This window comes from Pantoea phosphatilytica (assembly GCF_051025615.1).
GTDB lineage: Bacteria > Pseudomonadota > Gammaproteobacteria > Enterobacterales > Enterobacteriaceae > Pantoea.
In genome coordinates this window covers 1303894-1360170 of the sequence record NZ_JBPFDF010000001.1, presented here as the reverse complement: position 1 = coordinate 1360170, position 56277 = coordinate 1303894, and the positions used below count along the sequence as shown (strand labels likewise).

The 56277-nt window shown below is 56.6% G+C and carries 56 protein-coding genes and 2 tRNA genes (2 of these 58 cut by a window edge); 27 read left to right on the top strand and 31 right to left on the bottom strand.

From position 1 onward, the window contains the following. The 3 genes from ACR6AS_RS06700 to rlmA form a co-directional block, all read left to right on the top strand. On the top strand, nucleotides 1–746 hold the 3' portion of the coding sequence (locus tag ACR6AS_RS06700; protein WP_293771164.1) for an MBL fold metallo-hydrolase. 265 nt of this gene lie to the left of the window's left edge; 746 of the gene's 1011 nt are visible here — the last part of the coding sequence; the start codon falls outside the window, past its left edge; its stop codon occupies nucleotides 744–746. Between the two features lie 644 nt (nucleotides 747–1390). Further along, on the top strand, nucleotides 1391–1600 hold the full coding sequence (gene cspE, locus ACR6AS_RS06695) for a transcription antiterminator/RNA stability regulator CspE (protein WP_003852684.1): 210 nt from the start codon (nucleotides 1391–1393) through the stop codon (nucleotides 1598–1600). Between the two features lie 137 nt (nucleotides 1601–1737). Further along, a complete protein-coding gene (gene rlmA, locus ACR6AS_RS06690) occupies nucleotides 1738–2547 on the top strand; it encodes a 23S rRNA (guanine(745)-N(1))-methyltransferase (protein WP_111138858.1) in 810 nt (269 codons plus the stop codon). Here the strand turns inward: rlmA and ACR6AS_RS06685 are convergent. The 4 genes from ACR6AS_RS06685 to manX form a co-directional block, all read right to left on the bottom strand. Then, the gene (locus ACR6AS_RS06685; protein WP_111138859.1) at nucleotides 2544–3002 is read right to left on the bottom strand and encodes a DUF986 family protein; all 459 of its coding nucleotides are present in this window, start codon (nucleotides 3000–3002) and stop codon (nucleotides 2544–2546) included. The genes rlmA and ACR6AS_RS06685 overlap by 4 nt on opposite strands. A 90-nt stretch (nucleotides 3003–3092) precedes the next feature. Continuing rightward, nucleotides 3093–3938 carry a PTS mannose transporter subunit IID gene (locus ACR6AS_RS06680; RefSeq protein WP_111138860.1) on the bottom strand — a complete coding sequence of 282 codons (846 nt, stop codon included), beginning with the start codon at nucleotides 3936–3938 and terminating at the stop codon, nucleotides 3093–3095. Between the two features lie 15 nt (nucleotides 3939–3953). After that, the gene (locus ACR6AS_RS06675) at nucleotides 3954–4754 is read right to left on the bottom strand and encodes a PTS mannose/fructose/sorbose transporter subunit IIC (RefSeq protein WP_111138889.1); all 801 of its coding nucleotides are present in this window, start codon (nucleotides 4752–4754) and stop codon (nucleotides 3954–3956) included. Nucleotides 4755–4810: 56 nt separating this feature from the next. Then, on the bottom strand, nucleotides 4811–5767 hold the full coding sequence (gene manX, locus ACR6AS_RS06670) for a PTS mannose transporter subunit IIAB (RefSeq protein WP_293771155.1): 957 nt from the start codon (nucleotides 5765–5767) through the stop codon (nucleotides 4811–4813). A 13-nt stretch (nucleotides 5768–5780) separates the two neighbouring features. On the opposite strand from manX, the gene ACR6AS_RS06665 reads away from it, so the two are divergent. After that, complete coding sequence (locus ACR6AS_RS06665) at nucleotides 5781–6023, top strand: hypothetical protein (RefSeq protein ID WP_434161537.1); 243 nt, start codon at nucleotides 5781–5783, stop codon at nucleotides 6021–6023. Nucleotides 6024–6272: 249 nt separating this feature from the next. Further along, nucleotides 6273–7853, top strand: coding sequence for a TerC family protein (locus ACR6AS_RS06660; RefSeq protein ID WP_111138863.1), 1581 nt, complete (start codon nucleotides 6273–6275; stop codon nucleotides 7851–7853). A gap of 100 nt (nucleotides 7854–7953) precedes the next feature. On the opposite strand, the gene ACR6AS_RS06655 is transcribed toward ACR6AS_RS06660, so the two are convergent. The 4 genes from ACR6AS_RS06655 to pabB all read right to left on the bottom strand — a co-directional run bounded on the left by ACR6AS_RS06655 (nucleotide 7954) and on the right by pabB (nucleotide 13197). Next, nucleotides 7954–9516 carry an EAL domain-containing protein gene (locus ACR6AS_RS06655; protein WP_367395542.1) on the bottom strand — a complete coding sequence of 521 codons (1563 nt, stop codon included), beginning with the start codon at nucleotides 9514–9516 and terminating at the stop codon, nucleotides 7954–7956. A gap of 218 nt (nucleotides 9517–9734) precedes the next feature. Continuing rightward, nucleotides 9735–11099: an L-serine ammonia-lyase gene (locus ACR6AS_RS06650; RefSeq protein WP_111138865.1), complete on the bottom strand. Its 1365-nt coding sequence runs from the start codon at nucleotides 11097–11099 to the stop codon at nucleotides 9735–9737. A 171-nt stretch (nucleotides 11100–11270) separates the two neighbouring features. Then, nucleotides 11271–11834, bottom strand: a complete 564-nt coding sequence (locus ACR6AS_RS06645; RefSeq protein WP_434161534.1) for a CoA pyrophosphatase — start codon at nucleotides 11832–11834, stop codon at nucleotides 11271–11273. Then, nucleotides 11818–13197: an aminodeoxychorismate synthase component 1 gene (gene pabB / locus ACR6AS_RS06640; RefSeq protein WP_434161533.1), complete on the bottom strand. Its 1380-nt coding sequence runs from the start codon at nucleotides 13195–13197 to the stop codon at nucleotides 11818–11820. The genes ACR6AS_RS06645 and pabB overlap by 17 nt, the downstream gene beginning before the upstream one ends. Nucleotides 13198–13307: 110 nt before the next feature. Between pabB and ACR6AS_RS06635 the strand changes: the two genes are divergently transcribed. Next, nucleotides 13308–13502 carry a YoaH family protein gene (locus ACR6AS_RS06635; protein WP_111138868.1) on the top strand — a complete coding sequence of 65 codons (195 nt, stop codon included), beginning with the start codon at nucleotides 13308–13310 and terminating at the stop codon, nucleotides 13500–13502. Between the two features lie 12 nt (nucleotides 13503–13514). On the opposite strand, the gene ACR6AS_RS06630 is transcribed toward ACR6AS_RS06635, so the two are convergent. Together ACR6AS_RS06630 and ACR6AS_RS06625 are read right to left on the bottom strand one after the other, a co-directional pair. After that, nucleotides 13515–13859 carry a RidA family protein gene (locus tag ACR6AS_RS06630; RefSeq protein ID WP_111138869.1) on the bottom strand — a complete coding sequence of 115 codons (345 nt, stop codon included), beginning with the start codon at nucleotides 13857–13859 and terminating at the stop codon, nucleotides 13515–13517. Between the two features lie 60 nt (nucleotides 13860–13919). Continuing rightward, nucleotides 13920–14285 (bottom strand): hypothetical protein, encoded by a 366-nt coding sequence (locus ACR6AS_RS06625; RefSeq protein ID WP_111138870.1) that lies wholly within the window; start codon nucleotides 14283–14285, stop codon nucleotides 13920–13922. A 336-nt stretch (nucleotides 14286–14621) separates the two neighbouring features. Between ACR6AS_RS06625 and ACR6AS_RS06620 the strand changes: the two genes are divergently transcribed. From ACR6AS_RS06620 to rnd, 7 genes are all read left to right on the top strand, one after another. Continuing rightward, nucleotides 14622–14789 (top strand): hypothetical protein, encoded by a 168-nt coding sequence (locus ACR6AS_RS06620; RefSeq protein ID WP_179895566.1) that lies wholly within the window; start codon nucleotides 14622–14624, stop codon nucleotides 14787–14789. A gap of 574 nt (nucleotides 14790–15363) precedes the next feature. After that, nucleotides 15364–16101 carry a carbonic anhydrase gene (locus ACR6AS_RS06615; protein ID WP_293771130.1) on the top strand — a complete coding sequence of 246 codons (738 nt, stop codon included), beginning with the start codon at nucleotides 15364–15366 and terminating at the stop codon, nucleotides 16099–16101. A 193-nt stretch (nucleotides 16102–16294) separates the two neighbouring features. Continuing rightward, complete coding sequence (gene yoaA / locus ACR6AS_RS06610) at nucleotides 16295–18211, top strand: DNA repair helicase YoaA (RefSeq protein WP_367395539.1); 1917 nt, start codon at nucleotides 16295–16297, stop codon at nucleotides 18209–18211. Nucleotides 18212–18256: 45 nt separating this feature from the next. Next, a complete protein-coding gene (gene tsaB, locus ACR6AS_RS06605; protein ID WP_111138873.1) occupies nucleotides 18257–18955 on the top strand; it encodes a tRNA (adenosine(37)-N6)-threonylcarbamoyltransferase complex dimerization subunit type 1 TsaB in 699 nt (232 codons plus the stop codon). Nucleotides 18956–19014: 59 nt separating this feature from the next. Continuing rightward, nucleotides 19015–19611 (top strand): Slp family lipoprotein, encoded by a 597-nt coding sequence (locus tag ACR6AS_RS06600; RefSeq protein WP_111138874.1) that lies wholly within the window; start codon nucleotides 19015–19017, stop codon nucleotides 19609–19611. 208 nt (nucleotides 19612–19819) lie between these two features. Continuing rightward, entirely contained in the window at nucleotides 19820–21493 is a 1674-nt protein-coding gene (gene fadD, locus ACR6AS_RS06595) for a long-chain-fatty-acid--CoA ligase FadD (protein ID WP_146240824.1), read from the top strand. Nucleotides 21494–21590: 97 nt separating this feature from the next. Continuing rightward, on the top strand, nucleotides 21591–22712 hold the full coding sequence (gene rnd / locus ACR6AS_RS06590) for a ribonuclease D (protein ID WP_111138876.1): 1122 nt from the start codon (nucleotides 21591–21593) through the stop codon (nucleotides 22710–22712). Nucleotides 22713–22765: 53 nt separating this feature from the next. Here the strand turns inward: rnd and minE are convergent, their stop codons facing one another. The 3 genes from minE to minC are packed head-to-tail and all read right to left on the bottom strand — an operon-like array spanning nucleotide 22766 to nucleotide 24604. After that, on the bottom strand, nucleotides 22766–23035 hold the full coding sequence (minE, locus tag ACR6AS_RS06585; protein WP_111138877.1) for a cell division topological specificity factor MinE: 270 nt from the start codon (nucleotides 23033–23035) through the stop codon (nucleotides 22766–22768). 3 nt (nucleotides 23036–23038) lie between these two features. Next, complete coding sequence (gene minD, locus ACR6AS_RS06580) at nucleotides 23039–23851, bottom strand: septum site-determining protein MinD (RefSeq protein WP_111138878.1); 813 nt, start codon at nucleotides 23849–23851, stop codon at nucleotides 23039–23041. 33 nt (nucleotides 23852–23884) lie between these two features. Then, a complete protein-coding gene (gene minC / locus ACR6AS_RS06575) occupies nucleotides 23885–24604 on the bottom strand; it encodes a septum site-determining protein MinC (protein ID WP_111138879.1) in 720 nt (239 codons plus the stop codon). 155 nt (nucleotides 24605–24759) lie between these two features. Between minC and ACR6AS_RS06570 the strand changes: the two genes are divergently transcribed. From ACR6AS_RS06570 to ycgN, 3 genes are all read left to right on the top strand, one after another. Then, nucleotides 24760–25035, top strand: a complete 276-nt coding sequence (locus ACR6AS_RS06570) for a YcgL domain-containing protein (protein ID WP_111138880.1) — start codon at nucleotides 24760–24762, stop codon at nucleotides 25033–25035. 316 nt (nucleotides 25036–25351) lie between these two features. Further along, a complete protein-coding gene (locus ACR6AS_RS06565) occupies nucleotides 25352–26011 on the top strand; it encodes a fumarylacetoacetate hydrolase family protein (protein ID WP_111138882.1) in 660 nt (219 codons plus the stop codon). A 64-nt stretch (nucleotides 26012–26075) separates the two neighbouring features. Beyond that, entirely contained in the window at nucleotides 26076–26522 is a 447-nt protein-coding gene (gene ycgN / locus ACR6AS_RS06560; RefSeq protein WP_111138883.1) for a cysteine cluster protein YcgN, read from the top strand. 55 nt (nucleotides 26523–26577) lie between these two features. On the opposite strand, the gene dsbB is transcribed toward ycgN, so the two are convergent. Beyond that, nucleotides 26578–27108: a disulfide bond formation protein DsbB gene (gene dsbB / locus ACR6AS_RS06555; RefSeq protein WP_434161528.1), complete on the bottom strand. Its 531-nt coding sequence runs from the start codon at nucleotides 27106–27108 to the stop codon at nucleotides 26578–26580. A gap of 341 nt (nucleotides 27109–27449) precedes the next feature. Here dsbB and fadR point away from each other — a divergent pair, with 341 nt between their 5' ends. After that, the gene (fadR, locus tag ACR6AS_RS06550) at nucleotides 27450–28169 is read left to right on the top strand and encodes a fatty acid metabolism transcriptional regulator FadR (RefSeq protein ID WP_111138884.1); all 720 of its coding nucleotides are present in this window, start codon (nucleotides 27450–27452) and stop codon (nucleotides 28167–28169) included. Nucleotides 28170–28206: 37 nt separating this feature from the next. On the opposite strand, the gene ACR6AS_RS06545 is transcribed toward fadR, so the two are convergent. Next, nucleotides 28207–29742, bottom strand: a complete 1536-nt coding sequence (locus ACR6AS_RS06545; RefSeq protein ID WP_111138885.1) for a SpoVR family protein — start codon at nucleotides 29740–29742, stop codon at nucleotides 28207–28209. Nucleotides 29743–30245: 503 nt separating this feature from the next. Here ACR6AS_RS06545 and ACR6AS_RS06540 point away from each other — a divergent pair. Together ACR6AS_RS06540 and dadX are read left to right on the top strand one after the other, a co-directional pair. After that, a complete protein-coding gene (locus tag ACR6AS_RS06540; protein WP_111138886.1) occupies nucleotides 30246–31547 on the top strand; it encodes a D-amino acid dehydrogenase in 1302 nt (433 codons plus the stop codon). An 18-nt stretch (nucleotides 31548–31565) separates the two neighbouring features. Further along, on the top strand, nucleotides 31566–32636 hold the full coding sequence (dadX, locus tag ACR6AS_RS06535; RefSeq protein ID WP_293771093.1) for a catabolic alanine racemase DadX: 1071 nt from the start codon (nucleotides 31566–31568) through the stop codon (nucleotides 32634–32636). Here dadX and ACR6AS_RS06530 read toward each other — a convergent pair. From ACR6AS_RS06530 to yeaG, 6 genes are all read right to left on the bottom strand, one after another. Next, nucleotides 32629–33822, bottom strand: coding sequence for a multidrug effflux MFS transporter (locus ACR6AS_RS06530; RefSeq protein WP_293771091.1), 1194 nt, complete (start codon nucleotides 33820–33822; stop codon nucleotides 32629–32631). The genes dadX and ACR6AS_RS06530 overlap by 8 nt on opposite strands. 128 nt (nucleotides 33823–33950) lie before the next feature. Continuing rightward, nucleotides 33951–35417: an undecaprenyl-phosphate galactose phosphotransferase WbaP gene (wbaP, locus tag ACR6AS_RS06525; RefSeq protein ID WP_111141822.1), complete on the bottom strand. Its 1467-nt coding sequence runs from the start codon at nucleotides 35415–35417 to the stop codon at nucleotides 33951–33953. A 374-nt stretch (nucleotides 35418–35791) separates the two neighbouring features. Then, on the bottom strand, nucleotides 35792–36025 hold the full coding sequence (locus ACR6AS_RS06520) for a DUF1480 family protein (protein WP_111141824.1): 234 nt from the start codon (nucleotides 36023–36025) through the stop codon (nucleotides 35792–35794). Between the two features lie 79 nt (nucleotides 36026–36104). Continuing rightward, a complete protein-coding gene (locus ACR6AS_RS06515) occupies nucleotides 36105–37832 on the bottom strand; it encodes a potassium/proton antiporter (RefSeq protein WP_293771088.1) in 1728 nt (575 codons plus the stop codon). 396 nt (nucleotides 37833–38228) lie between these two features. Then, the gene (locus ACR6AS_RS06510; RefSeq protein ID WP_111141827.1) at nucleotides 38229–39506 is read right to left on the bottom strand and encodes a YeaH/YhbH family protein; all 1278 of its coding nucleotides are present in this window, start codon (nucleotides 39504–39506) and stop codon (nucleotides 38229–38231) included. Nucleotides 39507–39594: 88 nt separating this feature from the next. Then, a complete protein-coding gene (gene yeaG, locus ACR6AS_RS06505) occupies nucleotides 39595–41529 on the bottom strand; it encodes a protein kinase YeaG (RefSeq protein ID WP_111141829.1) in 1935 nt (644 codons plus the stop codon). A 419-nt stretch (nucleotides 41530–41948) separates the two neighbouring features. Here yeaG and ACR6AS_RS06500 point away from each other — a divergent pair, with 419 nt between their 5' ends. Continuing rightward, nucleotides 41949–42698 (top strand): MipA/OmpV family protein, encoded by a 750-nt coding sequence (locus tag ACR6AS_RS06500; RefSeq protein ID WP_111141831.1) that lies wholly within the window; start codon nucleotides 41949–41951, stop codon nucleotides 42696–42698. A gap of 72 nt (nucleotides 42699–42770) precedes the next feature. Continuing rightward, nucleotides 42771–43622 carry an aldo/keto reductase gene (locus ACR6AS_RS06495; protein WP_418802820.1) on the top strand — a complete coding sequence of 284 codons (852 nt, stop codon included), beginning with the start codon at nucleotides 42771–42773 and terminating at the stop codon, nucleotides 43620–43622. Here the strand turns inward: ACR6AS_RS06495 and ACR6AS_RS06490 are convergent. Both ACR6AS_RS06490 and gapA read right to left on the bottom strand, forming a co-directional pair. After that, nucleotides 43619–44518 (bottom strand): D-hexose-6-phosphate mutarotase, encoded by a 900-nt coding sequence (locus tag ACR6AS_RS06490; RefSeq protein ID WP_111141835.1) that lies wholly within the window; start codon nucleotides 44516–44518, stop codon nucleotides 43619–43621. The genes ACR6AS_RS06495 and ACR6AS_RS06490 overlap by 4 nt on opposite strands. A gap of 74 nt (nucleotides 44519–44592) precedes the next feature. Continuing rightward, complete coding sequence (gene gapA / locus ACR6AS_RS06485) at nucleotides 44593–45591, bottom strand: glyceraldehyde-3-phosphate dehydrogenase (RefSeq protein ID WP_111141837.1); 999 nt, start codon at nucleotides 45589–45591, stop codon at nucleotides 44593–44595. A 341-nt stretch (nucleotides 45592–45932) separates the two neighbouring features. Between gapA and msrB the strand changes: the two genes are divergently transcribed. Together msrB and ACR6AS_RS06475 are read left to right on the top strand one after the other, a co-directional pair. Beyond that, the gene (msrB, locus tag ACR6AS_RS06480) at nucleotides 45933–46343 is read left to right on the top strand and encodes a peptide-methionine (R)-S-oxide reductase MsrB (RefSeq protein ID WP_288361828.1); all 411 of its coding nucleotides are present in this window, start codon (nucleotides 45933–45935) and stop codon (nucleotides 46341–46343) included. Between the two features lie 4 nt (nucleotides 46344–46347). Continuing rightward, the gene (locus tag ACR6AS_RS06475) at nucleotides 46348–46629 is read left to right on the top strand and encodes a YeaC family protein (RefSeq protein WP_111142079.1); all 282 of its coding nucleotides are present in this window, start codon (nucleotides 46348–46350) and stop codon (nucleotides 46627–46629) included. Between the two features lie 37 nt (nucleotides 46630–46666). On the opposite strand, the gene pncA is transcribed toward ACR6AS_RS06475, so the two are convergent. The 3 genes from pncA to sppA all read right to left on the bottom strand — a co-directional run bounded on the left by pncA (nucleotide 46667) and on the right by sppA (nucleotide 50253). Next, entirely contained in the window at nucleotides 46667–47275 is a 609-nt protein-coding gene (pncA, locus tag ACR6AS_RS06470) for a bifunctional nicotinamidase/pyrazinamidase (protein WP_111142078.1), read from the bottom strand. Between the two features lie 16 nt (nucleotides 47276–47291). Next, a complete protein-coding gene (gene ansA, locus ACR6AS_RS06465; protein WP_111142077.1) occupies nucleotides 47292–48305 on the bottom strand; it encodes an asparaginase in 1014 nt (337 codons plus the stop codon). An 85-nt stretch (nucleotides 48306–48390) separates the two neighbouring features. Then, entirely contained in the window at nucleotides 48391–50253 is a 1863-nt protein-coding gene (gene sppA, locus ACR6AS_RS06460; RefSeq protein ID WP_434161522.1) for a signal peptide peptidase SppA, read from the bottom strand. 173 nt (nucleotides 50254–50426) lie between these two features. On the opposite strand from sppA, the gene ACR6AS_RS06455 reads away from it, so the two are divergent. From ACR6AS_RS06455 to ACR6AS_RS06445, 3 genes are all read left to right on the top strand, one after another. Beyond that, entirely contained in the window at nucleotides 50427–50978 is a 552-nt protein-coding gene (locus ACR6AS_RS06455; RefSeq protein WP_111142075.1) for an NAD(P)H nitroreductase, read from the top strand. A 193-nt stretch (nucleotides 50979–51171) separates the two neighbouring features. Further along, on the top strand, nucleotides 51172–53088 hold the full coding sequence (locus ACR6AS_RS06450) for a DNA topoisomerase III (protein WP_434161520.1): 1917 nt from the start codon (nucleotides 51172–51174) through the stop codon (nucleotides 53086–53088). Then, entirely contained in the window at nucleotides 53085–53393 is a 309-nt protein-coding gene (locus ACR6AS_RS06445) for a YnjH family protein (RefSeq protein ID WP_418797939.1), read from the top strand. The genes ACR6AS_RS06450 and ACR6AS_RS06445 overlap by 4 nt, the downstream gene beginning before the upstream one ends. 33 nt (nucleotides 53394–53426) lie before the next feature. Here the strand turns inward: ACR6AS_RS06445 and xthA are convergent, their stop codons facing one another. The 5 genes from xthA to ACR6AS_RS06420 all read right to left on the bottom strand — a co-directional run bounded on the left by xthA (nucleotide 53427) and on the right by ACR6AS_RS06420 (nucleotide 56142). Beyond that, entirely contained in the window at nucleotides 53427–54233 is an 807-nt protein-coding gene (gene xthA / locus ACR6AS_RS06440; protein WP_111142072.1) for an exodeoxyribonuclease III, read from the bottom strand. Nucleotides 54234–54432: 199 nt separating this feature from the next. Then, nucleotides 54433–54517, bottom strand: a tRNA-Tyr gene (locus tag ACR6AS_RS06435). A gap of 36 nt (nucleotides 54518–54553) precedes the next feature. Beyond that, nucleotides 54554–54638: transfer RNA gene (locus tag ACR6AS_RS06430), tRNA-Tyr, on the bottom strand. Between the two features lie 144 nt (nucleotides 54639–54782). After that, nucleotides 54783–55631 carry a formyltetrahydrofolate deformylase gene (gene purU, locus ACR6AS_RS06425; RefSeq protein ID WP_111140030.1) on the bottom strand — a complete coding sequence of 283 codons (849 nt, stop codon included), beginning with the start codon at nucleotides 55629–55631 and terminating at the stop codon, nucleotides 54783–54785. 55 nt (nucleotides 55632–55686) lie between these two features. Beyond that, nucleotides 55687–56142 carry a YchJ family protein gene (locus ACR6AS_RS06420; RefSeq protein ID WP_434161517.1) on the bottom strand — a complete coding sequence of 152 codons (456 nt, stop codon included), beginning with the start codon at nucleotides 56140–56142 and terminating at the stop codon, nucleotides 55687–55689. Nucleotides 56143–56238: 96 nt separating this feature from the next. Here ACR6AS_RS06420 and rssA point away from each other — a divergent pair, with 96 nt between their 5' ends. Further along, a protein-coding gene (gene rssA / locus ACR6AS_RS06415; protein WP_111140032.1) for a patatin-like phospholipase RssA crosses the window boundary here: on the top strand, nucleotides 56239–56277 show its start. It continues 867 nt past the right edge of the window; 39 of the gene's 906 nt are visible here — the first part of the coding sequence; the start codon lies at nucleotides 56239–56241; its stop codon lies beyond the right edge, outside the window.

The window sequence follows — 56277 nt, the reverse complement described above, 5'->3', positions numbered from 1 at the left end:
ATATCCTGATCGATCCGGTGCTCTCTTCCCGCGCCTCACCGCTGCCCTTTGCCGGTCCGCAGCGGAAAACGCCCGCGCCGCTCAGCATCGCCGATCTGCCGCGTCTTGATGTGGTGCTGATTTCACACAATCATTACGATCATCTGGATCGATCGACGGTGAAGGCGATTGTCCGCCGATTTCCGCAGGCGACCTTTGTTGTGCCGCTGGGGCTGGCGAAGTGGTGCAGGGCGCGCGGCGTCAGAGAGGTGCATCAGCTCGACTGGTGGCAGTCGATCACGCTCGGCGAACTGCACATCGATGCCGTACCGGCGCGTCACTGGAGTATGCGGACGCCCTTTGACCGTAACCGCTCACTCTGGTGCGGCTGGGTAGTGCGCTCAGCCGCCTGCCGTTTCTGGTTCTCCGGCGACAGCGGCTACAGCGACAGCCTCGCGGAGATCATCGCCCGGCTGGGGCCGTTCACGCTGGCTGCGCTGCCCATTGGTGCCTATGCGCCGCGCTGGTTTATGGCCGGGCAGCATATGGACCCGGATCAGGCGGTGGCGTTGTGGCAGAAGGCCGGCAGGCCGCTGACGCTGCCCATCCACTGGGGGGTTTTCGAACTGGCCGATGAGTCGCTGGATGCCCCTCCGCAGGAACTGGCGCAGGCGCTGTACCGGGCGCATGAGCGTAACGGCGACTTCGCGCCGTGGCGAATAGGGGAAAGCCGCCGTCTGAATAACGCTGCCCAGGAAACGTCCTAAAGCCTGGCGGGCAAATAAAAGCCAGCATTTTTTTATCCGGCATCAATTTTTTCAAATCGAAAGTTAAATTCTTAATAAGTAAAAAGGATGCCGTTGCTTTTATTTGGAGCAGTGCTTATGTCTGGCTCCTGCTTTTGGTGCAAAAAAAGTGTTACCTGTACGAAATAAGCGTCGCTGTACAGGATTGACGGCTGATTTCACATAACAGACATGGGTGCCGCTCTGCTTATTCATTCTGCCTCTGCCATATTTATGCAATATTTATTTCTTATGGTATCCATCAGGTTAGCGCCGGAAACCGCGCGTTAAAAAGGGGGCTGGCCGCGGCAGAGCATTATTCACACCGCGTTTTGTCCACCTCTCTGAACAGGCAATGTGAGCCTGACGTCAATTGTGTGCGCAGCCTCGCTGAGGCATTAAAAATGGCTTGCCATTATTTTTGGGATATGTGATAACAATTCGTGGGTTAAACGAGGTACAGTTCTGTTTATGCATGGCATCTTCAGTAAAGAAGTACGAGTAAAGACGTTGACGTTGAATACCGCTTCCTTGCCGAACCTTAATTAGTGCCTCATGCAGTAATGTCTCTGGTTTTTCTGTAAGACAGCCTTCGGGCTTAATAAACATCTAAAGGAATTTGCAAAATGGCAAAGATTAAAGGTCAGGTTAAGTGGTTCAACGAGTCTAAAGGTTTTGGCTTCATCACCCCTGCAGACGGCAGCAAAGATGTGTTCGTACACTTCTCTGCAATCCAGGGCAATGGTTTCAAAACCCTGGCTGAAGGCCAGAGCGTTGAGTTTGAAATTCAGGATGGCCAGAAAGGCCCGGCAGCTGTTAACGTCACTGCTATCTGATCCGATGCCAGCCCGGTGCATCGCACCCTGACCTGGAATTTTAAAGCCCTGGCTGCATAGCCGGGGCTTTCTTTATGCTTCCGATGCGGAAATGATAAGGTTACACTGCGCCGCGTTATCTGATGCCGGAGCACCTTATGTCCCTGATTTGCCCTCTTTGTCACACTTCTCTCACCCTGAAAGAACGCAGCTGGTGCTGTGAAAATCGCCATCAGTTTGACCAGGCGAAAGAAGGGTATGTCAATCTGCTACCCGTTCAGCATAAACGGTCGCGGGAACCGGGTGACAGTGCAGAGATGATGCAGGCGAGACGGGAATTTCTTGAGGCAGGCTATTATCAGCCGCTGCGGGAGCAGGTCGTCACGCTGCTCGCGTCCGTACTCCAGCAGCCTGCGTGCCGCCTTCTGGATATCGGCTGCGGCGAGGGTTACTACACCGCCGCGCTGGCCGAAGCCGCCGGTGAGGCGGCAACGATCTATGGGCTGGATGTCGCCAGAACAGCGATCCGGCTGGCGGCAAAGCGCTATCCGGCGGTACGTTTCTGTGTCGCCTCCAGCCAGCGCTTACCTTTTGCCGATGGATCGCTGGATGCGATTGTGCGGATTTATGCGCCCTGCAATGAAGCCGAGCTGGCGCGCGTACTGAAGCCGGGGGGGCTGGTGCTGACCGTCACACCCGGCCCGCACCATCTGCAGCAGTTTAAGGCGTTGATCTATCGTGAAGTGCAGCTGCATGTGCCGGAACAGAAATCCTATCCCGGTTTCCGCCAGCGGGCTCAGCATGCGCTGCGCTACCCGATGGCGCTGACGGGCGCGGCCGCGACAACCCTGCTGCAGATGACGCCGTTCGCCTGGCGTGCGCGTGAAGCGGTCTGGCAGACCCTGCAACAGAGTGAGCAGTTCAGCTGCGATGCAGACTTCAGCCTGACACTCTGGCAGCGCGACTAACGCGCCTCCACCAGCGTATGGTAGATGCGCTCCAGATCGTCGAGCTGCTGCACGGCAATCAGCAGCCGGCGCTGCTCCAGCTGCACCACCAGAATGCCATCCTCAGAAAGATTCATGCCCTGAATCCGCCGGTAATCGACCCAGACACCGGCGTAAAACAGTCCCGCGTTCTTCATTAGTAGCGTGGGTTTACGCAGCCAGAAAAGCCAGAACGCCAGAAAACTCAGCACCATCAGCAGGGAGGTGGTGAGCGGCGGGCCCTGATGGCTGAGATTATTCCAGAGCAGCATCAGCAGCAGCCCGATGAAAATCAGGCTGTCGATTTTATGCCGTCTCCGCAGCGTCACCCTTAACCGGGTCGGACCACGACGGCGGGGCAGGATCGCCTCATCATAAATCGCAAACAGCAGCAGGGCGGCAACACAGAGCGCGATCAGCGCATCGGTTAAAGACATGACAGCGGCCTCAGACAGGGCGGGATCAGCCGGGTATGGCCCGGCTCATCCTGCCAGCCGCCGGGCGGTGGCGTACCCGGCGGGATAAGATTACAGACCGAGCAGGCCTATCCAGTAACCGAAGATACCGATGGCGAAGAAGCCGACGATAATCCACAGCGCATTCACCTTACGGCGCAACAGCCACATGCAGCCGAAGGTGAGCAGCAGCGGCACGATGCCCGGCATCAGCTGATCGAGAATCGACTGCACCGTGGTTACTGTGGTTTTACCGGTCGAGTCAGTGATGCGTGACACCACCAGCGGGATGTTAACGTGCGTCCACTTGTTGACCAGCGCCCCCATTACAAACAGCCCCAGGATCGAGGCGCCCTCCGTGAGTTTCTGCAGGAAACCGCCGCCCATGTCGCTGACGATATCGATCCCTTTGCGGTAACCATAGGCCACACCGTAGTAGCGGGTCAGCAGGCGCGCGAGGTTGAACAGCACAAAGAACAGCAGCGGGCCCAGCAGGCTGCCGCTCATGGCGATACCGGCCCCCAGCGCGGCAAAGACCGGTCGCACCGTGCCCCAGAAGATGGGATCGCCCACCCCGGCCAGCGGTCCCATCAGCCCGACCTTCAGGCCGTTAATCGCCCCATCGTCGATGGCCGCGCCGTTGGCCCGCTGCTCCTCCATCGCCATCGTGACGCCCAGCACCGGCGCGGCCACATAAGGATGCGTGTTAAAGAACTCCAGATGGCGTTTAATCGCCTGTTTACGCGCCTCATTATTCTCAGGATAGAGACGGCGGATCACCGGCACCATTGAGAAGCAGAAGCCCAGCGCCTGCATACGTTCAAAGTTCCATGAACCCTGGAACAGGTTGGAGCGCAGAAAAACGGCGCGGACATCGCCGGGTGTCAGTTTCTTTTCGACCTTGGTTATATCGACCATGTGCTCACCTGTTCCTTAATCGAGTTCGTTATCGAGATCGTTTGGGGTCGCGGCAGCGGCGGGCGCACCCGCCGCACGGTTATATTTCGGGCTGAGCTGGATGTAGAGCACTGCCATCACCACGCCAATCACGCCCAGCGCCACCAGGTTGAAGCTGGTGAAAGCCGCCGTCACGAAGCCCAGGTAGAAGAAGGGCATCAGGTAGCCCGCGCGCATCATGTTGATCACCATCGCGTAACCGACCACCACAATCATGCCGCCCGCGATATTCAGCCCGTTGGTCACCACTTCCGGGATTGAACTGAGCAGGGCGTGCACCGCGCTGGTGCCGACAGAAATCGCCACGATCAGGGCCGGGATGGCGATACGCATCGCCTGCAGCAGCAGGGCTGAGACATGGATCCAGGAGATGGCCGTGAGATTGCCTTTTTCGGCCGCTTTGTCCGCCGCATGCTGGAAGGCGACGGTCAGCGTCCGCACGATAATCGTCAAAACCTGTCCGGCGGCGGCGAGCGGGATCGCCAGCGCGATACCGGCTCCGACGCTCTGACCGCCCGCGATAACCAGAATGGTCGAGATAATCGAGGCGAGGGCGGCATCCGGCGCCACGGCGGCCCCGATGTTCATCCAGCCCAGCGCGATCATCTCCAGCGTACCGCCGATAATGATGCCGGTTTTCATATCCCCCAGCACGATACCGATCAGAGTGCAGGCGACCAGCGGACGGTGAAACTGGAACTCATCCAGAATCGACCCCATCCCGGCAATACAGGCAACGATAAAAATCAAAATAATCTGTAGCGAGGTTATTTCCATCATACGTCGTGTCCTCAGCAGGATAATGGTAATGCACCCGAAAACGCAGGCGCCTTTTACGCATTCATTTTCGCAATCAAATCCATCATCTTCAGTTTCTGGTCGCTGGAAACTTTGCGGACTTCCAGTTCGATATGGCGTTCGTTAAGTTTGCGGAAGGCGGCGATATCTTTTTCATCGACCGAAACCGCGTTATTGACCTGCGTTTTTCCCTGACGAAATGCCATCCCGCCGATGTTGACGGATTTAATCTCAACACCCTGTTCCACCACCCGCACGACATCGGTGGGATTGGTAAACAGCAGCATGACGCGATCCTGACCATACTTCGGGTTGTTCCACACCCGCACCATCTTATCGACATCCACCACATGTGCCGTCACGCCCGGCGGAGCGACCTGGGTCAGCAGGGTCTTACGCACCTGATCGTTAGCCACCTCATCGCTGACGACGATAATGCGCTGGACGTTAGTCTCTTTGGTCCAGCGTGTCGCGACCTGTCCATGGATCAGGCGGTCATCGATCCGCACCAGACCGATCTTCATATGATCGCCCGGTGCCATCGGTTTTACCGGAGGCGCGGCCACGGCCGGTTCGACGCGGGTGGGCGCCGCGTCGGGAGCTTTCAGGGCTTTTACCCCCTCGCGACCGGTCTCAACCGCCACGGCGACCAGCGCCTCAAAGGATGGGTTATCGTCGCGCGCCATCAGCGTTTCAACCAGCATCGGAATATTGACCCCGGCCACGACCTCATACTGTGGCCGGTCCACCACGATCCGGCTGGCCGCGTTAAACGGGCTGCCGCCCCAGGTATCGACCAGAAACAGCACCCCCTGGCCGGTATCGAGTTCTGCCAGCCTTGCCTGATATTTTTCAATCAGCGTGTCAGCATTTTCACCGGGCACAAAATCTATCCAGCCGACATTCTCCTGCTCGCCCAACAGCATTTCTGCTGTTTTCAGCAGTTGTTCCGCTGCCCAGCCGTGTGTACCAATCACAATTGCTATGGTCACCTGCTACCTCCTTATGCCAGAGATGCTCATCTGGGGGATGAACGGTTTTGAATTTTGCTTTGATATCGCGTTAACCGGCTGTCTCAACAGTCAGGTATCGCGTCGAAAAAAGGGAATTGCGTTGGTAAAAGCCATGAAGTCGGGGCTTATTTTAGTGAGCGAAAAAATAAATGATGTGATGCCTGTCTGTTATTTACCCGCTGCCGGAAACCGTGCGCTTTTCTATGTGGCCGATCATCTCTGCTACAGTTTGTAAAAATGAGAAAATTTTTTGACGCCGTTTTCCGAACTGATACATTAACCTTCTGTTTATTACTCAGGAGTAACGGGCATCAGCCCACCTTATGGATCGTCACCGACGTCGCTTAATCTGTTCTTTGCGCCTGCTGGCGCGTCACCTCTCGCCTTACGGCGTTTTCCACGTTTTCCCGACTATCCCGATGTCACGCTTTGCTGCGCTGATACGTCCCGGCTCGTCTGGATCCCTGTTCTGGAGTCATAAATAATGGAATTTTTATTCGACCCCTCAATCTGGGCGGGTTTACTGACGCTGGTGGTGCTGGAAATTGTTCTCGGCATCGACAACCTGGTCTTTATCGCCATCCTGGCCGACAAGCTGCCGCCAAAGCAGCGTGATAAAGCGCGCCTGATTGGTCTGTCGCTGGCGCTGGTGATGCGTCTGGGCCTGCTGTCGCTGATTTCCTGGATGGTGACGCTGACGACACCGCTGTTCAGCGTAGGCGGTTTCAGCTTCGCGGGCCGCGATCTGATCCTGCTGGCGGGTGGCCTGTTCCTGCTGTTCAAGGCGACAATGGAGCTGCATGAGCGGCTGGAGAACCGACAGCTTGAGGGTTCCGCCAATCGCGGCTACGCCAGTTTCTGGGCCGTGGTGACACAGATTGTGGTGCTGGATGCTGTCTTCTCGCTGGATGCCGTGATCACGGCGGTGGGAATGGTGAACCATCTGCCGGTGATGATGACTGCCGTGGTGATTGCGATGGGTGTGATGCTGCTGGCGTCGAAACCGCTGACCAACTTTGTCAACGCGCATCCGACCGTGGTGGTGCTCTGCCTGAGCTTCCTGCTGATGATCGGTCTGTCGCTGGTGGCAGAAGGCTTTGGTTTCCATATTCCTAAAGGCTACCTCTACGCGGCTATTGGCTTCTCAATTCTGATCGAGCTGTTTAACCAGATTGCCCGACGCAACTTTATCCGCCATCAGTCGAATCGCCCGATGCGTGAGCGCACCGCCGAAGCGATTCTGCGCCTGATGGGCGGCCGCAACCGCGCCCAGACCGCCAGCAACAACAACAGCGGATCCAGCGAAGAGGTGGCGCTGGCGGAAGCGATGCCGCAGGAGGCGTTTAAGGACGAAGAGCGCTATATGATTAACGGCGTGCTGACGCTGGCGTCACGTTCGATTCGCAGCATCATGACGCCACGCGGTGAAATCTCGTGGGTTGATGCGAACCGTCCCGTTGATGAGATCCGCATGCAGCTGCTCGATACGCCGCACAGCCTGTTCCCGGTCTGCCGGGGCGAGCTGGATGAGATTGTCGGCGTCGTGCGCGCCAAAGAGCTGCTGGTGGCGCTGGATCATGGGATGGATGTGGCGGCCTTTGCGGCCAGTACCCCGACTATTGTGGTACCGGAAACGCTGGACCCGATCAACCTGCTCGGCGTGCTGCGTCGCGCCCGGGGCAGTTTTGTCATCGTTACCAACGAGTTTGGCGTGGTGCAGGGGCTGATTACTCCGCTGGATGTGCTGGAGGCGATTGCCGGGGAATTCCCGGATGAGGATGAAACGCCCGATATCATTGCAGATGGCGACGGCTGGCTGGTCAAAGGCGGCACTGATCTGCACTCGCTGCAGCAGCTGCTCGACTTCCATGAACTGGTCGATCCGGCCGAAGATCACGCGTCTCTGGCGGGCCTGCTGATTGCCCAGAAAGGGCAATTACCCCTGCCTGGCGATGTGATTGATATTACGCCGCTGCACTTCCAGATTATCGAGGCGACCGACTACCGTATCGATCTGGTGCGCGTCACCAAAGACAAGCCATACGATGAAGATGAAGAGGGGTAATCGTCTGCGGCAGCGTTAATCTGCCACGCTGAACTTCTCTGACAGCCGCTGCCTCACCGCCGCGGCTGTTTTTTTGTCCGTCGCCTGCGCGGTCGCGGACTCAGGGCCGGACATCGGCCTGATGCGCGGCCAGCCAGGCCGGGAAATCCGCCAGCGGCATCGGTCGGGCATAATAGTAGCCCTGAAGATGATCCACGCCGCGCTCGCGCAGGTAGGCCGCCTGCTCGGCGGTTTCGACCCCCTCGGCCACCAGGCTGATATTCAGACGCTGCGCCAGCGAGATCACCATATCCGTCACCGTGGCGTTAATCGCGTCTGTGCCGATGGCCGCAGTGAAAATCTTGTCGATTTTCAGCACATCGGGATGGAGATCTTTCAGATAGGAGAGCGAGCTGTGGCCGGTGCCGAAGTCATCGATCGCCAGCCGCACGCCGATATCATGCAGTTGGGAAATCACCGACTGATCCACGACCGGCAACGCATCCCGCTCGGTCAGCTCCACCACCAGTTTCGGCACAGGCGTCGCGGGCCACCAGAGCGTCTGCAGATCCTCCAGAATGGCCCGATCGCGGAAATGGCTGGCCGCCACGTTAATGGCAATATGAAAGTCGGGATCGTCGGGCAACTGCGGTAACGCGCTGACCACCTCAGCCAGCACAAAGCGCGTCAGGGGTTTAATCAGGTTCTGCCGCTCGGCCAGCGGAATAAAGAGATCCGGCGCTATCCAGCCCTGGCGGGCATTGTGCCAGCGCAGCAGTAACTCGATGCCGTCGCACTCGCCGCTTTTGCTGTTAATCAGCGGCTGACAGTAGACCATAAACTCGCGCGCGGTAATGCCGTAGCTGATCTGCCAGCTCAGGCTCATGCGGTTCGCGGTGGCCAGCCAGACGATGTAGCCGACCAGCAGGCTCAGCAGCAGCGCCAGCGGCAGCTGGGAAGGCAGCGTCGCCAGCGCCAGCCGGGTCGGAGAGGGGCCATAGAGCGTCAGGCTGAAGGGATAGCGCAGTGATTCCTGCTCGTAGCTCACCTCATCATCTGCCGGCACCGTGGCCTCAATCAATGGATTGCCATACTCCAGGCTTTGACCATTGACGTTGAAGACGGCGCGCTCCACCCAGGGCAGCTCCGGCTCCAGCAGGTAGTTGCTCATCATTTCGATATTGATAGCCTGCAGAATGCCGGAGCGGTTATCCAGACTCCTGGGCGTCCACAGCAGGAGTATCGGTGACCCTTTCAGCAGATAGCGATCGGTAGAGAGCGTCATGCGCTGGCCGTTAAAGGCCAGGTCGGGGTAGGTCTCTCCAAAAGGGATGGTGCGCGGGCCATAGATACTGGAGCAGTAGAGCATATCGTTATCGACCAGCAGAATCGCCCGCACCGTCTGCAGCGAGGAGATCTTCTCAATGAGCGGAAAGCGAACATCCTGGCAGGGCACGCCAACCAGCCCCAGCATATTACTGGCTGACACCTCCAGCGGGGAGAACATCCGGTCGAACCGCATTATCGCCTTGTCGGCAAAATCCATCGCCTGCTGCTCGATGCGCGCTTTTTCTTCGATATAGCGGAATGCCAGCGTCAGAATCAGCACCAGGGTGGCGATCATCAGCGCGATCAGCAAACGCTTGCGTCTGAATTGTCCAACATATTGCTGGGCCATCAACATCAGTTTCCACCTTCCCTAAAGCCAGAAAAAAGCAACACAACGGGATGAGTATCGGCACGGTCAGGCCAGAACTGAGGCCGTAATGCAGAAAAGCGGGTCTGGAAAGCAGGGCAAGCCGGACGGCTGCGCGGAAATCACTCTACCGTGTAATCCTGCGCTGAGATAGCGCAGGATACGGATTTTATTATGTTTGCGCGTTATTTAAACCGCTGGGGGCGTTAATCGCACTGAACCTTGATTGCCAGCCCGCCGCGTGAGGTTTCACGATATTTGGCGTTCATATCTTTGCCGGTTTCATACATGGTTTCGATAACCTTATCCAGCGAGACGCGTGGTTCGCTGGTGCGGCGCAGCGCCATTCTCGCCGCGTTGATCGCTTTCACTGAGGCGATCGCGTTGCGCTCAATGCAGGGCACCTGCACCTGACCCGCCACCGGGTCACAGGTCAGCCCCAGGTTATGCTCCATGCCGATCTCGGCGGCCACGCAGACCTGCTCCGGGCTGGCACCCAGCAGCTCGGCCAGACCGGCTGCCGCCATTGAGCAGGCGACACCGACTTCACCCTGGCAGCCCACTTCGGCACCAGAGATGGAGGCGTTCATTTTATAGAGCACGCCAATCGCGCCTGAGGCGAGGAAATAGCGCAGGAAGATATCGGGCGTGACCGGCTCGATAAAGTGATCGTAGTAGGCCAGCACCGCAGGCACGATGCCGCAGGCGCCGTTGGTCGGAGCCGTCACCACCCGGCCACCCGCAGCGTTCTCTTCGTTGACGGCCAGCGCAAACATATTGATCCAGTCGATGACGATCATCGGATCGCTGGAGTGTTTGGTGGAGGAGGTCAGCAGACGACGCAGCGAGGCGGCGCGGCGCGGCACCCGCAGCGGGCCAGGCAGCACACCTTCGGTATTCAGGCCGCGATCGATACAGGCCTGCATGGTCTGCCAGATGGTGGCGAAATAGGCCTGAATCTCATCACGGCTGTGCAGCGCCAGTTCGTTCTTCATGACCAGGCCCGAGAGCGACAGGCCCGTTTCGCGGCAGTGAGCCAGCAGATCTTTGGCGGAGTGGAACGGCCAGGGAACAGAGACCTCATCCAGCGCCGACTGGCCGAAGTGCTCTTCATCGACAATAAAACCGCCGCCCACCGAGTAGTAGGTTTTTGACAGGATCAGCAGGTCGCCCGCAAACGCGAGCAGGCGCAGGCCGTTCTCATGCAGGGAGAGGTTCTCACTGCGGAACACCATGCCGCCTTCGCGCGGAAAGTCCACCTCATGCGCGCCTTTTGCTAGCAGCAGCCGCTCACGCTGTTCCACATCCTTGATAAAGGCGGGGATCGCATCGATGTCTACGGTATCCGGTGATTCGCCCGCCAGACCCATAATAATGGCGATGTCCGTGTGGTGGCCTTTACCGGTCAGGGAGAGCGACCCATAGACATCCACGGCGATCCGGGTCACCTCCTGCAGCTTTCCCTGTTCGCTGAGCAAATCCACAAACTGTTTACCCGCTTTCATCGGGCCGACAGTATGCGAACTTGAGGGGCCGATGCCCACTTTGAACATGTCGAAAACACTAATCACAGGTGACACTCCTCACAATTATTATCAGTCTGCCGCGGCAGTTTATGGCGCTAATAGTAAAGGTCATGCACCGGAAAAGAGCAGCTTTTCGCATGAAATAAACTTATTAAAACCAGTAGAAAAAATTATAGCGTAAACCGGCAGGGAGCTGACGGGCCGGGGCAGGGAATCTCAGAAAGCGATTTGCGTACTCAGCGAACGGATAATCCCGGCGGTCATGCCCCAGACCAGATAATCCTGATAGCGTGACAGCCAGACCGGATGGCGCACGCCCGCCCGGTTGATCTCCAGCACGCTGTAGCGGCTGAGCTGTAATGCCTCGGCCAGCGGCATCTCAAAGGCGCTGCTGACCTCATCCGGATTCAGGGTCAAGCGCAGACCGGCCGGAATAATCCCCAGCACCGGCGTGACCTGAAAACCGGTACTGCTGGTTACGGCAGGCAGCGCGCCCAGCACCTCGACCTGCTGCGGGTCCAGCCCGACCTCTTCCTGCGCTTCGCGCAGTGCGGTGGCGATCAGCGAGGCGTCGGTGGCATCCTGCATCCCGCCGGGAAAGGCCACCTGCCCGGCATGTTTTCGCAGCGCATGCGAGCGTTGCGTCAGCAGCAGGCCAGGTTCAGCCCGCGCCACCACCGGCACCAGCACCGCAGCATGACGTCCTGAGAGGCGCTGCGTGCTGCGGGCGGGCTGCTGCAACAGAAAACGGCTGCGGAAGGTCTCAAGCGTCAGGGCCAACGGTACCTCCGATCTGTTCCAGCGCCGGTAAAATCCGGCTCACTTTGTCGAGCGTCTCCTGATATTCCGCCGCCGGATCGCTGTCGGCCACCAGCCCGCCTCCCGCGGCACAGTAGATCTGCTGCCCCTCGGCGATCAGCGTGCGGATGGTGATACTGGTATCCATCCTTCCGCAGAGGCTGAGATAGCCGATACTGCCGCACCAGGCATTGCGCCGCTGCGGCTCCAGTTCATCAATAATCTCCATCGCCCGGATTTTGGGCGCGCCGGTTATCGATCCGCCCGGGAAGCAGGCGCGCAGCAGATCCGTGGCCTGCAGGGTTGCAGGCAGCTGCGCCCGCACCGTGCTCACCAGATGATGAACCGCCGGGAAAGGCTCAACCACAAACAGCTCCGGCACCGTCACCGAGCCGGGAACGGCGACGCGGCCGATATCGTTGCGCAGCAGATCGACAATCATCAGGTTTTCGGCGCGATCTTTCCCGGCATTGCGCAGCGCCTCGGCCTGTTGCGCATCGGCGACGGGATCGCTGCAACGTGGCCGGGTGCCTTTTATCGGTCGGGTCTCGATCTGTTTCTGATTCAGGGAGAGAAAACGCTCGGGCGACAGGCTGAGGATCGCACTGCCAGGCAGACGCAGGAACGCACTGAACGGCGCGCGGTTGGCGGCATTCAGCCGGGTAAACGCCTGCCACTCATCCCCCTGATAGCCCGCCTGAAAACGCTGGGCCAGGTTGACCTGGTAACAGTCGCCCGCCTGAATGTAGGCTTGTACCCGGTCGAAGCGTGCGGCGTAGTCGGCATAGCTCAGATTGGAACGCCAGCGACTGGTCAGTGAAAAGGGTACGGTTTTGCGCGCGGGCCAGGCTGTCAGCCAGGCGGCCCGCGCCGCTACGTTTTCTGTCGCCACCAGCGTCAGCGTCTGCTGGTGGTGATCGGCAATGAGCGCCCAGTCATAGATCCCCACCGCCATGTCCGGCGTGGTGAGATCGGCCTCGGCGTGCTGCGGCAGGGATTCAAACCGGCGGCCCAGATCGTAACCGAACAGGCCCAGCGCCCCGCCCTGAAACGGTAAAGCTTCGCTGGTCACCGGCGTGACGCCGAGTGCATCACACTGCTGCTGAACCAGCAGCAGCGGATCGGCGGTGGAGTCGCGGCTGCCGTTCCGGTCGCTGATAGTGGTGGTGGCTCCCCGGGTAACCAGCGTCGCACGCGGGTCGGCGGTCAGAATATCAAAGCGGTTGTCGCTGTGGCTGGCCTGCGCGGAGGAGAGCAGCATCGCCCACGGCAGAGAGGAAAGGGGCGCGAAGCGCCGTATCAGCGCATCCGGGGTGTAATCAAGCGTCAGGGTTTCAACAATCATCGTGCAGAGAAATCAGCAGGCAAAGAGGCGGTCAGACTGACATATTTTTTCCTGACTGGCACCTGTTAGTTCGGCGTGGGATACTGTCAGCCCCAACGCAGGAGTAGAACATGATAACAGGATTACCGGCGCTCTCTCATGAGCAGCAGCAACAGGCCGTCGAACGCATTCAGGAATTAATGGCTGGCGGGCTGACGAGCGGCCAGGCGATCGCCCAGGTGGCGCAGGAAATTCGTGAGAGCCATACGGGTGAACAGATTCGGGCGCTATTCGACGACGAAGATGATGAAAACGAAGAGGAATAACGCCCGGCGCGGTTAACGGGCCGCGATAATCTTAATTTCGATTTTATATTTCGGATTCAACAGTCCGGCCTGAACCGTGCAGCGCACCGGCGCATTATCCGGCGAGACCCAGGCGTCCCAGGCGCGGTTCATCGCAGGGAAGTCGGCTTTATCGACCAGAAACAGCGTTGCATCCAGGATTTTGCTTTTGTCGCTGCCCAGGCGCGTCAGCATCGCATCAATGACGGCCAGCGCATTCGCTGTCTGTGCTTCGGCATCGGCGTCCAGGTTTTCTGGCACGCTGGTGTAGTAGATGGTGTCGTTATGAATGACAGCCTCGGACATGCGGTGTTCCGGATCAATGCGGGTAATGCTCATCGGTTTCTCCCTCGTTATTTGCGCATTAGCCTGGCACACTCCTGACACCGCTGTCACCCTTTACGCCCGCAGGCAGCGCTGAACGATTGCCTGCCTGTCCGCCATCACCTGAGGCGCCATCCTGAACGTGGTGAAATATTTCACCTCCGATCCTTTCCGCTGAGGGGTGATATCCGCAAAAATGGAATCCTCCCAGGTGTAAACGCTGATGTCACTGCCTCTGGGCTGAGTGTGGGTAGTGTTATCGCTGGCAATGACTGTCGTGGTGGACCAGCCGCGATAGATACAGTCGCTGAGCTGGGGGGCGGTTCGGGTGCTCTGGCCCTGAAAGAGCGGTGCCTGCTGACGAGCCTGGTCGGGCGTGGGGGCCTGGCAGCCGCAGAGCAGCAGCACGCCGGCGAGAGAGCCGATGCGGAAATAGTTCATCACATTCCTCCGCCTGAGTCAGGCAGTCGGGTTAAGGCCATCTGCTTAACAGTGCCTGAGGCAACGTTAAGCCAGTGTCGGCACATCAGCCAGCAGGTGCCACATCCCAACGGTCAGCTGATTTGATTAGTATAATCCGGGTGTTAGTTTCCTCGCGGCGTTCATCTGCATTTGATAACTGCATCACACTGTCCGCCGCGCCATGGCGGGCGTCAGACCGGGCGCACGTCTGCAAATCGCGCAATCAGCCGCTGTCTGCGGTGAAACTCCGGCAGGACGGGCTGAAAAATGTTATAAATCAATCAAAAGATAGCGCCACAGAATGAGGATGAACACATGGCGAATACGCAGTATCTGTTTTGGGTGATGGCGGGCGCACTGACGCTGCTCTTTATTGTTATCGCGGCCTTTGTGGGGTTATCCAAAGGCACCCGGCAGGGAGTAATAACGTTTGCTGTGCTCTTCATCATTATGCTGGCGGGCGCGCTCTACATACACCATTAACGCAGAGCCGTTTGAACCTTTTCACGCGCTTACAGCGATCTTAAGCCCGGCTCACACTTCAGGCGGAAATTGTGCGGCGGGGCGTGCCGGTTAACTATGCTCATCTGAAATAGCAACACTGCTATTTATCACCGGAGGTAATTATGTCTGAACGTCCTGATTACGATGAACCCCTGCCAGATGATGCTGAGATCTATCCTGAAGATGACGCAGAGGATGAGGAAGAGGATCCGCTGGAAAAGGATGTCTGATCTGCTAACCGGGAACGGGCCGCCCGTCTCTTCTGCGTGACAGATAAACCGCAAAACGCCCGTTTTGCGGTTTCTTTTTTCCTTCAGCTTCTGAAAAATGCTCTGGCATTTAATCGTTAACGGACATATTCAGCGCCCGGACCACACCGGCCATTTAATTCTGAATAATGATAAAACGAGAATGTTAATTAAATTAACATCGATAAAAATAGTAAACTCATTATTCCTGAAGAAGGTGAACGATCGCATTTTGTCACCTTGCTGATATAAAAGGGCGCGGAATATTATCGCTGCCGCACATTAGCTTATCAGCAGGGATAAAAATGAAACGATTAACACGGTTAAGTCTGATCATCGCGCTGTCGTCCATGGGTGTCGCCAGCGCAGCAGAGCCGCACTGGAGCTACGAAGGCAAAGCAGGGCCGGAGCACTGGAGCGAACTGAGCAGCGATTTTCACCTCTGCCACGAAGGAAAGGCGCAGTCGCCCATAAATATTAAAGATCCCATACAGGGGCATCTGCAGCCCCTGAATCTGGCTTATCAGGCGTCGGCGGAAAAAGTCATTAATAATGGCCACACTATTCAGGTTACCGTCGATCATGAAGATGACTTTATTCTGGACGGTGAAAAGTTCACTCTGCGTCAGTATCATTTTCACACGCCCGGTGAAAACCAGATCAATGGACACACCTTTCCGCTGGAAGCCCATTTTGTTCACAGCAAAGAGGATGGCGACCTGGCCGTAGTCGCGGTGATGTTTGAAGTCGGCAAAGAGAACCCGGCGCTGACTCCCCTGATTGACGCGATGCCGAAAAAGGAGAATCAGCAGGTCAGCATCAATCGTCAGGTCGATCTGCGCGAGCTCTTCCCGGAAGACCTGCACTATTATCGTTTCAGCGGTTCGCTGACCACGCCTCCCTGCAGCGAAGGCATCCGCTGGCTGGTGATAAAGCAGCCGGTCACACTCTCGCAGGCCCAGCTCGACGCCTTTAAGCGGGCTCTGAAAACCACCAACAATCGTCCGCTGCAGCACCTTAACGGCCGCATGATCGTCGAGTAAGCCCCAACCCGGTGCTTTGGCAGGAAGCCCATATCCTCAGGCGGCCATGTGCCGCCTTTTTGTTTCCGCGAAGCGGTTAAAGGGCCCGCTTGTTTCTGCCATAATTGCCTAATCTGTTGAAAAACCTCTATTTTGCTTTGTTATGGCAATACTGACATAATTACAGTGTTTTTGCCGTTCTTTGTGAGGGTATGTGGCAGACGATTTTGCAGTGGATGGCGCCCTGGCGCAGGCGATCGCAGGTTTCAGGCCGCGCGAAGCACAACGTGAGATGGCGCAGGCGGTTTCAGAAGCCGTAAAACAGCAGGGTGAACTGGTGGTGGAAGCCGGCACTGGCACCGGCAAAACCTATGCCTATCTGGCGCCCGCTCTGCGGGCCGGTAAAAAAGTGATTGTCTCCACCGGTTCCAAAGCGCTGCAGGATCAGCTCTATGGCCGCGATCTGCCCACCATGACCCGCGCGCTGAAGTTCACGGGTAAAACCGCCCTGCTGAAGGGGCGCTCAAATTATCTCTGCCTGGAACGGCTGGAACAGCAGTCGATGGCGGGAGGCGATCTCACTGTTCAGGCGCTGACCGACCTGGTGACGCTGCGAAGCTGGTCGTCGCAGACGGAAGATGGAGACATCAGCAGCTGCGCAGGCGTAACCGAAGACAGCCCGGTCTGGCCGCTGGTCACCAGCACCAACGATAACTGCCTTGGCACCGATTGTCCGCGTTACAAAGAGTGTTTTGTGGTCAAAGCGCGAAAGCGTGCGATGGACGCCGATGTCGTAGTGGTTAACCACCATCTGTTCCTTGCCGACTTAGTGGTAAAGGAGGGGGGCTTTGGTGAACTGATCCCCGAAGCGGATGTGATGATCTTCGACGAAGCCCATCAGCTGCCCGATATCGCCAGCCACTATTTTGGTCAGCAACTCTCCAGCCGCCAGTTACTCGATCTGGCCAAAGACATTATTACCGCCTACCGCACCGAAGTGCGTGATGCCCGGCAGCTGCAGAAATCGGCAGACCGGCTGGCGCAGTGCGCGCAGGATTTCCGGCTGGCATTAGGCGATCCCGGCTTTCGCGGTAATCTGCGCGAACTGCTGAGCGATAACGCGATTCTGCGCATGTTCACGCTGCTGGATGACGCGCTTGAGCTTTGCTACGACGTCATCAAACTGTCGCTGGGCCGATCGGCCCTGCTGGATGCCGCCTTTGAGCGGGCCGCGCTCTATCGTGGGCGGCTGAAACGGCTGCGGGCAATTAACGAGCCGGGCTACAGCTACTGGTATGAATGCACCTCACGCCACTTTATCCTGGCGCTGACGCCGCTTTCGGTAGCGGAACGCTTCCGTGAAGTGATGGACAACCGCAAGGCCGCATGGATCTTTACCTCTGCAACGCTGGCGGTCGACGAGAACATGGCGCACTTCGCCGAACGGCTGGGGGTCAATGCAGCGAAGAGCCTGATCCTCAACAGCCCGTTCGACTTTGCGAAGCAGGCGCTGCTCTGCGTGCCGCGTAATCTGCCGGAACCGAACCGGCCTGGTGGCGCGCGCCAGCTGGCCGCGATGATGAAGCCGCTGATTGACGCCAACAAAGGCCGCTGTTTCTTTCTCTGCACCTCGCACCTGATGATGCGCGAGCTGGCCGCAGAGTTTCGCGCCTCAATGACGCTGCCGGTACTGGTGCAGGGTGAAACCAGTAAAGGCCAGTTGCTGAAACAATTTATTGAGAAGGGCAATGCTCTGCTGGTGGCGACCAGCAGCTTCTGGGAGGGCGTGGACGTGCGCGGCGATGCGCTGTCGCTGGTGATCATCGACAAGCTTCCCTTTACCTCACCGGAAGATCCGCTGTTGAAGGCGAGGATGGAAGATTGTCGTATCCGCGGCGGCGACCCTTTTGCCGACGTGCAGCTGCCGGATGCGGTGATCACCCTGAAGCAGGGGGTGGGACGCCTGATCCGCGACACGAACGATCGCGGTGTGCTGGTGATCTGCGATCAGCGGCTGGTGTCGCGGCCCTATGGTGCACTGTTTCTCAACAGCCTGCCGCCCACGCCGCGTACCCGGGATATCGCCCGCGCCATCGCCTTTATCCGCCAGCAACCCGAACCAGACGCGTAATTCTGTGCTAAGATGCGCGCCGTTTTTCTTTCTTCTGAGGTAGTCATGTCAGCCCGAATTTTAGCGCTGGATACGGCAACAGAAGCCTGTTCAGCCGCTTTGCTGAATCAGCAACAGATGGATGCCCGATTTGAGATCGCCCCGCGCGATCACACCCAGCGCATTCTGCCGCTGGTCGAGGAGCTGCTGCTGGCGCAGCGGCTGGAACTGACCGATCTTGACGCGCTGGCGTTTGGCCGCGGTCCCGGCAGTTTTACCGGTGTACGAATCGGGATTGGGATTGCGCAAGGCCTGGCACTGGGTGCCGCTCTGCCGATGATCGCCGTCTCTACTCTGGCAACCCTGGCGGAAGGTGCATGGCGTCTGCACGGTGCCACGCGGGTGTTAACCGCGATTGATGCGCGCATGGGGGAGGTCTACTGGGCCGAATATCAGCGCGATGAGCAGGGCGTCTGGCAGGGCGAGGCCACCGAAAGCGTGCTCTCACCGGAGGCGGCGCTGGCACGCATGCAGGCGCTGTCCGGCCAATGGATGACCGCAGGCACCGGCTGGCAGGCTTATCCGGGGCTTCAGCAGGGCCATTCTTTGACGCTCAGCGCCAGCGACGTAGCCCTGCCTGCCGCAGAGGATATGCTGCCGCTGGCCGCCCTGGCGCTGGCCCGTGGTGAAACGTGTCTGCCGGAAACGGCAGAGCCGACCTATCTGCGCAATGAGGTCGCCTGGAAAAAGTTACCTGGCCGGTAAAAGAGACGCAACTTATTGTTATGCGTCCAGTCTAATCTTTACCTGATGGGAGAATCTCTATGTCGTCAATCTGTGGTAAAGGGCTTTCAGGTCTGTTGCTGACCTGCGTGCTGGCGTTAACCGGTTGTGTCTCTATTCCTGACACGCTGCAGGGCAGTTCGCCGCAGCCGCAACAGGATCTGTTGCGGGTGATGAGCGATCCGTCGCTGTTTGTCGGGCAGGAGTCGCGCTTTGGCGGCAAGGTAGTCAATGTTACCAATCTGAATGGCAAAACCCGGCTGGAGATTGCGGCTCAGCCGCTGGATGACAGCGCCAGACCGCGTCTGGGGGCGGCGTCAGTTGGCCGGATCTTTGCCGACATCCACGGTTTTGTCGATCCGGTGGATGTCCGTAATCAGTATGTTACGGTGCTGGGCACGCTGAAGGGCACCGAGCAGGGCAAAATCGGAGAGGCGGATTATAAATTCGTGGTCATTGATGTGCGCGGCTATCAGCGCTGGCGGCTGACGCAGCAGGTGATGGCGCCGCCTCAGCCTGTGGATCCCTGGATCTGGTATGGGCCTACCCGCCATCGCGGGGGCTACTGGGGGCCTAATCCTTACTGGGGCATGATGAATACCGGCCCGACAGAGGTGCAGACTATCCTGACCGAGTAAGTGTGAACATCGTCTTTATTCAGCCCGGTCGCGGTGCTCGCAGCCGGGCTTTTTATTTGTCTGTTTTATCAGCACGAAATTTAGTGATGGACTTCGCAACCTCAACATGCCGAAACAGGCAAACTGGTACAATCAGTTAAAATATTGTTAACAAACCAGATTGGCTGAGGCAGCGATGGAAATACAACATAATTATCGGGGTGGATCCTTGAATAAGGTTTGGCTGAAACGCTACCCGGCAGATGTGCCTGCCGAAATAAGTGCAGATCGTTATACTTCTCTGGTCGATCTGTTTGAGCAGGCCGTAAAACGCTACGCCGATCAACCCGCCTTTCTGAACATGGGTCAGAAAATGACGTTTCGCCAGCTGGAGGAGAAGAGCCGCGCGTTTGCCGCCTATCTCCAGCAACAGCTGGGCCTGAAAGCCGGAGACAGGGTGGCGCTGATGATGCCTAACCTGCTCCAGTATCCGGTGGCCCTGTTTGGCGTGCTGCGTGCGGGCATGGTCGTGGTCAACGTCAATCCGCTCTATACGCCGCGGGAACTGAAGCATCAGCTTAATGACAGCGGCGCCAGCGCCATCGTTATCGTCTCCAATTTTGCCCACACGCTGGAAAAAGTGGTGGCAGAAACCCCGGTTCGCCACGTCATTCTGACCCGGATGGGCGATCAGCTGGCCCCGCTTAAAGCCACACTGGTAAACTTTGTCGTCAAATATGTGAAAAAGCTGGTGCCAAAATACCATCTGCCGGGCGCCATCTCGTTTCGTCAGGTGCTGGAGAGTGGGGCCGCGCTGCCTTATCAGCGTCCGACGGTTTCCAATGACGATCTCGCCTTCCTCCAGTATACCGGCGGCACCACTGGCGTTGCCAAAGGGGCGATGCTGACCCATCGCAACATGCAGGCGAACATTGAGCAGACCCGGGCGACCTATGGCAAAATGCTGCGCGATGGCAAAGAGTTTGTGGTCACCGCGTTGCCGCTGTATCACATCTTTGCACTCACCGTGAATGGCCTGCTGTTCCTGGAACTGGGCGGTCAGAACCTGTTGATCACCAATCCGCGCGACATCCCCGGCTTTGTCAAAGAGCTGGGCAGGGTGCCCTTTACCGCCATCACCGGCGTGAACACGCTGTTTAACGCGCTCCTCAACGATGAGCAGTTTAATAAACTCGATTTTTCCACGTTGCGTCTCTCTGCGGGCGGCGGAATGGCGGTGCAGAAAGTGGTGGCTGAGCGCTGGGAAAAGCTCACCGGGCACTATCTGCTGGAGGGTTATGGCCTGACCGAGTGTTCGCCGCTGGTGTCGGTCAATCCCTATGACATCAGCTGTCACACCGGCAGTATCGGCCTGCCGGTGCCTTCTACCGATGTCCTGATTCTGGATGATGCCGGTAATGAGGTGCCACCGGGTGAACCGGGCGAGCTCTGCATCCGCGGTCCGCAGGTGATGCTGGGTTACTGGCAGCACCCCGAAGCCACGGCCGAGGTGCTGAAAAATGGCTGGCTCCACAGCGGTGATATTGTTACCGTTGATGAGGAAGGCTTTATTCGCATCGTCGACCGCAAAAAAGATATGATTCTGGTGTCAGGCTTTAATGTCTACCCGAATGAGATCGAAGATGTGCTGATGCAACATCCTAAAGTACGTGAAGCGGCGGCGATTGGCGTGCCCAGCGATCTCTCGGGCGAAGCGGTGAAAGTCTGCATCGTCAGAAAAGATCCCTCGCTGACAAAAGAGGAGGTGCTCGACCACTGTCGCCGTCAGCTGACCGGTTACAAAGTGCCGAAGATCATCGAGTTCCGGGATGAATTGCCTAAAACCAACGTTGGCAAGATACTGCGACGTGAACTGCGCGACGAGGCAAAGTCCGGGCGCTGAAGCAGGACTGAATTGAGGTTGAACGCCGGCATGTCCGGCGTTTTTATTGTGTTTAACATGGAGCGCCGCGCGTTGTTGGCTGCGGTGAAAATAAGACGTGAACTATTCCCTTATCGACCAGGATGATCAACTGGCAGACGTGTGTCAGAAAGCGCGCCAGCACGCGGCGGTGGCACTGGATACCGAATTTGTCCGTACCCGCACTTACTATCCTCAGCTGGGTCTGATCCAGTTGTTTGACGATCAGCAACTGGTGCTGATCGATCCGCTGAATATCCGTGACTGGTCACCCTTTATCGAACTCTTAACGGATACGCGCGTCACCAAATTCCTGCATGCCGGCGGGGAAGATCTGGAAGTTTTCCTGCACCGCTTCGGCGTTCTGCCGACGCCGATGATCGACACCCAGATTCTGGCAGCCTTCTCCGGCCAGCCACTCTCATGGGGTTTTGCCGCCATGGTGGCCCATTTCACCCAGGTTGAGCTTGATAAAAGTGAATCACGCACAGACTGGCTGGCGCGTCCGCTGACCGAGCGTCAGTGCGCCTATGCAGCAGCAGATGTCCACTATCTGCTGCCGATTGCCCGTCAGCTGATGGCGAATACTGAGGCTGCCGGTAATATGGCAGCGGCGCTCAGCGAGTGCGAAAACCTCTGTCAGCGCCGTCTCGACACGGTTGTACCGGATGATGCCTGGCGGGATATCACCAATGCCTGGCAGCTGCGCCCCCGTCAGCTGGCGGCATTACAGCGGCTGGCGGCCTGGCGTCTGAAGCTGGCGCGTGAAAAGGATATGGCGGTCAATTTTGTGGTGCGCGAAGAGCATCTCTGGAAGGTCGCCCGCTTTATGCCTGGCTCACTGGGCGAGCTGGACCATCTGGGGCTGTCGGGACATGAGATTCGTTTCCACGGCAAAACGCTGGTGGCGCTGGTCGCCGACGCTGCGGCGCTGGACGAGAGTGAATTACCCGCACCGCTGGGTAATCTGATCGATCATCCGCACTATAAGCAGGTGTTTAAAGCAGTAAAAGCACTGGTGCAGCAGGTGAGTGAGCAGAGTGGGTTCAGTCAGGAACTGCTGGCGTCACGCCGTCAGATCAATCAGGTTCTCAGCCAGCACTGGGGCCTGAAGCCACAGGGACGTCAGCCGGAGTTACTCACCGGATGGCGGGGCGAACTGTTGAAGCCTGGCATTGATGCCATTCTGGCGGATGTCTGACCGATAAAATTTCCCCTGCCAGAGCGCAGGGGAAATTCAGGAAACGGTCAGCGTCATTTCGTCACGTCATCCGTTTCCGGCAGCGTGACGTTCAGCTCCAGAATGGAGATATCATCCCCTTTCTGATCCAGCTGCACCGTCACCATTTCCGGGTCAATCTTTACATATCTGCAAATCACTTCCAGAATGTCGCGCTTAAGTTGCGGAAGATAGTGGGGCTCACTGTCGCCCCTTCTCCGTTCTGCCACGATAATCTGCAGCCTTTCCTTGGCTATATTGGCAGTGTTCTTCTTCCGGGATAAAAAGAAATCAAGTAATGCCATGGTTTATCCCCCGAACAGGCGTTTCAGGAAACCCTTCTTCTCTTCTTCGATAAAGCGGAAGGGACGAACTTCACCGAGCAACCGTTCAACGGTATCGGCATAGGCTTTGCCAGCATCTGACTCACTGTCAAGGATCACCGGCTCGCCCTGGTTAGAGGCGCGCAAGACTGACTGATCTTCAGGGATCACACCGACCAGCGGAATGCGCAGGATCTCCAGCACATCTTCCATGCTCAGCATGTCGCCACGGCTTACGCGGCCAGGATTATAACGGGTCAGCAGCAGATGCTCTTTTACCGGCTCCTGACTGTTTTCAGCGCGACGGGATTTAGATGAGATGATGCCCAGAATACGGTCGGAGTCGCGAACAGAGGAGACTTCCGGGTTGGTGGTAATGATGGCTTCATCGGCAAAGTAGAGCGCCATCAGCGCACCGGTTTCGATACCCGCCGGTGAGTCGCAGACGATGAAATCGAACTCCATTGCTGCTAAGTCGTTCAGGACTTTTTCAACACCTTCACGGGTCAGCGCATCTTTATCGCGGGTCTGTGACGCAGGCAGGATGTAGAGCTGCTCAGTGCGTTTGTCGCGAATCAGCGCCTGGTTCAGCGTGGCATCGCCCTGGATGACGTTAACGAAGTCATAGACCACACGGCGTTCACAGCCCATGATTAGATCCAGGTTACGCAGACCGATATCAAAGTCGATCACAACCGTCTTTTTGCCTTTCTGCGCTAAACCGGTGGCGATGGCCGCGCTTGACGTGGTCTTACCAACGCCCCCTTTACCGGATGTAACTACAATAATGCGTGCCATAAATGTTGATTTCCTTAACAAAAGAAAAGGGGCCTAATTAAGTGTCTGGATAGTCAGCGCGCCATCCTGCAGGCACAGGCGCGCAGCTTTACCAAAAAATTCTTGCGGGATCTGATCCATGATCCAGTACTCCCCGGCAATCGAGACCAGCTCGGCGGCCAGATGGGTACAGAAAATCTGGCAGTTGCGGTCACCGCTGGCGCCTGCCAGCGCACGGCCGCGCATCATGCCATAAATATGAATGTTGCCATCGGCGACCAGTTCGGCCCCGGCGCTGACGCTGCTGGTGACGATTAAGTCAGCGTCACGCGCATAAATCTGCTGGCCTGAGCGCACCGGGGTATTCACGATGCGGGTTTTGGCGGCGACGGCTTCAGCCATCACAGGCTGGGGTTCAGGAACCGGTGCAGGCGCAGGGGCGGGCGCTTCACTGCGCGGCCGGGCCTCTTTACCTTCAGCCAGTACCGGCAGGCCGGCCCGGACGATAATGCGTTTCAGGGCATCATCTTTACAGCCGCTCACGCCGACAATGCGTAAACCGGTGGCAAGAATCGCCTGCTGTAGCTGCTTCCAGTTAACATCTGCACTCAGTGTGGCGACGTTAAGCACCACCGGAGCGTTCTTCAGGAAATCTGGCGCCTGGTCAATCTTGTCCTGGAGTGCCTTGCGGATCACCACAGGGTCATGGTGATGCAGATGGACGACAGACAGGGTGAAACTGCTACCTTTAAATTCGATTGGCGTTTGCGACATCAGTCCCGACTCAGTCCTGTTTTCACTACCGTCAGCCAGGCGATGATAAAATCATCGTTTATGCGCTTACGGTGAATATTCGAAGTTCTGCAAGCATGTTATAGTTACAGCTATATTCAGACAAGCCTCAACGCCGGTTAATTCGAGTAAAAAATATGTTTTGTGTGATCTACAGAAGCCCGTTACGTGACCAGACTTATCTCTATGTTGAAAAAAAGGACGATTTTTCGCGCGTTCCTGAAGCGTTGCTGAAAGGATTTGGCAAGCCCCAGCTGGCAATGGTGCTGAAGCTGGAGGGCCGCGACAGACTGGCTAATGCGGATATCAATAAAGTTAAGCAGGGATTGAGTGAACAGGGCTATTATTTACAGCTTCCTCCACCAATCGAAAGTCTGCTAAAAATTCATTTACAGGCTGATAAAAAAGTTTAACTCAGATTCATCTGTAAATATAAATCCTCTCAGCGCGATGCTGCCAGGATAATATGACTTTAAGGCTGCGCAAAATAGACGGCGCAGCTTATCTGTTTTCTCCGCTTCTTAAATTTTTCGCCTGAATTCCCTCCCGGATTGGTCGAAACTTCAGCGATTATGCGCCCCTGTTTACGCTTATTGACAAATTCTACCCCCCGGACCGTTAAAAGGATCTTATTATCACGCCATGAGGCTGGCATTTCGATCAGCTCACAGGCAAACATCAATCCGCCAGCAACGCTGGCATCACACCTAACCTGAACAGGGGATGAGCATGTATCAGCATCGGAACTGGCAAGGCGCTCTGATAGATTTTCCGGTCAGCAAAGTGGTTTGCGTCGGCAGTAACTACGCAAAACACATTAAAGAGATGGGCAGTGCAACGCCGACTGAACCCGTTATCTTCATTAAACCGGAAACTGCGCTGTGTGATCTGCGCCAGCCGCTCTCGATTCCCGACGGCTTTGGCGACGTTCACCATGAAGTAGAACTGGCGGTGCTGATCGGTGCCACCCTGAAGCAGGCTACTGAAGCGCATGTGGCTCAGGCTATCGCAGGTTATGGTGTGGCGCTGGATCTGACGCTGCGGGACCTGCAGGCCGGACTGAAAAAAGCGGGTCAGCCGTGGGAGAAGTCCAAAGGCTTTGATAATGCCTGTCCCATCTCCGGGTTTATTCCGGCCGCCGGGTTCAGTGGTGACCCGCAGAACAGTGAGCTTAAGTTGCTGGTTAACGGCGAGGTCCGCCAGCAGGGCACCACTGCGGATATGATCCATAAAATCCTGCCGCTGATTGCTCATATGAGCCACTACTTTACGCTGCGCGCCGGCGATGTGATCCTGACCGGCACGCCGGAAGGGGTCGGCCCGATGCGTTCCGGGGATCAGCTGGAGGTCTCATTAGCGGGCCACGGCATCAGCACACGCGTACTCTAAACACTTGCATCACTGCGGCAGAGGCTTTATAAGGTGCGTTTCAGGCACAACCCGGACAATCATCATGACTGATACCCCTTTCTGGCAACACAAACGCCTGGCACAAATGAGCGATGAGGAGTGGGAATCCTTGTGTGATGGTTGCGGTCAGTGTTGCCTGAACAAGTTACAGGACGCCGACACGGATGAGATCTACTTCACCAACGTCGCCTGTAATCAGCTCAACATCAAAAGCTGCCAGTGCCGCAACTATGAGCGCCGCTTCGAGTTAGAAGAGGATTGCATCAAGCTCACCCGCGAAAATCTGACCACCTTTGACTGGCTGCCGCGCACCTGTGCTTACCGGTTGCTGGGCGAGGGCAAACCGCTTCCGGCCTGGCATCCGCTGCGTGCCGGTTCGAAAAGCGCCATGCATGCCCAGCGCATTTCGGTGCGTTATATCGCGGTGCGGGAAAGTGAAGTGCGCGACTGGGAAGATCACATCATTGATCGGCCCGACCGCAACGGCTGAGTGTCGTAAACGCGGAAGGATGAAAAAAAGGCTGCCTCGGGCAGCCTTTTTTCTGTCAGCGGCCAAAGAGGTCGCGCTGTTTCGGTCTGAACGGCTGCGCAATCAGGACCAGCGCCGCCACCAGCAGATAGCCGGCAAACACTACAATCATCCACTGCGGCATACTCAGCGTCAGAAACGTCCAGCTGCGTTCTGCGCAGTCACCGCTGGCCAGAAAGACCGACGGCAGCCACCTGTCGAGCGGCAGAAAGTCGGGAAAGCGGGCCGCAAAATCGCAGGTGGTAAAAGGATTTGGATGCAGCTGAATCATGGTGTGTTCATAAGCGAGGCGCAGACCTTCCCAGGCACTGTAGATCCAGAGCGCCAGCGCCCCCAGGCGCAACGGCGATTTCGGCGCAATCGCCCCCACCAGCCCCGCGCCCAGCACTCCGAACAGCGCATTCCGCTCATAAATGCACATCACGCAGGGTTTCAGACCCATGACGTGCTGAAAAAAGAGCGCCGCCAACTCCAGCGCCAGCGCAGTCAGGGCCAGTAATAACCAGGCACCGCGACCGCGTGAGCAGCGATTCAGATATCTCAACATATTGCATTCCCTGTAAACGTGAATGCCACGCAGTGTAAACCAAAAGCGCAGGCAAACCAGCCACAGCCAGGGAAAAATCGTGTGTAAACATAACCTGATGCTGATCCAGCGCAGGTTACAGGGGGAGACGCCGCAAAGGCCGAAGCGGACATTCACTGGTGGCGACAGGCGGCGCGCGGCAGCCAGCAAGGCCGCCGCCATTGGCCGTCGCGCTGGCTGACGGCCAGTCTGAAATATGCGCCCGCGCCCGGTTTTAATGGTGACGCAGGCTATATCCGCTATAGGGCGTCTGGTATGATGAGTGCCCATCATGATTAGAAAAGCAACGAGAACACATTGCTATGGTTATAAAGGCTCAGAGTCCAGCGGGATTTGCTGAAGAGTATATTATTGAAAGCATCTGGAACAGTCGCTTTCCGCCCGGGTCGATTCTTCCTGCTGAGCGTGAGCTTTCTGAATTGATTGGGGTGACGCGCACCACACTGCGTGAAGTGCTGCAGCGCCTGGCGCGCGATGGCTGGCTTACGATCCAGCACGGTAAGCCAACGCGGGTAAACGACTTCTGGGAAACGTCCGGGCTGAACATCCTGGAAACCCTGGCCCGTCTCGATCACGACAGCGTGCCGGTGCTGATCGACAACCTGCTGTCGGTGCGCAGTAACATTTCATCGATCTTTATCAGCCGGGCCCTGCGCCACCATCCCGATAAAGCGCGTGAAGTGCTGGAAACGGTCAGCGCAGTCGCCGACCAGGCGGATGCCTATACTGAACTCGACTATCGGGTCTTCCGGGGCCTGGCCTTTGCCTCAGGCAACCCGATTTACGGCCTGATCCTGAATGGGCTGAAAGGTCTCTATACGCGCGTGGGTCGCCACTACTTTTCCAACCCTGAAGCCCGACAGGTGGCGCGTGATTTCTATCTGAAGCTGCTGGCGCTGTGCGACACCTCGCCAGGGCAGGATGAGATTGTTGAGGTGGTGCGTAACTATGGCCGCCGCAGCGGTGAGATCTGGCACAGCATGCAGAAGAACCTGCCTGACGATCTCGGCAACAAACGTTAAAAAAAACCGGACTTCGCGTCCGGTTTTTTTTATCTCTTCAGAGTGCAACGCCGCGTGGCGGATTGCGGTCCAGCAGCTCGACGCTGCCATCCTCATTCTGCTGTTCGAGTATCACATCAAATCCCCACAGGCGATGAACATGCTTCAGCACTTCGCGACGGCTCTTATCCAGCGGCGTGCGGCCCTGCGGCACATAGCGCAGCGTCAGTGAGCGGTCGCCACGCAGATCGACGTTATAGACCTGAATATTGGGTTCCAGATTACTCAGGTTGTACTGGGCCGAGAGCTGCTGGCGAATGGCCCGGTAGCCTGCCTCATCGTGGATCGCGGCGATTTCAAGGTAGTTATTGCGGTCATCGTCCAGTACGGTGAAGAGACGGAAATCGCGCATCACCTTCGGCGAGAGGAACTGACTGATGAAGCTCTCATCCTTGAACTCGCGCATGGCGAAATGCAGCGTTTCCAGCCAGTCGGATCCGGCGATATCCGGGAACCAGTAGCGATCCTCTTCCGTCGGTGACTGACAGATACGCTTGATGTCCTGCATCATGGCAAAGCCTAATGCGTAAGGGTTGATGCCGTTGTACCACTGACTGTTATAGGGCGGCTGATAAACGACGTTGGTGTGGCTGTGCAGGAACTCCATCATAAAGCGTTCCGACACTTTACCCTCATCGTAGAGGTGATTAAGAATGGTGTAGTGCCAGAAGGTGGCCCACCCCTCGTTCATCACCTGAGTCTGTTTCTGGGGATAGAAATACTGGCTGACCTTGCGCACGATGCGCAGGATCTCGCGCTGCCACGGCTCCAGCAGCGGGGCGTTTTTCTCCATAAAGTAGAGCAGGTTTTCCTGCGGCTCAGAGGGATAGCGCGCAGCTTCAAAGGGCACCGCCTCTTTCTCACGGCGCGGCAGCGTGCGCCAGAGCGTATTTACCTGACTCTGCAGATACTCTTCACGGCTCTTCTGCCGCGCCTTCTCCTCCTGCAGAGAGATTTTCTGCGGGCGTTTATAGCGATCGACGCCATAATTCATTAAGGCGTGACAGGAGTCGAGCAGGCGTTCGACCTCTTCAACGCCGTAGCGCTCTTCGCAGTCGCTGATGTAATTTTTCGCAAACAGCAGGTAGTCAACGATCGATCCGGCGTCAGTCCAGCTGCGGAACAGATAGTTATTTTTAAAGAATGAGTTGTGACCGTAGCAGGCATGCGCCATCACCAGCGCCTGCATGGTCATGGTGTTCTCTTCCATCAGATAGGCGATGCAGGGATTGGAGTTAATGACGATTTCATAGGCCAGGCCCTGCTGCCCATGTTTGTAACGCTGCTCGGTCTCGATAAACTTTTTACCGAATGACCAGTGAGAGTAGTTGATCGGCATACCTACGCTGGAATAGGCATCCATCATCTGTTCAGAGGTAATGACTTCGATCTGGTGCGGGTAGGTATCCAGCCGGTAGAGTTTTGCGACCCGGTCGATCTCGGCTAAATAGACATCCAGCAGTTCGAATGTCCAGTCTGGTCCGTCGTTGAGTCGTTTGCTGTCTCTGATGGCTTCGTCAAAGATTATCGTCATAGCGCACCTCTTGTTTGCAAACCGGCTGACCCGAGAGACAACCCGTTCTGGTTATTTAAGGCTTCGTCCTGAAAAAGGGAACCCAAAAAAACTAGGCGAACACAACAATGATAGCCCACTGTCGCCTATCCGAAATGCGAACTCAAACGAAATCTTTGGCACAAAATCATTCAGATAGAAGCAAAGGCATATTTAACCGTTTTTCATCCGGGCTATGGCGCCGATCACGGAATATCATCCTGTTTATAAGCAGAATGTATGGGGTTGAAGGATTCTCCTGAAACAGGCAGATTTCACTGCGTTTGTTGTCATTTATTTCTGCATTTAAGGATTAAGACGCATAAATTGCTGAAATGAGCCGTGCCATAAGATTTCAGTTACCTGAAAAGTAAAAAAGATGTGAAATAGAAGATGAAATTCCGGGGTGATATCCGCTGTGTTAATCCGCTGGTTATCATCATTTGAACAGTGAATTATGCTTTTAGAGGTCGGGTGGGGGAGCTATGCACGTTGTCATTCTTGGAAGTGGGGTAGTCGGTGTGGCCAGCGCCTGGTATCTGGCCCGTGCCGGACATCAGGTTACCGTTATCGATCGTCAGCCTGCGGCGGCGATGGAAACCAGTGCGGGTAATGCCGGACAGATCTCACCGGGCTATGCGGCCCCCTGGGCGGCCCCCGGCGTACCCCTGAAGGCGGTGAAATGGATGTTCCAGCGTCATGCGCCGCTGGCTATCCGGCTGGATGGCAGCAGTTTCCAGCTGGAGTGGATGTGGCACATGCTGCGCAACTGCGACATCAACCACTATCAGCAGAACAAAAGCCGGATGGTGCGGATCGCCGAATACAGCCGTGACTGCCTGAAAGCGTTGCGCAGTGAAACCGGCATCGCCTATGAGGGCCGTCAGGGCGGCACGCTGCAGCTCTTCCGCACCCAGCAGCAGTTCGACAGCGCCAGCAAGGATATTGCCGTGCTGCGTGATGCGGGCGTGCCCTATGAGCTGTTAGAGGCGCACGAGCTGTCGCGCGTTGAACCGGCGCTGGCGGCGACCCGGCATAAGCTCACAGGCGGCTTGCGCCTGCCTAACGATGAAACCGGCGACTGCCAGCTCTTTACACAGCGGCTGGCGAAGATGGCCGAAGAGGCGGGCGTGATCTTCCGCTATAACACCACCGTTGACCACCTGCTGCGCGATGGCAACCGCATCTATGGCGTGAAGTGCGGCGACGAGATCGTTAAAGCAGACAGCTACGTGGTGGCGTTTGGCTCCTACTCGACTGCGCTGCTGAAGAATGTCATCGACATTCCGGTCTATCCGCTGAAAGGCTACTCGCTGACCATTCCGATTAAAAACCCGGATGCGGCGCCAGTGTCAACCATCCTGGATGAGACCTACAAAGTGGCAGTAACCCGCTTCGACGATCGCATCCGCGTAGGGGGAATGGCGGAAATTGTTGGTTTTAACACCAGACTCACCGAAGCGCGGCGGGAAACGCTGGAGATGGTCGTCAGTGATCTCTATCCTGAAGGCGGTCATGTCGCGCAGGCGAGTTTCTGGACCGGCCTGCGCCCGATGACGCCAGACGGAACGCCAATCGTAGGTGCCACGCCCATCTCTAACCTCTACCTGAATACCGGTCACGGTACGCTGGGCTGGACAATGGCGTGTGGATCGGGTCAGCTGCTGGCCGATCTCATCTCCGGTAAAAAACCCGCCATTGCTGCCGATGACCTGGCGGTGTTCCGCTACTTACCCGGCTTCGCGGCGGCGTCATCCCCGCTGCGTAACGCTAACGCAACTCGTTAAGTATTCAGGGAGAGGAAGATGTCACGTCCGATTGTCGCGACCATTAACCAGCAGGCGTTACGTCATAACCTGACGATTGTGCGCCAGGCAGCCCCCGCATCCCGCGTCTGGTCAGTGGTCAAAGCGAATGCCTACGGCCACGGCATAGATCGCGTGCGCGAAGCGTTGTCTGCCACCGACGGCTTTGCGTTGCTTAATATGGAAGAGGCGATACAGCTGCGTGAGCAGGGCTGGAAAAAACCGATTCTGCTGCTGGAGGGCTTTTTTCATCCCGACGATCTGCAGCTGATCGACCGCTATCGCCTGACAACCAGTGTTCACAGCAACTGGCAGATCAACGCGCTGGCCGCGGCCAGGCTCTCTGCGCCCGTGGATATCTATCTCAAGGTTAACAGCGGCATGAACCGACTGGGCTTCCGCCCGGAACAGGTCAGTAACGCATGGCAGAAGCTGCGCGCGCTGAATAACGTGGGTGAGATGACGCTGATGGCACACTTTGCCGATGCGGAGAATCCCGAGGGGCTGATTGCCCCGCTGCAGCGCATTGAGCAGGCGGCCGAAGGGCTGAACTGCCCGCGTTCTCTCTCCAACTCCGCCTGTACCCTGTGGCACCCTGAAGCGCACTATGACTGGATTCGCCCTGGCATCGTGCTTTATGGGGCCTCGCCCAGCGGCGACTGGCAGGATATCGCGGGCAGCGGCCTGCAGCCGGTGATGACCCTGAGCAGCGAGATTATCGCGGTGCAGCAGCTTCAGGCGGGTGATGGCGTCGGCTACGGCTACCGCTACCGGGCCAGCAGTGCCCAGCGAATCGGTGTCGTCGCCTGTGGCTACGCCGACGGCTATCCGCGTCATGCGCCAACCGGCACCCCCGTCTGCGTGGATGGGGTGATGACCCAGGTGGTGGGCGCGGTTTCCATGGATATGATTACGGTGGACCTGACCCCCTGTCCTCAGGCGGGCATCGGCTCTGCCGTCGAGCTGTGGGGCGAGCAGGTCAAAATCGATCAGGTCGCCAAAGCGGCCGGAACGGTAGGGTACGAGCTGATGTGTGCGCTCGCCCCCCGCGTGCCGGTAACGGCTATTTAAGCGCGGTCAGCGTGCCGCGCATCTTCCTGCTGCAGCGCCAGGCGATGAATGCCAGCGCTGCACCCACCAGCATCATCAGGCTCAGTGAGAGCTTCTCTGCCACCGGCAGCGCCACGATAATCAGGCTGCCTGCCGCACCCCCTGCCATCTGAATAAAGCCCTGCAGGGCCGACGCAACGCCCGCCTGCTGCTGGTACGGCTCCAGCGCATAGCTGGTGGCAGGCCCCACGGTAAAGGCCAGTCCGGCCACCGCCACGGCGACCGGGAACATATAGAGCGCCCAGTGGGTCTGCAGCGCGGCCGGAAAGATCTGCATACCGGCTACCAGCAGCAGCGCGCCCAGCAGCATGGTCAGGAAACCCATCGCCAGACAGAACGGGCGTCCCGCTTTACGAATCGCTTTGTTGACGAACATGCTGACAAACATGATCCAGAAGCCGTTCGCGCCAAACGCAAAGGAGAACTGGATCGGGGTCAGGCCACCTTCGCTCATCAACACCTGCGGTGCCAGCGATACATAGGTCAGCACCATACCCAGGGCGCCGGCATTGGCAAAGGCAAACGCCAGAAAGCGGGGCTGACGCAGGATCGCGGCATACTGTTTAACCGGCAACCCTTTGACGCGCAGGGTATCCGCCGGGCGGGTCTCCGGCAGCCAGATCAGCACCAGCAGCGTAATCAGCGCGCCGTAGCCACAGAGGAACCAGAAGGGCGCGCGCCAGTCGAAGGCGCTGGCCAGCAGGCCCCCCAGCAGCGGCGCCAGGGCCGGAACGATATTCAGCGCACCATTCAGAAAGCCATAGGCACGGGCCGCATCATCCCCGCTGAGCCGGTCACGCACGCCGCTGAAGGCCACAACCGCGCTGCAGCAGACGCCACAGCCCTGCACCAGGCGGGCGATGACAAACAGCGGGAAAGAGGTGGCGGTTGCCGCGATGGCGCTGCCGGTAATGTAGAGCGCCAGGCCCAGCAGCGCGATCGGCTTACGGCCGTAGTTATCCACCAGCGGACCGGTGACCAGTTGTCCCAGCCCCATCACCAGCAGGAACAGGGGAATGGTGGTCTGCACCAGGGTAACCGGCGTATTCAGCCCGACCGCGATTTGCGGCAGCGTGGGCAAATAGAGATCGATGCCTAAAGGTGCCAGCAGCACCAGGCTTAATAAAAGCAGAGTAAATTTTTGCATAACAACCAGAGGGTAAACGGTCTGTTAAAAAACGATCGCAAAGGGTAATGATTCAGGGGCAAAAAAGATAGAGGAAAGGGGTGCGGAAAGTGCGATGCCTGCCGTAAACAGGCATCGCTGGGTCAGACTCAGTAGGCACCGTCGCGGCGCAGCACCACACCGGCGGTTTTAAACAGAATGGCGACGTCGGTCCAGAGCGCCCAGTTCTTCACATACCAGGAGTCAAAATAGACCCGGGTATCGTAGTCGATGTCGTTTCGTCCGCTTACCTGCCAGAGTCCTGTCATGCCCGGTTTAGCCATCAGGTAATAATCCACGTCACCGGCATAACGCTCCAGCTCCGCTTCAATCACCGGACGCGGGCCGACCAGGCTCATCTCACCGCGAATAACGTTCCACAGCTGCGGCAACTCATCAAGGCTGGTTTTACGCAGGAATCCACCAATGGCGGTAATACGCGGATCGTTCTTCAGTTTGAAGTCTTTGTCCCACTCTCTGCGCGCCTCTTCGCTGGTCGCCAGCAGCTTCTCCAGCACTTCTCTGGAGTTGGTCACCATCGAACGGAACTTCAGGCACTTAAATTTTTTGCCGTTCTGACCGACACGCTCATGACCATAGATCGCATTGCCGCCATCCCGCTTCACCATAAAGCAGAGCAGGGCGAAGACAGGAGCGAGGAACAGCAGCAGCATCGACGCCACCACGATATCAAAGGCGCGCTTCATGAAACGAGAAGAGTGCTTCGCCAGATTATTGCTGACGCGCAGGATCATCACTTCATGGCTGAAAATAAATGACATGTCGGTGCCATAAAGTGGCACGCCGCGCAGCGTCGGGATCACGGAGACCGATCGGCAGTTCATCTTCGAGAGGAACTTCAGCCAGCGGTCGCGCATCGGCTGCTGCTCATACTCCATGGCCACGATAAACTGCACGTTGTCACGGTCGATGGTCTGCCAGTTAATATCTTTCCAGGTGATCACCGGTACGCCATTGACACTCTGTTCAGCTGGAACATCATCCACCGAGATAAACGCTTGCACGTTGTAGCCCAGAATCTCTTCACTCTGCAGCGCCGCATAGGCTTCGGTGGCGTTACGGCCGGAACCGATGATGATCGTCTCTTTCTGCCACTGGCCCGCCTTGTTGATGGCGCGTTTGACCATCGCCCGCATCAGCGGCAGCAGCAGCAGCGCATAAGTCCAGCTGAAGACCCACACCATGCGCGAGAAGTCCCACTTCGAGAAGGCAATCAGCGCGAGGTCGAGCAGTGAGAAAACAAATAAGGTTTTGACGATCTCTTTCAGCTCAAACCAGAAAGGTTTGCGGTAGGTGTAATGGCGCAGACGGACCCAGAACCAGCCGGTACAGAGCACCGACATAATAAACTGCGCGATAAAACGATATTCAATCTGATGCGGGGGAATAAAGGTGTCCAGCTCGCCCCAAATACCCTGTATTGTGGCGGCAGATAAAAACAAAGCCAGATTAAGTGCAATCAGATCGGAAAAACTCAGGGCGAATTTCACGATGATATTTTTGCGCGTGCCGCTCCACGAGCGGCTCGGGCTATTCATTATCAATGTACTTGCCATAAAACCTGCTCTCTTTCTTAAGTAAAAGATGGCCTGATCAGAATCAGGTACGCGCTCAGGAGTGGGCTGCTGAAAATTCAAAAAGTCATTTTCAGGCTGGTGCAGTCAGTCAAGCCAGTACAGCTGCAAAAAGATAACGATTAAAGCGTGATGGTACTCACGAAATGTTGCAGCATTGAGAATGAGTATGCAGGAGATATTTGACAGAGTTAATACGGAAAAAATCTGAAAACCGCGAAAGTGATTAAAGTTTTAAATGGCTAAGCTGATGATTAATTGAGATAAAATAAGAGTGCAGTCAATTATAACCAAACCGTTTAAGACGCTTTTTAGGAATTACCGCCAGTACTTCAGACTGGCGGTAATGAAAAAATTCAGGCAGGTTTTTTTAAAATCCAGCGGTCCTGCTGTTTATCATAATGACCGATTTGCAGATCCACCGGTTCCCCATCAATCCAGGCTGGCACGCTGGTATCGCGATCCCATCCGTCGAGTTGGGTAATTAAGCCGGGATTGGTATGGCAGGGGATACTGACGGTGTCGGTGTTCTCACCGTCAAGATCGGCATCAACAATCTCATAACGACCAATTTTAACGACGTGTCCCATTCATTTCTCCCGTTTTTTACTGACACAGAGCATTAAGCTTAGCGTATCAGCAGAAAATAACGTCACTGAATGATTAGGATTATTCCTTCTCTTCAGCCGGACGGACACCAATCTTAACGATGCGGTTATCCTCTTTCTCCGCAACGGTCCACGTCAGCTGATTCCACTCAACCTGGTCGCCGACGACCGGCGCGCCGCCCAGCATCGCCAGCACCAGTTGCCCCAGCGACTGCTGATCGTTGGTGCTCTCATCCAGCTCCAGGCCGTAGATCTGCGCAACGTCACGCAGACGCGCCTCCGCATCCAGAATAAAGTCGCCGAAGAAGCGCTGGTCGAGTGAAACCGGCGGCGTCTGACTGAACATCTTGCCCAGCGCAGGCAGGTCGCGCTCACGGCCGATGACGCAGATCACGTCGTTCTCTTTAAGCCGCGTGCCGCCATTGGGGTGCATCAGCACATTGTCACGGAACAGGGCGGCGATGCGGGTTTCTCGTGGCATCTGCAGATCGCGCAGGGCCGCGCCCACACACCACTTGTCTGCGCTGAGCTGATAGACAAACTGCTCCCACGGATTCTCCGGATGGATATCCAGACCGATCCGGCTGATGGGCGAGGCGGTCGGCGGCACCACCACTTTGGCTTTTTTGGCAGCAAAGCCCAGCGAGGTACCCTGCAGCATCAGGGAGACCAGCACCACAAAGAAGGCGATATTAAAATAGAGCGAGGCATTCTCTAATCCGGCCATCATCGGGAATACCGCCAGAATGATCGGCACCGCGCCGCGCAAGCCGACCCAGCTGATAAAGAACCGTTCGCGGGTGGTGAAGCTGCGGAACGGCAGCAGGCCGATAAAGACCGACAGCGGACGCGCCACCAGAATCAGCCACAGCGAAAGGATCATTGCGGGCAGGGCGATGTGCCAGAGATCGGACGGCGTCACCAGCAGCCCCAGCACGATGAACATGCCAATCTGACTGAGCCACGCCATCCCGTCAAAGGTCTGCAGGATGCCGTGACGGTTGCGAATCGGGCTGTTGCCCAGCAGAAAGCCGCACAGATAGACAGCGAGAATGCCGCTGCCCTCTAACACCGTTGTCAGGGCGAACACTAGTATCCCGCCGCTCAACGCCAGCAGCGGATAGAGCCCCCCGGCAAGGCTGATGCGGTTAATAAGCTGCTGCAGCGCCCAGCCGCCACCCAGACCCAGCACGATACCCAGACCGAACTGCTGCACCAGATGTACCAGGAACATCCAGTCGAGGCCGCTGCGGCCCTGCTCGATCATCTCGATCAGGGTGATGGTCAGAAAGACCGCCATCGGGTCATTACTGCCCGATTCAATCTCCAGAGTGGAGCTGACACGTTCATTCAGCCCTTTGTCACCCAGCAGTGAAAAGACGGCGGCGGCATCGGTGGAGCCGATAATCGCGCCGATCAGGAAGCCCTGCATCATATCGAGGTTAAACAGCCAGGCGGCCACTACACCCGTCAGACCGGCGGTAATCATCACGCCGACGGTCGCCAGCGACAGTGCCGGGCCGAGCGCCACCTTAAACGAGCTGGCTTTGGTGCGCATTCCGCCATCCAGCAGGATGATGGCCAGCGCCAGGTTTGAGATCAGATAGGCTGCCGGGTAGTTATCGAAGGCGATACCGCCGATGCCATCCACCCCGGTCAGCATACCCAGCGCGAGGAAGATCACCAGAATCGGGATCCCCAGCCGGGAAGAGAAGGAACTTAGCAAAATACTCGATGCTACCAGCACGGAACCGATGATAAACAGACTGTAGACAATAGTGTGGTTCAAACCCGGTCTCCTGAGATATGACAGTGCGAAGGCACAACTGGTGACAAATATCCATGCTATCTCTGAAAGATAATGTTTTATCAAGGAGTTGTCATTGTGAAAATGCGTATTATACGAATTGCTTAACCCATTGCGGTATCAGATTAATGTGAAGAATGAGGGGGTTGGCAGGCAAGTGGAGGAAAAGAGACTGTTTTAACAGGTTATTCGGCTGATAAAAAAAGCCGGTGATAAACCGGCTCAGGGGATACAGCCTGTCAAAGCGAGAGACGCTTTTGTCTTCAGCAACGCAGCACGGAGCTCAGATAGCCCGCATCCGGCCGCCAGAAATGACGTTTTCGCACAGTGCACACAGACCCGGATCGCGCCGTGAGGCGTTTCAGCGCTTCTGCAGCGTCAGGCCTCCGTTGCCTGCTTATGAAACAGCGAACGAAATACCGGATAGATATCTTCCGGCTCACGAATATGTTCAATCGCAAAGTTATCGAACGTCGCCTGCAGATGTTCATATTCGCGCCACAGCGTCTGATGCGCGCGACGGGTGATCTCAATGTAACTGTAGTAACGCACCACCGGCAGAATCTGCTTCGCCAGGATTTCATGGCAGAGTGGTGAATCGTCGGCCCAGTTATCGCCATCGGACGCCTGAGCAGCATAGATATTCCACTGCGCCGGGTCATAACGCTCTTTGACCACCTCATCCATCAGCTTCAGGGCACTGGAGACGATGGTGCCGCCGGTTTCCTGCGAATAGAAGAACTCCTGTTCATCCACCTCTTTCGCCTGAGTGTGATGGCGGATATAAACCACATCCACGTTTTTGTAGGTGCGGCTCAGGAACAGGTAGAGCAGGATATAAAAGCGTTTTGCCATATCCTTGGTGGCCTGATCCATAGAGCCAGAAACGTCCATCAGACAGAACATTACGGCCTGGCTGGAGGGCTCCGGGCGTTTCTCGAAGTTCTTGTAGCGCAGATCGAAAGTGTCGATAAAGGGCACCCGGTCGATGCGCGCCCGCAGCTCGGCAATCTCTTTGCGCAGCCGCTCCTCCTCCAGCAGCCGGGCCGGTTCGCTTTTCTGCACTTCCTGCAGCGTCTCTTCCAGTTCATGCAGCATCCGGCGTTTACCCGCCGTCATCGCGGTACGCCGCGCCAGCGAGTTCTGCAGCGAACGCACGACGCTGATGTTGGCCGGCACGCCATTCGAGGTAAAACCGGCACGGTGGGTCTTGTACTCATTCATCTGGCGATGCTGGTTGCGGCGCAGGTTAGGCAGCGCCAGATCTTCGAACAGCAGATCCAGATACTCATCTTTGGAAATCTGAAAGACAAATTCGTCCTGCCCCTCACCATCCTGACTGGCGTTGCCCTGGCCGCTGCCGCCGCCACCGCCGCCACCCTGCGGACGCTCTACGCGGTCATTCTGAACAAAATGGTCATTGCCCGGATGGACCCGATGGCGATTGCCGCCGCGGCCCTGATGAAAAATCGGCTCGTTAATGTCGTCGATCGGGATCGAGACAGACTCACCGCTGCTTACGTCGGTCACCGAGCGTTTATTGATGGCCTCGGAAATCGACTGCTTGATTTGAGACTTGTAGCGGCGCAAGAATCGCTGGCGGTTAACCGCGCTCTTGTTTTTGCCGTTAAGCCGGCGATCGATGAAATAGGCCATGGTATTCCCCCAAACTACATTGTAAGCAGGCCGGGCGAACCCGACCTTTCAGACCGGTATCACTTACCGGCAAGCTTACAGACTCTGATCAGGACGATTTACGCACACGCAGATACCATTCGCAGAGCAGACGAACCTGCTTGCGGGTATAGCCTTTTTCCATCATGCGATCGACAAAATCATCATGTTTTTTCTGCTCATCCGTCGAGGTCTTGGTGTTGAACGAGATGACCGGCAGCAACTCTTCCGTGTTAGAGAACATTTTCTTCTCAATCACGGTGCGCAGTTTCTCGTAACTGGTCCAGTTCGGATTGCGACCGTTGTTATGTGCCCGTGCGCGCAGCACAAAGTTAACGATCTCGTTACGGAAATCTTTCGGATTACTGATGCCGGCTGGCTTCTCGATTTTCTCCAGTTCCGCGTTAAGCGACTCACGGTCAAACAGCTGTCCGGTATCGGGATCGCGATACTCCTGATCCTGAATCCAGAAGTCGGCATAGGTGACATAGCGGTCAAAGATGTTCTGACCATATTCAGAGTAAGATTCCAGATAGGCAGTCTGAATCTCTTTGCCGATGAACTCCGCATATTTGGGGATCAGGTAGCCTTTAAGATGCTCAAGGTACTTCTCTGCCTGCTCCTGCGGGAACTGCTCGCGTTCAATCTGCTGCTCCAGCACGTAGAACAGATGCACCGGGTTAGCCGCCACCTCCGCGTGATCGAAGTTAAATACACGCGACAGGATCTTAAAGGCAAAGCGGGTGGAAAGACCGTTCATCCCCTCATCCACACCGGCGTAATCGTGGTACTCCTGCCAGGATTTCGCTTTGGGATCCGTGTCTTTCAGGCTTTCCCCATCATAAACCCGCATTTTGGAGTAGATGCTGGAGTTCTCAGGATCTTTCAGACGCGACAGGATAGAGAAGCGTGCCAATGTTTCCAGCGTGCCGGGTGCGCAGGGCGAGGTCGCCAGCTCACTGTGGGCAAGCAGCTTGTCGTAAATTTTGATCTCTTCAGAGACCCGCAGGCAGTAAGGCACCTTAACAATGTAGACGCGGTCCAGGAACGCCTCATTATTCTTGTTATTGCGGAACGTAACCCACTCAGATTCGTTGGAGTGCGCCAGAATAATGCCGTTAAACGGCAGCGCCGAGATCCCCTCGGTTCCGTTGTAGTTCCCCTCCTGAGTCGCCGTCAGTAACGGATGAAGCACCTTGATAGGGGCTTTAAACATCTCGACGAATTCCATGATGCCCTGGTTAGCGCGGCAGAGCGCACCGGAGTATCCGTAGGCATCGGGGTCGTTCTGGGCATGATTTTCCAGCTTGCGGATGTCCACTTTGCCGACCAGCGCAGAGATATCCTGGTTGTTCTCATCGCCCGGTTCGGTTTTGGCGATCGCCAGCTGCTCCAGAATCGACGGCCAGACCTTGACCACCTTGAAGCGTGAAATATCGCCACCGAAATCGTGCAGGCGCTTCGCCGCCCACGGCGACATAATCGTGCCCAGGTAACGACGCGGCACGCCATACTCTTTTTCAAGAATATGCGCATCTTCCTGGGGGTTGAACAGGCAAAGCGGATGGTCGTTCACCGGGCTGCGCTCGCCGTCGGCACTGAGCACATAGATCGGCACCCGCTGCATCAGCGACTTCAGCCGTTCCGCCAGGGAGGATTTACCGCCACCCACCGGGCCCAGCAGATAGAGGATCTGTTTCTTCTCTTCCAGTCCCTGGGCGGCATGTTTCAGGTAGGAGACGATCTGCTCAATCGCTTCCTCCATGCCGTAGAACTCCTCGAACGCCGGATAGCGTCCCATCACACGGTTGGAAAAGATTCTGGAAAGGCGTGGCTCCTGGGCAGTGTCGACCATTACCGGCTCACCGATAGCCATTAACAGTCGTTCTGCCGCGTTGGCGTATGCACTGCGATCCTGCTTACAGATGGCAAGAAATTCCTGCAGTGTGAACTCTTCGTCCTTGGCCGCTTCATAACGCTGACGATAGTGATCGAATATATTCATAGCGATGCCCGTCCTTTCGTTTTTAGCACAGGTAAGGAGCGTAATTAGAGGCTTGTAGCAGCTCCCGGAAGATATTCTTTGTTGAGTACAGCAACCCTTATGCCAACCTGATCTTTTTTATCGGTATACACAACGTTTGTGGTTACTCTGCTCGGTCAAAATCTCTGCTGTTACTTCTAACTGTAGATGGCTTCTAGGAAATTTCCTCCATGAGTTGGGGTGAAAAGGTGAGTGTTCAAAAGTAATTTGGTTTGTTGTGAGATGAGTTCATATCGGTGATGCTTTAACTTAACGTGTTTTTAACCTTTAATGCCACTTTATCTGGTGAGCGCCTTAAAGGATTTCGATATAAGTTAATCCAGCCGCGAAAAACCGTTAGACTTCCTGTTTGATTGTTATATTTATGGAATGAATAAATTGTGAACCAATTCAAATTTAAGACGCTTGTTGCTCTTCTGCCCTGTTATTTACTGATGCCGCAGGCAAATGCCGCTCCGCTTTCTGTGGGCGCATCAGTCATCTACGCTGAGTCACCTTATCGTGGTGGTCAGGACCGTTATCTTCCGGTTCCGGTGATCAACTATGAGGGTGAAAACTTCTGGTTTCGCAGCCTGCAGGGCGGTTACTACCTCTGGAAAGATCCCCAGGACCAGCTGTCGCTGACGCTGCTGGGTTCGCCGCAGGAGTACAAACCCAGTGACAACGATCTGGGTGACATGAAAGGACTGGATAAGCGCCGCATGACGCTGATGGGCGGCCTGACTTATCGTCACACCGCAGAGTGGGGGATTCTCCGCACCGCCTTACTGGGTGATGTCCTGAACAACAGCAACGGCATGATCTGGGACCTCACTTATCTCTATCGTTTCCAGCTGGGCGACTTCAGCCTGACGCCGGGTATCGGTGCGATGTGGAACAGCGCCAATCAGAACCGCTACTACTATGGCGTTTCAGGACATGAAAGCGCCCGTACCGGTATCAGCCGCTACAATCCGGATGACAGCTGGTCGCCTTATGTTGAGCTGACCGCCAGCTATCAGATTGCAACACAGTGGAACATCGGCATTACCGGACGCTATACCCGCTTCGACAGCGAAATCAAAGACAGCCCGATGATCGACAAGAGCGGGCAGGCGACCCTCTGGACGGGCGTCAGCTACAGCTTCTGATAACGCACTAAAAGAGGGCATTTACGGCCCTCTGTTCTTTTATGGGGCCTCGTGATGGGGCGGGAGAGCAGAATGCGAAACACGATTAATTTTGCCGGATTCGACGCGCTGCCGGTGATTGGGCAGGGCACCTGGTATATGGGCGAAACCGCCTCGCAGCGTGCCGCTGAAATCACGGCATTGCAGGCCGGGCTTGATTGCGGACTGCGGCTTATCGATACCGCTGAAATGTATGCGGACGGCGGCGCTGAAGAGGTGGTCGGCGAGGCGCTGCGCGGACGTCGCGAGCAGGCGCTGCTGGTCTCTAAGGTCTATCCGTGGAACGCGGGTGAAGTGGATGCCATCGACGCCTGCGAGCGCAGTCTGCGTCGCCTGCAGACGGATTACCTCGACCTCTATCTGCTGCACTGGCGAGGCAACATTCCACTGGAAGAGACACTGCGCGCCATGGAACGCCTGCAGCAGCAGGGCAAGATCCGTTACTGGGGCGTCTCGAACTTCGATAATGAGGATATGGCGGAACTGTGGGATGAGCCTGGCGGCAATCAGTGCGCGACGAATCAGGTGCTTTATCATCTCGCTTCACGCGGGATTGAGTCTGACCTGTTGCCAGCCTGTCAACAGCGCGGGATGCCGGTCATGGCCTATTGCCCGCTGGCTCAGGCAGGCCGCTTGCGTGAATCGCTGTTTAGCGATCCATGTCTGACGCAGATTGCACAGCAAAAGGGCATCAGCGTGGCGCAACTCCTGCTGGCCTGGGTCGTTCGGCAGCAGGGGGTGATCGCCATTCCCAAAGCCAGCTCAGTCGCTCACGTTCAGGACAATGCGGCGGCACTGGGGGTGATACTGACGGATGAGGAGCTGGCCAGCATCGATCGTGTCTGGCCAGCACCGCAGCACAGGGTGCCGCTGGATATAGTTTAGCTGCCTGCTTTATCGCTGGCTGCGGCTTTCTTCTTCAGGCGGAAGGTGGTGGCCAGCCGGGCCGGTTTTTCACCCGCACTGCGCAACGGCTTGCTGATACGCGCGGTTTCCACACAGACCATAGTTTTATAGCCTTCATTTGCCATGTCGGCCATGCTGCAGGAGAGCTCAACACCCGGGTTCCAGGTGACAACGTCACTGTGATGGTGATGGTAAACTTCGATCTGGCGCTGACCCTCGGTGTCATTGATGACGGTGCAATCCTGCGGAGCGGTAAAGATGCGGTCAACTCTGCCCGGATAACGCTGTCTGCCGTCGCTGCTGCCCACCTGCCCATCATTGACTTTATCGATGAAGCTGTCGCCCAGCCCGGAGACCTCAACGCCCTGAATATCGCTGACGGTGAAGTAGCTGTGCAGCGCCGCTGTCGCTTCGAAGTCGCCATAGGCTTCCAGCTCGATTTCGCAATGCTGACCCAGACGGAAGCGGGCAATCAGGGTGAAATCATGCGGCCAGAGTTTCAGGGTCTGGGGATTGCTCTCCAGCACCAGCGTCAGCATCACACCCTCTTCATTTTCATCGTGAGCCGTCAGTTTCCACGGCTGGGTGCGGGCAAAGCCGTGCGCTGGTTCACCTGCCGGGCCAAACCACGGCCAGCAGATTGGCACTCCGCCGCGAATCGCCTTACCCGGCGCGAACAGGCTCCTGTCGCTCAGCCAGAGCACCGGTTTTTCACCGCTGGGCTGCCAGGCGATGAGATGCGCGCCCTGCAGCGTAATGGCTGCCCGGACCCTGGGATGGCTCACCACAATCGTCGGCAGGTCGCCAGCCTGACGCTGCGAAAGGTAAGGGGAGATCTGCGTGACCACCGGCAGAGAAAACAGTTTGTCTTGCATGTGCGATTCCTTCCTGTACGGATCAAAAAAAGGGCGACCGAAGTCGCCCTTATTCTCAATGATGTCTGGCTGCCTTATTTAGCAGAAACCAGTGCAATCAGGTCGAGAACTTTGTTTGAGTAGCCAGTTTCGTTGTCGTACCAGGAAACCAGTTTCACAAAGTTGTCGTTCAGCGCGATACCTGCTTTAGCATCAAATACGGAAGTCAGTACTTCGCCGTTGAAGTCGGTGGAAACCACGTCATCTTCAACATAGCCCAGCACGTCTTTCATCTCGCCTTCTGCTGCTGCTTTGATAGCTGCACAGATCTCTTTGTAAGAGGCCGCTTTTTCCAGACGCACGGTCAGGTCAACAACGGAAACGTTAGGAGTAGGAACGCGGAAAGCCATACCGGTCAGCTTGCCGTTCAGCTCTGGCAGGACTTTACCTACTGCTTTCGCTGCGCCGGTTGATGAAGGGATGATGTTCTGCGATGCGCCGCGGCCGCCGCGCCAGTCTTTGTGAGACGGGCCATCAACGGTTTTCTGCGTTGCGGTGGTCGCGTGAACAGTGGTCATCAGACCTTCAACGATACCAAACTTGTCGTTGATTACTTTTGCCAGTGGAGCCAGGCAGTTAGTGGTGCAGGATGCGTTAGAAACGATATCCTGGCCTTCATATTTGTCGAAGTTTGCACCACGAACAAACATTGGGGTGTCATCTTTAGATGGACCGGTCAGAACGACTTTCTTGGCACCTGCGGTGATGTGTTTACGCGCGGTTTCGTCGGTCAGGAAGATACCGGTTGCTTCAGCAACAACGTCAACGCCCACTTCATCCCACTTCAGGTTGGCTGGATCTTTCTCAGCGGTAACACGGATTTTCTTACCGTTCACAACCAGTGCGCCATCCTGAACTTCTACGGTGCCGTCGAAACGACCGTGAGTAGAGTCATACTTCAGCATGTACGCCATGTAATCCGCGTCCAGCAGGTCGTTGATAGCAACGATTTCGATGTCAGAACGTTTCTGAGCAGCACGGAAAACGATGCGACCGATACGGCCAAAACCGTTGATACCTACTTTGATAGTCATATATTCCACCAGCTATTTGTTAGTGAATAAAAGGTTGCCTGTAAAATTACAAAAACCTTACCAGGCGTCAAGCGGAATCGTGTCAATTGTTGCGACAAATCAATTCGCCTGAGAGGAATTATTCGATGCGCAACCGCTTGCGCGCCGCCAATGATATCGCGCTTCGTTGAATCAATCGCCGAATATATAGGGATGCTCCGGAGAAAAGGTGATCGAAGTCACAAATCCGCGTAGCGGACGACGACGTGAAAGGGTGAGCACAAAAAAAGACCCGGGTTATGTTGATCATTTGTTAGAATAATAGTCGAATTTTTCAGAATGGCACTTCCCGGAATCTTAAAATGGCTAAAGACACCGCACCCGAAGCAAAAATTGCGCAGCTGACCGAAATGCAGCGTTACGTGACTCAGCATCGCGGAACGGAACCGCCTTACAGCGGCGCACTGCTGCACAACAAGCAGGAAGGGATCTATCACTGCCTGGTCTGCGAGGCGCCTCTGTTCCTCTCAGAAACCAAATATGATTCAGGCTGTGGCTGGCCGAGCTTTTACCAGCCGGTCAGTGACGATGCGATTCGCTATATCGAAGATAACTCCCACGGCATGCAGCGCGTCGAAATCCGCTGTGGCAGCTGTGATGCGCATCTGGGACATGTTTTCCCGGACGGTCCGCAACCGACCGGCGAGCGCTACTGTGTCAACTCCGCCTCGCTGAATTTCACCGATGAGCAGGGCGTTCAGACCAAAGGGTAAAATAATGAAGGAGCAACTCGAAGCAATGCTTGCGTCGATGACGCCGGAAGTTTACCAGCGGCTGGCCACGGCGGTTGAGATTGGTAAATGGCCGGATGGCGTGGCCCTGACGCAGGAGCAGCGCGACAACTGCCTGCAGCTGGTGATGATGTGGCAGGCCAGGCACAACGATACGCCCCAGCATATGACTATTGGCAAGGGCGGTGAGATGGTCATGAAGTCGAAAAAAGAGCTGAAGGAAGAGTTCGGTATCGACTCCGACGTGACCCGAATCCATCTGCACTGATGGCAAAAAAAAAGCTGGCCTCCTGCCAGCTTTTTTATCAGATCAGAATGGCCCCCTGGGCGGTCATCTGCGCAAAAGCAATCTCGCTGTCTTCCGGATTCAGATTGACGCCACGGCAGCCCTCTTTAACCACCTCAACGTGATACCCCAGTTCCAGCGCATCCAGCACGCTGTACTTCACACAGTAATCGGTCGCCAGACCCAGCATCACCAGATGGGTGATCCCGCGCTCGCGCAGCCAGCTGTCCAGCTCGGTTTTGCGGCGATGGCCATTGTCAAAAAAGGCACTGTAGCTGTCGACATCCTGATCCTGACCTTTATGGAACGTGGCATCAAACAGCGAGCGATCCAGACCCGGATGGAAATCCGCGCCAGCCGATCCCTGAACGCCATGATCGGGCCACCAGATCTGAGCCAGACCGTTTAATTCGCCCAGCGTGTAGACCGGCTCGCCGGAGACGGAGGCAAAGCTGCCGTGGTTGGCCGGATGCCAGTCCTGTAAGGCCAGCACGCACTCACCCTGCTCATGGAACATCCGCGCGTAACGATTCGCCACCTCAACGGTGTGGTCCCCCTCATGGACAGCCATCGGGCCGCCCGGGCAGAAATCGTTCTGAATATCAATAATGATAAGAGCCCGCTTCATTACATGTCGCTCCGTGTCAGTCTTCAGTCAGTTCGCCACGCAGGTTCTGCTGCATCTTCGCGCGAATTTGATCGGCAGAGAGATCCTGACTCAGTAAAAAGTGTAGCTTGGTCAGCGCGGCTTCCACCGTCAGATCAAATCCGCTGATCACCCCGGCATGTTCCAGCGCATTGCCGGTGGCATATCCGCCCATGTTCACTTTGCCAGAGATACACTGGGTCAGGTTGACCACCACGATGCCACGCTCACTGGCCTGCTGAAGTTCCGCCAGAAACTCTTTGTTCTGTGGCGCATTGCCGACGCCATAGGAGCGCAGGATCAGCGCCTTAACGGGCTGGCGCAGGAAGTTACGCACGACATCTGCGGAGATCCCCGGATAGATGGTGACGACACCGATCGGCTGTGGCGTAATGGTATGCACTTTCAGCTCACCCTGGCCGGCCGGGGCGGGCGGCGTATTCAGGCGGCGAATATGAATGCCCGCCTCCAGCAGTGCGGAGAGGTTAGGGGAAGCGAAGGCGTTGAAGCCGTCGGCGTGCGCCTTGGTGGTCCGGTTACCGCGATAGAGCGTGTTGTTGAAGAACAGCGACACTTCGTTGATCGGGTAATTGGCAGCGACATAGAGGGAGTTCAGCAGATTCTGCTGACCGTCTGAGCGCAGCTCCGCCAGGGGGATCTGCGAACCGGTCACGATCACCGGCTTGGCCAGGTTTTCCAGCATAAAAGAGAGCGCAGAAGCGGTAAACGCCATGGTGTCAGTGCCGTGCAGAATCACAAAGCCATCATAGCGATCGTAATTCTGCCGGATATCTTCGGCGATGGACTGCCAGTCCTGCGGCGTCATATCGGAGGAGTCGATCAGCGGCTGATATTCATGAATGGTGAAATCAGGCATCTCGGGGCGATGGAACTCTGGCATGTTTGCCAGCTGCTCCTGCAGATGTCCGGAGACCGGAATATAGCCCTGCGCCGAACGCTGCATACCGATGGTCCCGCCCGTGTAGGCTACGTAGATGTTTTTCTTTTGCATTAGAGAACTCAGACTCGCCATAAAAGGCGCAGTATAAGGGGAATAGCGGGGAAAAGCAGCCCGACCAGCGGCCGGGCTGCAAGGTTTATCGCACTTCGCCGCAGTTCAGGCAGAAGGCGTAACGGTTCTGAGGATCGTTCAGATGATCTGAGAAACCCGGCTGCGCTTTCATCGCGCTCATCACATCCAGCATCGGTGCAGGCAGCCAGGCTTTCAGCGTATCCGGCAGAATAGCCTGTACAGAGGCGTTCATCTGACCCAGCATCATATCCAGGAAGCTCGGGTCATCCTGATACCAGCTCAGCTGTGGCTTACTTACTTTCGCCAGCTCGCCCGCTTTCTTCACGGCATCATCGAAGTCACCCAGCGCATCGACCAGACCGTTGGCTTTGGCATCGCTGCCGGTCCAGACGTGGCCCTGCGCGATCGCATCAATCTGCTCCGGCGTTTTATGACGCGATTTCGCTACCAGGCCGACAAAGTTGCGATAACCATTTTCGATGGTCAGCTGCATCAGCTGCTGAACTTCCGGCGGCAGGGCTTTGGTGGTGGAGATATCCGCCAGCGGCGAGGTCGCCACGCCATCGGTGTGAACACCAATGCTGTCCAGGCTGTTCTCCAGCGTATTGATCACGCCAAAGATACCAATCGAACCGGTCAGCGTGCTGGGGTTTGCCACAATGTAGCTGGCGGGCGTGGAGATCCAGTAACCGCCGGAGGCGGCCATACCGCCCATCGACACCACGATAGGCTTGCCTGCTGCCTGCGCCGCCGCCAGCTCTTCGCGGATGGCTTCCGACGCGGTGACGCTGCCGCCCGGGCTGTTGACGCGCAGAATAATCGCCTTGATCTTAGGATCGAGACGCGCGTCGCGGATCTGTGCCGCCGTGGTGTCGCCACCGACATTGCCCGGCGTCTCTTCGCCATCCATGATGGCACCGCTGGCCATCACCACCGCGATGTTGCCATCCTGCTGCGTGGCGGCCTGTTTCACCGGATAGTCATAGATGCTGACGCTGCGATAATCGTTGCTCTGCTTATCCAGGCCAAAAGTATTGATAAGCGCCTGATCGGCCGACGCACGCGACCCCAGCACATCGACCAGCTTGTTATCCAGCGCATACTGCGCCGTATCCCCATTTACCGCGTTCAGTCCGGCAATGATCGCCGCCGCGCCCGGGAAGAGCTGCTCCGGCGTAATCTGGCGGTTAGCCGCGACCGTATTCAGGTAGTTCTGCCAGAGCTGACCGATCCAGCGGCTGTCGGCATCCCGTGCAGCCGGAGACATATCGTCACGCAGGAAAGGCTCTACCGCCGACTTGTAGGTGCCGACGCGGAAGACGTGCGAGGTGACTTTCAGCTTCTCCAGCAGCGTCTTGTAGTAGAGGCCGTTGGTGGCGAAACCGTGCAGATCGACCGTGCCCTGCGGCGACAGATAGATGCGGGTAGCGTAGCTGGCAAGATAGTACTGCGCCTGGCTGTAGCTGTCGCCCAGGGCATAAATCGGCTTGCCGCTGTCGCGGAATTCACGCAGCGCCTTGCCAACGTATTGCAGCGATGGCTGATCGCCACCGGCAAACTCACGCAGGTCGAGCACCATACCTTTGATATTGCTGTCATCTTTGGCCTGACGGATCGCACCGACCACATCAAACAGCGAATTTTCCTGCAGACGGTCGCTGCTGGCACCCAGCAGCTGACGACCGATTTTACTCAGGCGATTGCTGACCGAGGGTTTATCGACCAGCACACCACTGAGGTCAACCTTCAGCGCGCCCTGCTGAATCGGCGCTGAACTGCCGCCGGAACCGCTGACCTGCAGCCAGATCCCGACACCTATCACAATCAAAAAAATCAGGAAGATATTCAGAATGAATTCCCTGATAAAATTCAGTACCCGCCAGCTCCAGCGGAACAGACCTGCAATTATTCGCCACAATGTGCGCATCCGACTCTCCATATTCATGTAGCAGGAAGTGGCCGCCGCGCGGCCCGGACTTCCCCGACGAGCTCATCCTAAAGAGCAGCGTGTTAAAAGTCAGCAGGAAATCACTGCGTACTGTTACAAAAAATCTGCCTGTGCCAGGATAATGGCAACATTACAGAGATCGTGAGAGAAACATGGACGCACTGGAGTTACTGGTCAACCGACGTTCGGCTTCACGCCTGACGGAACCGGCCCCGGCGGGCGACGCACTGGAGAATATCCTGCGGGCAGGCATGCGCGCCCCGGACCACGGCACGCTGCAACCCTGGCGTTTTATTATTGTCGAGGGCGAAGGACGCGATCGGATGAGCCAGCTGCTGGAGCAGGCCGCACGCGATCAACAGCTGGATGAGAAGGGGATTAACAAGGCGAGTCAGTCGCCGTTCCGCGCGCCCATGATAATCACGGTCGTGGCCCATTGCGAAGCGCACCACAAAGTGCCGCGCTGGGAACAGATTGCCTCTGCCAGTTGTGCCGTTATGGCCATGCAGATGGCGGCGGTCGCTCAGGGCTTTAACGGTATCTGGCGCAGCGGTATCTGGACCGAGGATGAGCGGGTACGACAGGGGTTCGGTTGCCGCGAACAGGATGCCATTGTCGGCTTCCTCTATCTCGGGACCCCGCAACTGAAATCCAGCACCACGGTTCTTCCGCCCGACACCGCGCCGTTCGTTCGTTACTTCTGACCTGCCCGCAGCAAACGGCAGGGACGATGTCTGCCCCTGCCGTTTGCACGGTTCCTGTGCGAACGATCGCTAAGGCCGTGCGTCATGCTTACACCCGCGTCCCTGCCAGGCTAACATAGCGCCAGGATTCAAACCGACAGTGGATAACCGGTTATCGCTGAGTAACCCCTGATGTTAAGGATTACCTGATTCAATGCGTTTGTTTATTGCGGAAAAACCGAGCCTTGGGCGTGCTATTGCAGATGTGCTGCCAAAACCGCATCGACGCGGTGAGGGCTTTATTGCCTGCGGTAACGATCAGATTGTCACCTGGTGTGTGGGGCATCTTCTGGAGCAGGCGCAACCTGACAGTTATGACAGCCGTTATGCGCGCTGGTCGCTGGCCGATCTGCCGATCATCCCGGAGAAATGGCGGCTACAGCCGCGCCCTTCAGTGGTAAAACAGCTGAAAGTGGTCGAAGGATTACTGGCGCAGGCCACGGAAGTGGTACATGCCGGTGACCCGGATCGGGAAGGGCAGTTGCTGGTGGATGAGGTGCTCGACTACCTGAATCTGTCGGCTGAAAAGCGCAGCAAGGTGCAGCGCTGTCTGATCAACGATCTCAACCCGCAGGCGGTGGACAGGGCCGTTAACCGGCTGCGTGAAAACCGCGAGTTCATACCGCTCTGCGTCTCTGCGCTGGCGCGAGCCCGAGCAGACTGGCTCTACGGCATCAATATGACCCGCGCCTGGACATTGCTGGGCCGTAATGCGGGCTATGACGGGGTGCTGTCGGTGGGACGTGTTCAGACGCCAGTGCTGGGACTGGTGGTGCGGCGCGATGAAGAGATCGAGAACTTCGTGCCAAAAGATTACTTTGAAGTGAAAGCGCATATCGTGACGCCGGAGGGTGTCCGGTTTGTCGCCAGCTGGATCCCCAGCGAAGCCTGTGAACCCTGGCAGGATGAAGAGGGTCGTCTGCTGAAACGGGCGCTGGCCGACCATGTGGTGGCGCGCATTACCGGCCAGCCTGCGATCGTCTCTGCCTACAGCGATAAGCGGGAAAATGAGGTGGCGCCGCTGCCATTCTCGCTGTCCAGCCTGCAGATTGAGGCGGCAAAACGCTACGGACTGAGCGCGCAGACGGTGCTGGATACCTGTCAGCGCCTGTATGAAACCCACAAACTGATCACCTATCCGCGTTCGGACAGCCGCTATCTGCCGGAAGAGCATTTTGCCGGCCGTCATGCGGTGTTAAAAGCGATACAGTCGCACCAGTCTGCCCTGACACCGCCAGCCGATTTCGATGCCGATCGCCGGAACCGCTGCTGGGATGATAAAAAGGTGGATGCCCACCACGCCATTATTCCGACCGCCCGATCCGGCGCGGTGAAGCTCACCGAAAACGAACAGCACATCTATGAGCTGGTGGCGCGGCAGTATCTGATGCAGTTCTGCCCGGATGCGGTGTTCCGCAAATGTGTCATCGATCTTGATATCGCGGGCGGAAAATTCGTGGCGAAAGCGCGTTTTCTGGCGGAGGCGGGCTGGCGCGCGCTGCTGGGCAACAAAGAGCGGGATGAGGAGAACGATGGGATGCCGCTGCCGGTGGTGGCCAAAGGGGATGAGCTCCTGTGCGAGCGGGGTGAAGTAGTGGCGAAGCAGACTCAGCCGCCGCGGCCGTTTACCGACGCCACCATTCTCTCTGCGATGACCGGCATCGCGCGTTTCGTTCAGGATAAAGAATTAAAGAAAGTGCTGCGTGCGACCGATGGTTTAGGAACGGAAGCCACACGCGCGGGGATCATCGAACTCCTGTTTCGTCGTAGCTTCCTGGTGAAAAAGGGGCGTTATATCCACTCAACTGAGGCCGGACGCGCCCTGATTCACTCCCTGCCCGATCTGGCAGCGCGTCCCGATATGACGGCGCAGTGGGAATCGACCCTGACGCGCATCAGTGAAAAGGCGTGCCGCTATGATGATTTTATGCAGCCGCTGGTTCAGACCCTGACCGGCCTGATTCAGCAGGCGCGACAGCAGCCTGCGGCGCATGCATTTCGGGGATTACCGTCCACCGGACAGAAACGTCCGGTGCGCAAAACCAGGCGTAAAGTAAAGGAGACGGAATGAGGCGTTATTCAGGTTTAGTGGTCGTGGCCCTGTCGCTGGCGAGCGGGCTGGCGCAGGCTAACGGCCGTTATCAGTCGATGCCACCAGGTAATAATGGGACGAACACGGATGTGGTGGTGGATCTGCCGCCGGAAGCCTGGACGCAGGCAGAGCGTCGTCAGCCGGACTGTCTGCGCTGCTGCATCTTCGAAAACCGTAACTATACAGAAGGCGCGGTGGTGAAATCGGAAGGCGTGTTGCTGCAGTGTGCCCGTGATGAGCAATCGCTGGGTACCAACAATCTGATCTGGAAGATTGTGAAATAATCATCGCGTGGCGTTCGGCCACGCGACCGTTACTTAAAAGCGGAAAGTTGACCAGACAGGCGCGTGGTCAGACGGCTTCTCCATGCGCCGGATCTCATAGTCGATGCCGCTCTCCACGCAGTGCGCGGCCAGGTTTTTGCTGGCCAGCAGCAGGTCGATGCGCAGTCCGCGGTTGTCATCGAAGCCTTTAGACCGGTAGTCGAACCAGGAGAAGCGATCGGCGACCGCCGGATTCTGCTCACGCCACGTATCCACCAGACCCCAGCCCAGCAAACGGTCCATCCACTCACGCTCTTCCGGCAGGAAAGAGCACTTGCCGGTGCGCAGCCAGCGCTTGCGGCTCTCCTCACCGATACCGATATCCAGGTCGGTGCTGCTGATATTCATATCCCCCATAATCAGCACCGGCTTATCGGCAGGCAGATCCTCGGTCAGCAGACGCTGCAGATCGCGGTAGAACTTCTCTTTGGCAGGGAACTTGGTGGGGTGGTCGCGACTTTCACCCTGCGGGAAGTAGCCGTTGATGACCGTGATATCGCCTATCGGGCTGGGAAGTTCAGCGGTGATCAGGCGGCGCTGGGCCTCCTCGTCATCACCCGGGAAGCCACGGCTGACAGAGACTGGCTGCGCTTTGGTCAGCAACGCGACGCCGTAGTGGCCCTTCTGCCCGTGATAGAAGACGTGATAGCCGAGCTTTGATACCTCTTCCAGCGGGAACATGTCGTCATGGACTTTGGTTTCCTGCAGACCGATAACATCGGGCTGATGCTGTTCGACGAGCGCCTGAAGCTGATGCGGACGGGCACGCAAGCCGTTGATGTTAAATGAAACAAATTTCATGAGTTCGACCATTGTTCAGCAAGTGATGGGCGAAGATGGTAGCGATTTTTGCTGAAAAAGTCATGGCGGAACAGGCGGAGAATTACAGCAGAAAGGAAAGGGCAGGGATAACGGAAGCCGGATCGAAGATTCTCATCCCTCTCCCCCGCAGAACAGGAGAATAAGATGTCGGTATGCGAAAAGGGTGCACTATATGAGATGGTGGTGGGAGAAGGATTCGAACCTTCGAAGTCTGTGACGGCAGATTTACAGTCTGCTCCCTTTGGCCGCTCGGGAATCCCACCTGGGATATGGCTGGCTTACGCGAATGCAGATTCAGATGGTGGTGGGAGAAGGATTCGAACCTTCGAAGTCTGTGACGGCAGATTTACAGTCTGCTCCCTTTGGCCGCTCGGGAATCCCACCATGGCCTGAATCGTTATTGCGTAAAGCGGGGCGCATCATACCAAATGCGATAAGGGTGTAAAGCGCCCACTGACAAAACAGTAACTGTTTGCCCACTTTTTACGCGTAGCGCTGAATCTGCCGTCAATTCAGTGCGCTGGCTGATTAAAGAATGATCGTCCGGTTACCGTAAACAAACACACGCTGCCCCAGTACTTTGTACAGCGCATTGCTCAGGACGTTCTTCTCGACGTCACGACCGGCTCGCATCATCTCATCCGCGGTATAGCTGTGATCGACGTTGATCACATCCTGCATGATGATCGGGCCTTCATCGAGATTGTCATTCACATAGTGCGCAGTCGCCCCGATGATCTTCACCCCACGCTCATACGCCTGGTGATAAGGACGGGCGCCGATAAAGGCGGGCAGGAACGAGTGGTGAATGTTGATGATCTGGTTCGGGTAACGCTGCACGAAGGCGGGTGTCAGGACGCGCATATATTTCGCCAGCACGACATAATCGGGCTGATAGCGGTCAATCTCTTCTGCCATGCGATTGTCATGCTCTTCGCGCGTTAACCCTTCATGGCTCACCAGTACGAACGGAATATCAAAACGCTCGACCAGTGAACGCAGGGTATCGTGGTTGCCCACCACCGCGGCAATTTCCATGTCCAGACCGCCAAACGCGCTCTTCATCAGCAGGTCGCCCAGGCAGTGCGCCTCTTTGGTGACCAGAATGACGACGCGACGACGGCCGGCACTGTGCAGTTCACGTACCGAGCCCTGCGGCAGGGCGCTGTCGAGATCGGCAAGCAGTGTGTTGTCGTTAAAAATCCCTTCCAGCTCGGTGCGCATGAAAAAACGCCCGGTGCGATGATCAACAAACTCATTGTTCTGCACGATATTCAGCTCGTGCTTGTAACAGATATTGGTGATTTTGGCGATCAGACCTTTTGCATCGGGACAAATGGTTCGTAAAACTTTTCTTTGCATGGTTTGCGCTTGCATCTCAATCAGAGTCCTGTCAAAGCATTAGGGGTGAAACCGTTGGGAAGCCGTCAGCTTAGCCACAACATTTTTTGTATTTTTTGCCACTGCCGCAGGGGCAGGGGTCGTTACGGCCTGTTGAGGGCGCGGTACCGTCAACATAGTACCAGCGTTGATCCTCGCGAAGAAAGCGTGAACACTCATGAATGGCATGAATGTTCGTTTTCTCGCGATAACGCGCAAAAAAGGTCACAGAGGCTTCGTTCTCGTGGCGTCCATGATTACAACAGGTTACATTCAGGCTAAGCCATTCGGTGCCCGGAAAACTTTCAGATAAAAGCCCGGACAGGCCCGGATGGCGTTTGTTAGGGTGCCAGGTTGCAACCAGATAGTCCGCATTATGCTCAACATAGGCGCAATAGCGGGATCGCATAAGTTGTTCAGCGGTAACAGGAATCTGTTTACCCTGCAGAAAGGGCTCGCAACATACGCTATACTGCTCCCCGCTACAGCATGGGCAGATTTTTGACACATTATCTCCAGAGAATGATGAGTCGATTTCAGAAGCGCGCTATGTTAGCGGACCCCACGTTGTGACGCTACGTATTGACGGCAGGACCAGGTACAAATGAGAAAGGTAAAAATTGGATTGGCTCTGGGGTCAGGA

Bases quoted from the DNA above. Each gene is read 5' to 3' on its own strand.
- cspE (WP_003852684.1), top strand. From the start codon at position 1,391: ATGGCAAAGATTAAAGGTCAGGTTAAGTGGTTCAACGAGTCTAAAGGT.
- rlmA (WP_111138858.1), top strand. From the start codon at position 1,738: ATGTCCCTGATTTGCCCTCTTTGTCACACTTCTCTCACCCTGAAAGAA.
- ACR6AS_RS06685 (WP_111138859.1), bottom strand. From the start codon at position 3,002: ATGTCTTTAACCGATGCGCTGATCGCGCTCTGTGTTGCCGCCCTGCTG.
- ACR6AS_RS06680 (WP_111138860.1), bottom strand. From the start codon at position 3,938: ATGGTCGATATAACCAAGGTCGAAAAGAAACTGACACCCGGCGATGTC.
- ACR6AS_RS06675 (WP_111138889.1), bottom strand. From the start codon at position 4,754: ATGGAAATAACCTCGCTACAGATTATTTTGATTTTTATCGTTGCCTGT.
- ACR6AS_RS06665 (WP_434161537.1), top strand. From the start codon at position 5,781: ATGCCAGAGATGCTCATCTGGGGGATGAACGGTTTTGAATTTTGCTTT.
- ACR6AS_RS06660 (WP_111138863.1), top strand. From the start codon at position 6,273: ATGGAATTTTTATTCGACCCCTCAATCTGGGCGGGTTTACTGACGCTG.
- ACR6AS_RS06655 (WP_367395542.1), bottom strand. From the start codon at position 9,516: ATGTTGATGGCCCAGCAATATGTTGGACAATTCAGACGCAAGCGTTTG.
- pabB (WP_434161533.1), bottom strand. From the start codon at position 13,197: ATGATTGTTGAAACCCTGACGCTTGATTACACCCCGGATGCGCTGATA.
- ACR6AS_RS06635 (WP_111138868.1), top strand. From the start codon at position 13,308: ATGATAACAGGATTACCGGCGCTCTCTCATGAGCAGCAGCAACAGGCC.
- ACR6AS_RS06630 (WP_111138869.1), bottom strand. From the start codon at position 13,859: ATGAGCATTACCCGCATTGATCCGGAACACCGCATGTCCGAGGCTGTC.
- ACR6AS_RS06625 (WP_111138870.1), bottom strand. From the start codon at position 14,285: ATGAACTATTTCCGCATCGGCTCTCTCGCCGGCGTGCTGCTGCTCTGC.
- ACR6AS_RS06620 (WP_179895566.1), top strand. From the start codon at position 14,622: ATGGCGAATACGCAGTATCTGTTTTGGGTGATGGCGGGCGCACTGACG.
- ACR6AS_RS06615 (WP_293771130.1), top strand. From the start codon at position 15,364: ATGAAACGATTAACACGGTTAAGTCTGATCATCGCGCTGTCGTCCATG.
- tsaB (WP_111138873.1), top strand. From the start codon at position 18,257: ATGTCAGCCCGAATTTTAGCGCTGGATACGGCAACAGAAGCCTGTTCA.
- ACR6AS_RS06600 (WP_111138874.1), top strand. From the start codon at position 19,015: ATGTCGTCAATCTGTGGTAAAGGGCTTTCAGGTCTGTTGCTGACCTGC.
- minE (WP_111138877.1), bottom strand. From the start codon at position 23,035: ATGGCATTACTTGATTTCTTTTTATCCCGGAAGAAGAACACTGCCAAT.
- minD (WP_111138878.1), bottom strand. From the start codon at position 23,851: ATGGCACGCATTATTGTAGTTACATCCGGTAAAGGGGGCGTTGGTAAG.
- minC (WP_111138879.1), bottom strand. From the start codon at position 24,604: ATGTCGCAAACGCCAATCGAATTTAAAGGTAGCAGTTTCACCCTGTCT.
- ACR6AS_RS06570 (WP_111138880.1), top strand. From the start codon at position 24,760: ATGTTTTGTGTGATCTACAGAAGCCCGTTACGTGACCAGACTTATCTC.
- ACR6AS_RS06565 (WP_111138882.1), top strand. From the start codon at position 25,352: ATGTATCAGCATCGGAACTGGCAAGGCGCTCTGATAGATTTTCCGGTC.
- ycgN (WP_111138883.1), top strand. From the start codon at position 26,076: ATGACTGATACCCCTTTCTGGCAACACAAACGCCTGGCACAAATGAGC.
- dsbB (WP_434161528.1), bottom strand. From the start codon at position 27,108: ATGTTGAGATATCTGAATCGCTGCTCACGCGGTCGCGGTGCCTGGTTA.
- fadR (WP_111138884.1), top strand. From the start codon at position 27,450: ATGGTTATAAAGGCTCAGAGTCCAGCGGGATTTGCTGAAGAGTATATT.
- ACR6AS_RS06545 (WP_111138885.1), bottom strand. From the start codon at position 29,742: ATGACGATAATCTTTGACGAAGCCATCAGAGACAGCAAACGACTCAAC.
- ACR6AS_RS06540 (WP_111138886.1), top strand. From the start codon at position 30,246: ATGCACGTTGTCATTCTTGGAAGTGGGGTAGTCGGTGTGGCCAGCGCC.
- dadX (WP_293771093.1), top strand. From the start codon at position 31,566: ATGTCACGTCCGATTGTCGCGACCATTAACCAGCAGGCGTTACGTCAT.
- ACR6AS_RS06530 (WP_293771091.1), bottom strand. From the start codon at position 33,822: ATGCAAAAATTTACTCTGCTTTTATTAAGCCTGGTGCTGCTGGCACCT.
- wbaP (WP_111141822.1), bottom strand. From the start codon at position 35,417: ATGGCAAGTACATTGATAATGAATAGCCCGAGCCGCTCGTGGAGCGGC.
- ACR6AS_RS06520 (WP_111141824.1), bottom strand. From the start codon at position 36,025: ATGGGACACGTCGTTAAAATTGGTCGTTATGAGATTGTTGATGCCGAT.
- ACR6AS_RS06510 (WP_111141827.1), bottom strand. From the start codon at position 39,506: ATGGCCTATTTCATCGATCGCCGGCTTAACGGCAAAAACAAGAGCGCG.
- yeaG (WP_111141829.1), bottom strand. From the start codon at position 41,529: ATGAATATATTCGATCACTATCGTCAGCGTTATGAAGCGGCCAAGGAC.
- ACR6AS_RS06495 (WP_418802820.1), top strand. From the start codon at position 42,771: ATGCGAAACACGATTAATTTTGCCGGATTCGACGCGCTGCCGGTGATT.
- ACR6AS_RS06490 (WP_111141835.1), bottom strand. From the start codon at position 44,518: ATGCAAGACAAACTGTTTTCTCTGCCGGTGGTCACGCAGATCTCCCCT.
- gapA (WP_111141837.1), bottom strand. From the start codon at position 45,591: ATGACTATCAAAGTAGGTATCAACGGTTTTGGCCGTATCGGTCGCATC.
- msrB (WP_288361828.1), top strand. From the start codon at position 45,933: ATGGCTAAAGACACCGCACCCGAAGCAAAAATTGCGCAGCTGACCGAA.
- ACR6AS_RS06475 (WP_111142079.1), top strand. From the start codon at position 46,348: ATGAAGGAGCAACTCGAAGCAATGCTTGCGTCGATGACGCCGGAAGTT.
- pncA (WP_111142078.1), bottom strand. From the start codon at position 47,275: ATGAAGCGGGCTCTTATCATTATTGATATTCAGAACGATTTCTGCCCG.
- ansA (WP_111142077.1), bottom strand. From the start codon at position 48,305: ATGCAAAAGAAAAACATCTACGTAGCCTACACGGGCGGGACCATCGGT.
- sppA (WP_434161522.1), bottom strand. From the start codon at position 50,253: ATGCGCACATTGTGGCGAATAATTGCAGGTCTGTTCCGCTGGAGCTGG.
- ACR6AS_RS06455 (WP_111142075.1), top strand. From the start codon at position 50,427: ATGGACGCACTGGAGTTACTGGTCAACCGACGTTCGGCTTCACGCCTG.
- ACR6AS_RS06450 (WP_434161520.1), top strand. From the start codon at position 51,172: ATGCGTTTGTTTATTGCGGAAAAACCGAGCCTTGGGCGTGCTATTGCA.
- ACR6AS_RS06445 (WP_418797939.1), top strand. From the start codon at position 53,085: ATGAGGCGTTATTCAGGTTTAGTGGTCGTGGCCCTGTCGCTGGCGAGC.
- xthA (WP_111142072.1), bottom strand. From the start codon at position 54,233: ATGAAATTTGTTTCATTTAACATCAACGGCTTGCGTGCCCGTCCGCAT.
- purU (WP_111140030.1), bottom strand. From the start codon at position 55,631: ATGCAAGCGCAAACCATGCAAAGAAAAGTTTTACGAACCATTTGTCCC.